This window comes from Streptomyces sp. 2A115 (assembly GCF_052245575.1).
In the GTDB taxonomy this organism is placed as follows: Bacteria; Actinomycetota; Actinomycetes; order Streptomycetales; family Streptomycetaceae; genus Streptomyces.
The window spans coordinates 1-57,671 of the sequence record NZ_JBQQCG010000033.1 but is presented as its reverse complement, the minus strand read 5'-3'; the positions used below and the strand labels follow the sequence as shown (position 1 = coordinate 57,671).

Genomic DNA, 57,671 nt, shown 5'->3' with positions numbered 1-57,671 from the left:
TGTGTGGTCGATGCAACCGAGGGCATGACTCTCTCGCCGGGTCTTGCCTCCGCGAGCAGTGTCTTCAAGGCGGCCGGTGACAACCTCATCAGTCTCCAGCTCCAGGAGTGGTACCCGACGCTCACCGACGAGAAGATCGGCGGTCTCACCGGCCAGCTCCTCACCGGTGACCTGAAGGCCGCCGACTGGATCAAGAAGACGCAGGCGTACGCCGACGCGGTCAAGAAGGACGACTCCGTCCAGAAGTTCACGCGTGAGAAGTAGCGAGAAGTAGACCGCCAGTCCGGCAACGCGGCAGACAAAGGGGAAGGGCCGGGAAGCGCAATGCAACACGGCAAGTACCGATTCATCGTGGGCTTCCTGGCCCTACCAGTGATCATTTACGCGGTCTTCGTGATCTCGCCGTTCGTCCAGGCGTTCCAGATCTCGTTGACCGACTGGTCGGGTCTCGTCGGAACGGCGAAGTTCGTCGGCTTCGAGAATTTCGAAAAGCTGTGGGACAGCGAGGACTTCTGGAACGCGCTGCGCCACAACGTCTACATGCTGATCGCCGTCCCGGTCATCACGCTCGGGCTCGGCCTGTTCTTCGCCTTCATGCTCAATCTCGGCGGAAAACGCAAGAAGAACGAAGTGATCACCGGCGTCACCGGTACGAGTATCTACCGCTTCGTCTTCTTCTTCCCGCAGGTCATCTCGATCACGATCATCGCCGTCATCTGGTTCAACATCTACAACCCCGATCCGGACGACGGCATGCTCAACTCCCTGCTCGGCGCGGTGGGTCTGGACAGCTGGCAGAACTCCTGGCTGGGCGAGAAGAGCCTCGCCCTGCTCTGCATCATGGCCGTGATGATCTGGTCGCACGTCGGCTTCTACGTGGTGCTGTTCTCGGCGGCGATGGCGTCCATTCCCCGTGACATCTACGAGGCGGCGCTCCTCGACGGCGCCAACCGCGTCCACACCTTCTTCCGCATCACGCTGCCGCTCCTGTGGGACACGGTGCAGACCGGCTGGGTGTACATGGGGATCATCGCCCTCGACGGCTTCGCCCTGGTCCAGATCATGTCGGTGAACATGGGAGGTCCCGACGGCGCCACCGACGTCATGCCGTTGCGCCTCTACCTCACGGCATTCCGCGACAGCCAGTTCGGCTACGCGTCCGCGATGGGCATCGCGATGCTCATCGTGACCATGACGTTCGCAGTGCTCACGTTGCGCTTCGCGCGCCGTGAGCGGATCGAGTTCTAGGGGTACGGCGGATGACGACCGAAATCGACAAGGTGGCCCCGGCGGACGAACCCCGCCCGAGCGTCACCAAGAAGCTCGGCCCGACCGACGGTCGCAGCTCCGAGGGCGGAGTACTCCACGTCTTCTCACACGGCATGCTCATCGTGTGGGCGCTCATGGTGGGCGTACCGCTGCTGTGGGTGCTCTGGAGCTCGTTCAAGACCAGCAACGGCATCCTCACCGACCCCTGGGGCCTGCCCACCTCGTTCCACTTCGAGAACTGGGCCAACGCCTGGAACAAGGCGAACATGGGCCAGTACTTCGTCAACACCATCATCGTCGTGGGCGGTTCGGTGATCGGGACGATGGTGCTCGGTTCCATGGCCGCGTACGTGCTGGCCCGCTTCACCTTCCCGGGCAACCGGCTGATCTACTTCATGTTCGTGGCCGGTATGTCGTTCCCGGTGTTCATGCTGGTCATCCCGCTCTTCTTCGTGTTGCGGGACTTCCCGGGATCCTCGCTGCTCGCCACGTACCAGGGTCTGATCCTCGTCTACATCGCGTACTCGCTCCCGTTCACGGTGTTCTTCATGACGGCGTTCTTCCGGACGCTGCCGACCACCGTCGCCGAGGCGGCCCTGATCGACGGGGCGTCGCACACCCGGACCTTCTTCCAGGTGATGCTGCCGATGGCCAAGCCGGGCCTGATCAGCATCGGGATCTTCAACTTCCTGGGGCAGTGGAACCAGTACCTGCTGCCCATGGTGCTCAACCAGGAAGAGGACAAGTACGTCCTCACCCAGGGCCTCGCCACGATCGCCTTGCAGCAGGGCTACGAGAACGACTGGGGCGCCCTGATGGCCGGCATGATGATCGCGATGCTGCCGGTCCTGGTCGTGTACGTGATCTTCCAGCGCCAGGTGCAGGCGGGCCTCACCGCGGGCGCCCTCAAGTAACGGTTCGGCTGTCGGTTCGGTTTGCGAGGGTGGTCCCGGAATGAAACCGGGGCCACCCTTGCGTATACGGGTGCGAAGACAGCGCTCCTCGCTCAACCTCTTGACGGGAGGCAGGCCCAACGCTCAGCTTAGAGTTCACTAGTTGGACATAGACGGGGCCTCGCCGAGGCGGCCCCGTACGCAGGAGGTCGTCGTGGAGACTCCCGGTTCGCAGTCGTCGCTGCACCGAGCAAATCTCGAACGGGTCGTACGCGCGGTGCGCCTGGCCGGATCGCTCACGCAGGCGGAGATCGCGAGGACGACGGGGCTGTCCGCCGCCACGGTCTCCAACATCGTCCGGGAGCTCAAGGACGGCGGAACGGTCGAGGTCACGCCCACTTCGGCGGGCGGCCGCAGGGCCCGCAGCGTCAGCCTCAGCGGCGACGCCGGCATCGTGATCGGCGTCGACTTCGGACACACGCATTTGCGCGTCGCGGTCGGAAATCTCGCCCACCAGGTGCTGGCCGAGGAGTCCGAGCCGCTGGACGTGGACGCCTCCGCCGCGCAGGGCCTCGACCGGGCGGAACAGCTGGTCAGCCGCCTGATCGCGGCCACCGGAGTCGACCGCACCAAGATCGCGGGCGTCGGTCTCGGCGTTCCGGGACCGATCGACGTGGAGTCCGGCACGCTCGGCTCGACCGCGATCCTGCCGGGCTGGACGGGCACCAAGCCCGCCGAGGAGCTGCGGGGGCGCCTCGGCGTGCCGGTGCACGTGGACAACGACGCCAACCTCGGTGCCCTCGGCGAACTCGTCTGGGGGAGCGGCCGGGGCGTTCGGGACCTGGCGTACATCAAGGTCGCGAGCGGTGTCGGTGCCGGCCTCGTCATCAACGGCAAGATCTATCGCGGCCCCGGTGGCACAGCGGGAGAAATCGGGCATATTACTCTTGATGAGTCCGGCCCTGTCTGCCGCTGTGGCAACCGGGGCTGTCTGGAGACCTTCGCGGCCGCGCGCTATGTGCTACCGCTCCTCCAGTCCAGCCATGGCACGGATCTGACGATGGAAGGTGTCGTGCGACTGGCGAGGGACGGAGATCCGGGCTGTCGTCGGGTGATCGCCGACGTCGGCCGCCACATCGGCAGTGGAGTCGCCAATCTCTGCAACTTGCTCAACCCGAGCCGGGTGGTCCTCGGAGGCGATCTCGCCGAGGCCGGAGAGCTCGTTCTCGGGCCCATCAGGGAGTCGGTCGGCCGCTATGCGATCCCCAGCGCGGCACGCCAGCTTTCCGTTCTGCCAGGGGCACTTGGCGGTCGGGCGGAGGTCCTCGGGGCACTCGCTCTCGCACTCAGCGAGATGGGTGATTCAACCCTTTTGGACGGGACGCTCACTGCGGCCACACCTGCCTTCACTTAGAGAACGGATGGCACCGTTGCCATCTCGTTAAGGATTTACTTCTTGACGTCGCACAAGTGGCCGAGTTGACTTCCAGTCACCTCGGTCGCAACGTCGCGGCCTCGTCAGGGAGGTTTCTGAAGTGAACACGCGTATGCGTCGTGCCGCCTTTGCCATTGCCGCAGGTGCGATGGCTGTCTCGCTGGCTGCCTGTGGCAGCGCCGAGGAGTCGGGTGACGACAACGACTCCACCGGGTCCGCAGCCAAGGGCGACGACATCAAGGTCGGCCTGCTCCTGCCGGAGAACCAGACCGCGCGCTACGAGAAGTTCGACAAGCCCTTGATCGAGAAGAAGGTCAAGGAGCTCACGAACAACAAGGCCGAGATCGTCTACGCCAACGCCAAGCAGGACGCGACCACCCAGAACCAGCAGGTCGACACGATGATCACCAACAAGGTGGATGTGTTGATCGTGGACGCGGTGGACTCCAAGGCCATCGCGAACTCGGTGAAGAAGGCCAAGGACGCGGACATCCCGGTCGTCGCCTACGACCGCCTGGCAGAGGGCCCGATCGACGCCTACACCTCGTTCGACAACGAAGAGGTCGGCCGCGTCCAGGGCAAGGCGCTCCTGGACGCCCTGGGCAGCAAGGCCACGCCCGCCGCCAAGATCGTCATGATGAACGGCGCGAGCACCGACCCGAACGCCGCCCTCTTCAAGAAGGGCGCGCTGTCCGAGCTCCAGGGCAAGGTCGACATCGAGAAGTCGTACGACACCAAGGAGTGGAAGCCGGAGAACGCCAACGCCAACATGGAAGGCGCGATCTCCGCGGTCGGCAAGAACAACATCGTCGGTGTCTACTCCGCCAACGACGGCATGGCGGGCGGCATCATCACCGCCCTGAAGGCCGCGGGCGTCTCCCCGCTCCCGCCGGTCACCGGCCAGGACGCGGAGCTCGCCGGTGTGCAGCGCATCGTCGCGGGTGAGCAGTTCATGAGCGTCTACAAGCCCTACCCGCAGGAGGCGGACGTCGCCGCGGAGATGGCCGTCGCCCTCGCCCAGGGCAAGTCGCTCGACTCCATCGCCAAGACCGAGGTCGACAGCCCCACCACCAAGGGCGTCCCCTCGGTGCTCGTCCCGGTCATCTCGCTGACCAAGGACAACATCAACGACACCGTCATCAAGGACGGCATCTACACGGTCGACGAGATCTGCACCGCCAAGTTCAAGACCGCCTGCGGCAAGGTCGGCCTGAACTAGGTACCGGCAGGTCCCTTACCGCGTACGGGAGTTCCCAGTGAATTCCCGTGCGGGGCTTGATGCCCGTACGGGACTTGCGTACTCGAAGCCCCTCCGGCGCCCCGCAACCACCAGCCCCGCAAGCTAGGGCGGGGCGCCGGAAGGAACACTTCACTTCCCTCCACATTCTTCTGCACAACCTCCCGCCGGGTCAGGCGGCGAAGGAGATGGTTAACGTGTCCGCTACGCCTGTTCTGGCGTTGCGCGGGGTCTCCAAGCGGTTCGGTGCCGTCCAGGCGCTCACCGACGTAGAGCTCGAGGTCCACGCCGGCGAGGTGGTCGCCCTCGTCGGCGACAACGGCGCCGGAAAGTCCACGCTGGTCAAGACGATCGCCGGCGTGCACCCCATCGATGAGGGTGTCATCGAATGGGACGGCAAGACCGTCCAGATCAACAAGCCGCACGACGCCCAGAACCTGGGCATCGCGACCGTCTACCAGGACCTCGCGCTGTGCGACAACATCGACGTCGTCGGCAACCTCTACCTGGGCCGCGAGGTGATGAAGCGCGGCGTCCTGGACGAGGTCGAGATGGAGCGCCGCTCCCTCGAGCTGCTCAAGACGCTGTCGATCCGCATCCCCAGCGTGCGCATCCCGATCGCCTCGCTCTCCGGCGGTCAGCGCCAGACCGTGGCCATCGCCCGCTCCATGCTCGGCGAGCCCAAACTGGTCATCCTCGACGAGCCCACCGCGGCCCTCGGTGTCGAGCAGACCGCCCAGGTCCTCGACCTGGTCGAGCGGCTGCGCGAGCGCGGTCACGCGGTCCTCCTCATCAGCCACAACATGGCCGACGTGAAGGCCGTCGCCGACAAGGTGGCCGTGCTCCGGCTCGGCCGCAACAACGGCGTGTTCGAGGTCAAGACCACCTCGCAGGAAGAGATCATCTCCGCCATCACCGGTGCCACGGACAACGCCGTGACCCGTCGTGCGGCGCGCGGTAACGGGGAGGTTCAGAAGTGAGCATCGACAAGACCTCTGTGACGCCGGAGGACGCGCACGTCGTCGAGAACCCCGAGGCCGCCGCGGGCGCCGACGTCGCCGTCGACCCCCGGCTGCTGGTGCGCGAGCGCGGCTTCGCTGGCTACTTCGACGAGTTCAAGCGCAAGATGCGCGCCGGTGACCTGGGCTCCATCCCGGTCGTCGTCGGCCTCATCGTCATCTGTGTCATCTTCCAGAGCCTCAACTCGGCCTTCCTCTCCGCCGAGAACCTCAACAACATCGCCGTCGCGATGGTCGCCACCGGCATGATGTCCGTCGGCATCATCTTCGTGCTGCTGCTCGGCGAGATCGACCTGTCGGTCGGCTCGGTCAGTGGTGTGGCGGGCGCCCTCATGGCCGTCCTGAGCGTCACGCACGGCGTGAACGAGTGGCTGGCCGTACTCATCGCCCTCGCCGGCGGTGCGGCCATCGGCGCGATGCACGGGTTCTTCTTCGCCAGGATCGGGGCGCCCGCGTTCGCGGTCACCCTGGCAGGACTGTTGTTCTGGCTCGGCTTCATGCTCCAGATCCTGGGCGAGAACGGCACCATCAACATCGACGGCGACGGCGTGGTCGGCAAGCTGACCACGTACTACTTCTCGGACGTCGCGGCCGCCTACGGGCTCGCCATCGTCGCGGTCGCGCTGTTCTTCGTCAGCTCCTTCCTGGACAGCCGTCGCCGCGAGGCCGCGGGCATCCCGGCCCGGCCGCTCGTCGACCTCGTGGTGCGCACCGCGGTGCTGGCGATCGTCGCCTTCGCCGCCGCGATCATGTTCAACCAGTACAAGGGCCTGCCGCTGGCGCTGCTGCTGTTCATCCTGGTCCTGGTGATCACGGACTTCGTGCTGCGTCGTACGGGCTACGGCCGCAAGATCTTCGCGCTCGGCGGCAGCGTCGAGGCGTCCCGGCGTGCGGGTATCAACGTCACGGCGGTACGGATCTCCGTGTTCGGCATCGCGGGCTTCTTCGCCGCGGTCGGTGGTCTGTTCTGGGCCTCGAAGATCGCCGCGGCGAACCAGAGTGCCGGTGCGGGTGACCTTCTGATGAACGTCATCGCGGCGGCCGTCATCGGTGGCACCAGCCTCTTCGGTGGGCGCGGGCGTACGTGGAACGCGTTGCTCGGTGTCATGGTGATCACCTCGATCCAGTACGGGCTGGCGCTCGAGGGCATCGCTACGCCGGTCGTGTACATGGTCACCGGTGGTGTGCTGCTCGCCACGGTCGTCATCGACTCCATCACCCGCAAGACGCAGAAGACCGCGGGGCGGGCGTAGCGGTTTGGCAGAGGGCGTCGTGGGAGTTGCGCGGCGTTTGTGAGCTGTGGGTTGTTCGTGGCTGGTCGCGCAGTTCCCCGCGCCCCTTGCGGGGGCGGCGGCCTGACGTCGGTTTCCATGACCTGGTTTGGTCGTGGAAGCCGACGTTTGGCGTTTCTCAGACCGTGACCGGGCGGACTGTGATGTCCGTCATGCTTCCACCCGCTGTGCTCGTACACGTTTGGTGGACGGGTCAATGGGCGAGATGTTGTACGGCCGATCGCGTGACGTACGACGCACAGCCCGGACTCCGCCGGAAAAGGCGGAACATTAGACTCGACAGACCCGGCAAAGCTCGATCAGCTCTACTGCAAGGAGGCACGGGTGCCGCTGCTGACCCGCATCAGGGGACCGCGCGATCTGGACCGGCTCAGCCTGGAGCAGCTGGACCAGCTGGCCGACGAGATCCGGACCTTCCTCGTCGACGCGGTCTCCAAGACCGGCGGCCACCTCGGCCCCAATCTCGGTGTCGTCGAGCTGACCATCGCCCTGCACCGCGTCTTCGAATCCCCGCAGGACAGGATCCTGTGGGACACCGGACACCAGTCCTACGTCCACAAGCTGCTCACGGGCCGTCAGGACTTCTCGAAGCTCAAGATGAAGGGCGGCCTGTCCGGCTACCCCTCGCAGGCCGAGTCCGAGCACGACGTCATCGAGAACTCGCACGCCTCCACGGTCCTCGGCTGGGCCGACGGCCTCGCGAAAGCCAACGAGGTCCGCCGAAAAGACGACCACGTGGTCGCGGTCATCGGCGACGGCGCCCTCACCGGAGGCATGGCCTGGGAGGCGCTCAACAACATCGCGGACGCCAAGGACCGCCCGCTGGTCATCGTCGTCAACGACAACGAGCGTTCGTACGCACCCACCATCGGCGGCCTCGCCAACCACCTGGCGACCCTGCGCACCACCGACGGCTACGAGCGCTTCCTGGCCCGCGGGAAGGACCTGCTGGAGCGCACGCCCGTCGTCGGCAGGCCCCTCTACGAGACCCTGCACGGCGCCAAGAAGGGCCTCAAGGACTTCATCGCCCCCCAGGGCATGTTCGAGGACCTCGGCCTCAAGTACGTCGGCCCGATCGATGGCCACGACATCGAGGCCCTGGAGTCGGCGCTCGTGCGCGCAAAGCGGTTCGGCGGCCCGGTCATCGTGCACTGCCTCACCGAGAAGGGCCGCGGCTACCAGCCCGCCCTCCGGGACGAGGCCGACCGCTTCCACGGCATCGGTCCCATCCACCCCGACACAGGCCTGCCGATCAAGGCTTCGGGCGCCGACTGGACCTCCGTCTTCGGCGACGAGATGGTCGAACTCGGCAGGGAGCGCGAGGACATCGTCGCGATCACCGCGGCGATGCTGCAGCCGGTCGGCCTGAAGAAGTTCGCGGACGCCTTCCCGGACCGCATCTACGACGTCGGCATCGCCGAGCAGCACGGCGCGGTCTCCGCGGCCGGCCTCGCGGCCGGTGGGCTGCACCCCGTCTTCGCCGTCTACGCGACCTTCCTCAACCGCGCCTTCGACCAGGTGCTGATGGACGTGGCCCTGCACAAGTGCGGCGTCACCTTCGTCCTCGACCGGGCCGGCATCACCGGCACCGACGGCGCCTCGCACAACGGTATGTGGGACATGTCCATCCTCCAGGTCGTCCCAGACCTGCGGCTGGCCGCCCCGCGCGACGCCGACCAGGTCCGCGCCCAGCTGCGCGAGGCCGTCGAGGTCGACGACGCGCCGACCGTGGTCCGCTTCTCCAAGGGCGCGGTCGGGCCCGCCGTCCCCGCCGTGGGCCGGATCGGCGGCATGGACGTGCTGCGCGAGCCGGGCACCGACGCTCCGGACGTGCTCCTCGTCTCGGTCGGCGCGCTCGCGCCGATGTGCCTGGAGATCGCCGGCCTCCTCGACAAGCAGGGCATCACCACGACCGTCGTCGACCCCCGCTGGGTCAAGCCGGTCGACGAGGCCATGGCCCCGCTCGCCGAGCAGCACCGCGTGGTCGTCACCGTCGAGGACAACTCCCGCGTCGGCGGCGTCGGTTCGGCGATCGCGCAGGCCCTGCGCGACGCGGGCGTCGACGTACCGCTGCGGGACTTCGGGATCCCGCCGCGCTTCCTCGACCACGCCTCCCGCAAGGAGGTCATGGCCGAGATCGGACTGACCGCGCCGGACATCGCGCGCCAGGTCACCGGTCTCGTCGCCAAGCTCGACGGCCTCCCCCACTCCCGGCTCCGCCCGAGCGGGGGGACCCCCATCGAGCGCACCGCCGCCGAGGCCGTGGACGCGGTGGAGCCCGTACGCGACTGACGCGATGCCAGGTCGCGACCGACGCGTCCCGATGGGCCGGTTTCAGCATCCTTTACGGTGGTGAAACCGGCCCATTCGCGTGAAACCCGCCGCGCCGGGGCATACGGACCACGCCCCCTCTCGATCATGTCTCGATCATGTCGAGGTCGACTCAGCGTGGGAGGTACGACCGTGAGCAGCACCCTCTTCAGGACGAAGAAGGTCGAGCAGTCCATCCTGGACACCGAGGAACCCGAGCACGCGCTCAAGAAATCCCTGTCCGCCCTGGACCTGACGGTCTTCGGCGTCGGTGTCATCATCGGCACCGGCATCTTCGTTCTCACCGGTACGGTCGCCAGGAACAACGCCGGCCCGTCCGTAGCCCTGGCCTTCGTCGCGGCCGGGGTCGTCTGCGCGCTCGCCGCGCTCTGCTACGCCGAGTTCGCCTCCACGGTCCCGGTCGCCGGATCCGCGTACACCTTCTCGTACGCCTCGCTCGGTGAACTGCCCGCCTGGATCATCGGCTGGGACCTGGTCCTCGAGTTCGCGCTGGGCACGGCGGTGGTGGCCGTCGGCTGGTCCGGCTACGTCGCCTCGCTGATGGACAACGCGGGGTGGCAGCTCCCCGAGGCGCTCAGCGGCAGAGAGGGCGCCGACGGCTTCGGCTTCGACATCCTCGCCGCCGCGCTGGTCCTGGTGCTCACCGGCATCCTCGTGCTCGGCATGAAGCTCTCGGCACGGATCACCTCGCTCGTGGTCGCCATCAAGGTGACCGTCGTCCTCGTCGTGATCATCGCCGGTGCCTTCTTCATCGAGGGCGACAACTACGACCCGTTCATCCCGGACTCCAAGCCGGTGCCGGCCGGCGACAGTCTCCAATCCCCCCTCATCCAGCTGATGTTCAACTGGGCACCCGGCAACTTCGGTGTGATGGGCATCTTCACCGCGGCCTCCGTCGTCTTCTTCGCCTTCATCGGCTTCGACGTCGTGGCCACGGCCGCCGAGGAGACCAGGAACCCGCAGCGGGACATGCCGCGCGGCATTCTCGGCTCGCTGCTCATCTGCACGACTCTGTACGTCGCGGTGTCGATCGTCGTCACCGGCATGCAGAACTACACCCGGCTCTCGGTGGACGCTCCGCTGGCCGACGCGTTCAAGGCCACCGGGCACCCCTGGTACGCGGGCTTCATCAGCTTCGGCGCCGCCGTCGGCCTGACCACGGTCTGCATGATCCTGCTCCTCGGCCAGACCCGGGTCTTCTTCGCGATGAGCCGCGACGGACTGCTGCCGCGCTTCTTCTCCCGCGTCCATCCGCGCTTCAAGACCCCGCACCGGCCGACCATCCTGCTCGGCGTGATCATCGCGATCGTCGCGGGCTTCACCAGCCTGAGCGAACTCGCCGAGCTGGTGAACATCGGCACGCTGTTCGCCTTCGTCGTCGTCGCGTTCGGCGTGATCATCCTCCGTCGCACCCGTCCCGAGCTGCACCGCTCCTTCCGCACCCCGCTGGTGCCCTTCCTGCCGATCGTGTCCGTCCTCGCCTCGCTGTGGCTGATGCTGAACCTGCCCGCCGAGACCTGGGTGCGGTTCGGCGTCTGGATGGCGATCGGCTTCTTCGTGTACTTCCTGTACGGCCGCTCCCACAGCCGCCTCGGACGGCACGAGGAGACCACGGTCGGCCAGGTTCTGAAGCCGCCGGGCAGTGACGCCCAGTAGCCGAACACCGCGACTCACCGGCCCCGTAGTCCCCGCTTCGGCGGAGACTACGGGGCCGGATCGCAAGCGAGTCGGGGCGAGAGCTAGGGCCGGACCGTCCGCGGGCCCGTGACGTCCGCCCCCAACTCGGCCACCCTGCGCCGCAGTTCGCGGTCGGCCGTGACCACAAGGCACGGGCGCCCCGCGGCCTCGGCGGCCAGCTCCACGATCCGGTCGTCGCCGCTGCCGGACGCCGGGTCGACCCGTACGTCCGGGACGGAGGCCACCCCACGGGCGGCTCCCTCGACCACAAGGACGACGTCCAGCGGACCCGGGTGTTCCGGAAGCCCCTCGGTGGCGTACGGGACGAGCCGGTCCCGGAGGCGCTCCGCGGCACCCCGGCGATCGCGCCACCAGCCGTCGGGCACGGATCCGACCACGTTGGCGGCGTCGACGATCAGGAGGAGAGGGGCGTCCATCAGGCCAGGGTCGCACGAGGCCAGGGCCGCATGAGGCGGATCACGCGGCCCGATTAGAGTGGGGGAGTGTCAATGGTCCGCACATGTAACGGCGACTGGCTCATAAGCCACCGGGACGGCCGACTCAGCGCCTACGCCCCGCGTGAGGAAGCGGTGTGGTGCCGGGCCGAGCACCACCCGGGCGGCGCCTGGGAGGCGGCGCCCCGCGCGGTCGGTGGCGCCCAGCGCGTGCAGCCCGTGCTGGGCGTGGGCCAAGGAGCCGACCAATACGCTCATCTGGCCTCGTGGCGGCCCACCGTCCCCGGCGAGGCCGGGCTCGTCCACACCACGCACTTCCGGCCGCTGCTCGCCGCTCTCGACTGGACCCCCTTGGGGCACCCGAACAAGACGGGCGACCGGACCGGCGTCCCGGCCGTCGCCGTCGACGCCGAGGGCCGCGCCCACGTCTTCGTACGCAACGCGGGCGGCGGCGTGAGCATGCGTGGCCAGAAGGAACGCGGCGGCTGGGGCCCCTGGCGCGACCTCAAAGGCCGCGACGTGGAAGGGGAGTTGGCGGCCGTGACGCGCGCCTCGGGACGTGTCGAGCTGTACGCGACCTCGCCGGACGGCATCCTGCGCTGGACCCAGGCGGGATCGGGCCACATCCCGGCACTCGACGAGGCACCGCTCAAGGTGGCGGCCAGGCCGGGGACCCTGCGGGCGCTGGCCACCTCCGAGGAGCACGTGACCCTGTTCTTCACGGACGAGACGGACACCCTGTGCGCCTGGCGAGCCGGCGAGGAGCCCGTCGCGCTGCTCACCGCCGCCGGTCCCGGCCCCGTGGCGGCCGTCCGCTGCCTGATCGAGGACCAGGACTGCACTCTGCTGGCCCAGTGCACGGCCGGCGGCCGGGTCGCCTTCGCCGCCTACCCGACCGAACTGGAGTCCGCCGGCGCCTGGTGGACCGAGTCCGGTCCCCAACTGCCGCCGGACGCCCAGGTGTCGCTGACGGAGGACGCCGACGGCCGTGTGGTCGCGGCAACGTTGTCCCCGTCGTCCGGCCGCCTCCTCGTCACCCGCCGCAAGGACGAGCCGGGGCTGGCGCTGAGGGCGTGGCAGGAGGTCTGACCCGCACGAGCTGTACGTCGCCCATAGGCGCAGAGCCGTCCTGGACGCGGAGAAGGCCGAACTGAGGGCGCGGCCCGCCGCGGCCGAGCAGGACGACGCGAGCGCATGAGAGAGGGGCCCTCCGCCGACCGGCGGAGGGCCCCTCTTCACGTACTCGCGTTCGGTGTCACGCCGGAACCGACGCCACGCCCGGAGCCAGGAACTTCTTGCCGTTCACGCGCTCCGACACACCCTCGCGGTCCAGGTACGGCGTGATGCCGCCCAGGTGGAAGGGCCAGCCGGCGCCCGTGATCAGGCACAGGTCGATGTCCTGGGCCTCGGCCACGACACCCTCGTCGAGCATGAGCCCGATCTCCTGGGCGACGGCGTCGAGCACCCGGGCCCGCACCTGCTCCTCGGTCAGGACGACATCGCCCTGCTTCAGCAGAGCCGCGACCTCGGGGTCGAGCTCCGGCTTCCCGGAGTCGTACACGTAGAAGCCGCGCTTGCCCGCCTTGACGACGGCCGCGAGGTTCGGGGAGACCGTGAAGCGGTCCGGGAAGGCCCGGTTGAGGGTCTCCGAGACGTGCAGACCGATCGCGGGGCCGACCAGCTCGAGGAGGACGAGAGGAGACATCGGGAGGCCCAGGGGCTCCACAGCCTTCTCCGCGACCTCGACCGACGTGCCCTCGTCGATGACGTTCTGGATCTCGCCCATGAAGCGCGTGAGGATGCGGTTCACGACGAACGCAGGGGCGTCCTTCACCAGAACAGCCGTCTTCTTCAGCTTCTTGGCGACGGCGAAGGCCGTGGCCAGCGAGGCGTCGTCGGTCTGCTCGCCGCGGACGATCTCCAGGAGGGGGAGGATCGCGACCGGGTTGAAGAAGTGGAAGCCGACGACCCGCTCGGGGTTCTTCAGCTTCGACGCCATCTCCGACACCGACAGGGACGAGGTGTTGGTGGCGAGGATCGCGTGCGCCGGGGCGACCGCCTCGACCTCCGCGAACACCTGCTGCTTGACGCCGATCTCCTCGAACACGGCCTCGATGACGAAGTCCGCGTCGGAGAAGCCCTCGGCCTTGTCGAGGACACCGGTGACCAGGGCCTTCAGGCGGTTGGCCTTGTCCTGGTTGATCCGGCCCTTGCCGAGCAGCTTGTCGATCTCGGCGTGGACGTAGCCCACACCCTTGTCGACGCGCTCCTGGTCGATGTCGGTCAGCACGACCGGCACCTCCAGACGGCGCAGGAAGAGCAGAGCGAGCTGCGAGGCCATCAGGCCCGCACCCACGACACCGACCTTCGTCACCGGACGCGCCAGGTTCTTGTCCGGCGCACCCGCCGGGCGCTTGGCGCGCTTCTGGACGAGGTTGAACGCGTAGATGCCGGACCGGAGTTCGCCGCCCATGATCAGGTCGGCGAGGGCCACGTCCTCGGCGTCGTACCCCTGCTGCAGGTCACCGTTCTTGGCCGCGGCGATGATGTCCAGCGCGCGGTACGCGGCCGGAGCCGCCCCGTGCACCTTGCCGTCGGCGATGAACCGGCCCTTGGCGACGGCCTGGTCCCAGGCCTCGCCGCGGTCGATCACCGGACGCTCGACCGCGATGTCGCCCTTGAGGACGGACGCCGTCCAGAGCAGCGACTGCTCCAGGAAGTCCGCGCCCTCGAAGATGGCGTCGGCGATACCGAGGTCGTAGACCTGCTGGCCCTTGAGCTGCTTGTTCTGGTTGAGCGAGTTCTCGATGACGACCGAGACGGCCTTGTCGGCGCCGATGAGGTTCGGAAGCAGCGTGCAGCCTCCCCAGCCGGGGACGAGGCCCAGGAAGACCTCGGGGAGCGAGAAGGCCGCGATCGCCTTCGACACCGTGCGGTACTCGCAGTGCAGCCCGACCTCGACGCCGCCGCCCATCGCCGCGCCGTTGTAGTACGCGAAGGTGGGTACAGCCAGGGCCGACAGGCGCTTGAAGACCTCGTGGCCGCCCTTGCCGATGGCGAGCGCGTCGTCGTGGTTCTTCAGGAGCTCCACGCCCTTGAGGTCCGCGCCGACCGCGAAGATGAACGGCTTGCCGGTGACGCCGACACCGATGATCTCGCCGGCCGCGGCATCCTTCTCGACCTGGTCGATCGCGGTGTTGAGGTTCGCCAGCGAGGCCGGGCCGAAGGTGGTCGGCTTGGTGTGGTCGAAGCCGTTGTCCAGCGTGATGAGCGCGAAGCGCCCGGCGCCGAACGGCAGGTCGAGGTGGCGTACGTTCGCGGACGTCACGACCTCGTCGGGGAACAGCTCGGCCGCGCCCTTCAGGAGTTCAGCGGTGCTCACTTGTCGCCTCCGGCGTCCTTGTGGTGCGGGTTCTCCCAGATGACCGTGGCGCCCATGCCGAAGCCGACGCACATGGTGGTGAGGCCGTAACGGACCTCCGGCTGCTCCTCGAACTGGCGGGCCAGCTGCGTCATCAGCCGGACGCCGGAGGAGGCCAGCGGGTGGCCGTACGCGATGGCGCCGCCGTACTGGTTGACGCGCGCGTCGTCGTCGGCGATGCCGTAGTGGTCGAGGAAGGCCAGGACCTGGATCGCGAACGCCTCGTTGATCTCGAAGAGGTTGATGTCCTCGATCGACAGACCGGCCTTGGCGAGGGCCTTCTCGGTCGCCGGGATGGGGCCGTAGCCCATCACCTCGGGCTCCACGCCCGCGAAGGCGTACGAGACGAGACGCATCTTGACCGGCAGGTTGTGCTCGCGGGCGAAGTCCTCGGAGGCGATGATCGAGGCGGTGGCGCCGTCGTTCAGACCGGCCGCGTTACCGGCGGTGACCCGGCCGTGCACGCGGAACGGCGTCTTGAGACCGGCGAGGTTCTCCAGCGTCGTGCCGGGGCGCATCGGCTCGTCCGCCGTGACCAGGCCCCAGCCCGTCTCGCCGACCTCCGCGTTGGTGTTGCGCACCGAGATCGGCACCAGGTCCTGCTGGATCTTGCCGTTGGCGTAGGCCTTGGCGGCCTTCTCCTGCGAGCGCACCGCGTACTCGTCGGCGCGCAGCTTGGTGATGTGCGGGTAGCGGTCGTGCAGGTTCTCCGCGGTCATGCCCATGAAGAGGGCGGACTCGTCGACCAGCTTCTCGCTCACGAACCGCGGGTTCGGGTCCACGCCCTCGCCCATCGGGTGGCGGCCCATGTGCTCGACACCACCGGCGATGACGGCGTCGTACGCACCGAAGGCGATGGAGCCCGCGGTGGTCGTGACGGCCGTGAGCGCACCGGCACACATGCGGTCGATCGAGTACCCGGGGACGGACTGCGGCAGCCCGGCCAGGATTCCGGCCGTGCGGCCGAGCGTCAGGCCCTGGTCGCCGATCTGCGTGGTCGCGGCGATGGCGACCTCGTCGATCTTCTTGGGGTCGAGACCGGGGTTGCGGCGCAGCAGCTCCCGGATCGCCTTCACGACGAGGTCGTCGGCGCGGGTCTCGTGGTAGATGCCCTTCGGGCCCGCCTTGCCGAACGGGGTGCGGACGCCGTCGACGAAGACGACGTCCCTGACGGTACGAGGCACGATGGCTCTCCTCCAGATGCGGGATGGCACTGCTACGCGACACACACGCCTGAGCGCGCGCTCACCTCCCATGCTACTTACGGGTAACCATGCTGCCCAGTCCGGGGGACGGGAGCGGCGAAGGTCACATCATAAAAACTCGCTGTGGTGGGGGGCGCCCGAAGGGGCGCGCGGCTGTGACCTATGCGGCTCCGCCGCGTGGGCGCGACCAGCCACATACGGCCCGCACCCCGCATAAGACATCCGCTCTCATCCCCCTGGTGGCGCCGTGGACCCGCGGGGCGTAAGCACCGGCGTAGGTACCGGATGAGACCCCGCACCATCCCCAGTGATCACCCCGAACAACGTACGAGCCACCTCCGCCCCAAACCCATGCACGTCATGACTCATCGCAGACAACGTCGGATGCGTCAGCCGACACAACTGAGAGTCGTCCCAAGCGAGCAGCGAGACATCGCCCGGCACCGACAGCCCCATCTCTGAAGCCACCGACAGCCCCGCCACAGCCATGATGTCGTTGTCATACACGATCGCCGTCGGCCGATCCGCGGGCGCTGCGGTCAGCAACGACCGCGTCGCCCGAGCCCCCGCGTCCCCCGAGAAATCCGTGGCGACCTGCCAGGCCCCGGCCAGTTCCAACGCCCGCGCCGCCGCGTCGAACGCGGCCGTACGGATCGACGTGTGCCCGAGCGCCGCCGCGCCGCCCACCCGGGCGACCCGCCGGTGCCCGAGCGCCGCGAGATACCGCACGGCCTCGGTGACGGCGGTGGCGTCGTCGGTCCACACGGAGGTGAGGCCGCCGGTGAGCGAGGGGTGCCCGACGGCCACGACGGGCATGCCGAGCCGTTCGACGGCGGGCACGCGCGGGTCGTCCCCCTGGAAGTCCACCAGGATCGACCCGCTGATCTGTTTCCCCCGCCACCAGGAGTCCTGGAGCCCGACCTCCTCCTCCACCGTGCGCACGAGCCGCAGCAGCAGGGAGCACGAGTGCTCGGTCAGCACGCTCTCCACGCCCGAGATGAACTCCATGTAGAACGGTTCGAGCCCGAGCAGCTTCGCCGGCCGGCAGATGGCGAGGCCGATCACGTCGACCCGCCGGCTGGACAGCGACCGGGCGGCGAGGTTCGGCGCCCAGCCCAGCTCGCGCGCCGCCTCGAAGATCCGGTCCCGGGTCGCGTCGGACAGCCCCGGCTTCTGGTTGAACGCGAGGGACACGGCCCCCTTGGACACTCCGGCCCGCGCTGCGACGTCCTTGATCGTGACGCGGGGTGGTGTCGTCATCGTGCGGGCTCCACGCAGTACAGGGCGGATCGTGCGGTCTCGGCATCCGGAGTCTCCCAGCCGCGCACGCCGATGGTCACGCGCTCGCCGGGGAGCAGGGTCACCAGCCCTCGATCGGCCACCGCCGTGGGCGCCAGCCGGTCGGCCTGCAGGAGCAGATCCCGTACGAGCGTGTGGGCTGTGACGGTCACCTCGCCCGGAGCGACGGTCACGTCGAACCGGGGGCGCGGGTACGGGACTTCACGGTCGGGCGCCGGGAAGCGCACAGCCCGCAGTCCCTCCGCGTCCGCCACCAGGAACTCCTTGGGGCCGACCGGTTCCAGCTCCTTCGGCACACGGATGTCGGCGACCGCCCGAGCCTCCGCCGTCAGCCCCACACTCGTCTCGGCCACGAGAACGCCCTCGACGGACATCCGACGCAGCGTCAGACTGCCCTCCCACGCCTCGGCCGCCTGATTGATGGCGGCCAACACCAGCCCTTGGGAGCGGAGTTGAAGAGTCAACAGTCGGTCCGCGTACAGCCGCTTCAGCTCGTGGTAGAGCGGCTTCTCCCGGCCGTCGCCGTCGATGGCCGCCCAGGACGTCACCGGCCAGCAGTCGTTGAGCTGCCAGACGATCGTGCCCGCGCACACGGGCCAGTGCGAGCGCCAGTGCTCGATTCCGGTGGCGACGGCCCGAGCCTGGTTGACCTGGGTGAGGTAGTGCCACCGGTCGAAGTCGCCCTCGGAGAAGCCTTCTTCGGGCATCGGGAAATGCCGTGCGAGCCCGCGCTCCAGCTTCCCGTTCCCGTCGTCGGCCTTCTGGTGGTGCAGCATGCCGGGAGAGTCGGGCGTGAGCGTCTCACCCGGCAGGGCACGCCGCAGCGTGGCGTAGGCAGGCGGCGCCTGCCAGCCGAACTCGGCCACGAAACGCGGAACTTGGAGCCGGTAGTCCGCGTAGTCGTCCCGGTTCCACACCTCCCACGAGTGGTGGGTGCCGTGTGCCGGGTCGTTGGGGTGGTGGTCCCAGGAACCGGACCAGGGACTGCCCGCCGCGTACGGCCTTGTCGGGTCCAACTCGGCGACCAGACGCGGCAGCAGGCCCAGGTAGTACCCCTCGCCCCACGATTCCCCGGCCAGCCGCCGCTCCCAGCCCCAGTCCCGGAAGCCCCACAGGTTCTCGTTGTTGCCGTTCCACAGCACGAGTGAGGGATGCGGCATCAGGCGCCCGACGTTCTCACGCGCCTCGGCCTCCACCTCGGCGCGGAGCGGCTGCTCCTCCGGATAGGCCGCGCACGCGAAGGGAAAGTCCTGCCAGACCATCAATCCCAGCTCGTCGCAGGCGTCGTAGAAGTCCTCGCTCTCGTAGATGCCGCCGCCCCAGACGCGTACGAGATCGACGCCCGCGTCGGCCGCCTGGGTCAGCCGGGTGCGGTACCGCTCGCGCGTGATCCGGGACGGAAAGACGTCGTCCGGGATCCAGTTGACCCCGCGCGCGAAGAGCCGCTCGCCGTTGACGACGAAGGTGAAGCCGGAGCCGTGCTCGTCGGCGCCCCGGTCCAGCTCGACGGTCCGGAAGCCGACGCGACGGCGCCAGATGTCGAGCAGGCCTTCGTGACTGAGCCACAACTCCACGTCGTACAGCGGCTGTTCACCGTATCCGCGCGGCCACCACAGATCGACGTCCGGCACTTCGAGGCGTACGACCCCGCTGGTGCCGTCGATCTCCGCGGTCGCCTCGACGCCGCCGATCCGGGCTCCCAGTCTGAGCCCCGCCTCGATCCCGGTCCGCTCGACCTCCACGTTCAGCTCGACCCGGCCCACACCCTGATCCACCGTCACGACCGGCCGCACCCGGGCGATCCGGGCCGTCGACCAGTGCTCCAGGCGCACCGGCTTCCAGATCCCGGCCGTCACCAGCGTCGGCCCCCAGTCCCAGCCGAAGGAGCACGCCATCTTGCGGAGGTACTGGAAGGGCTCGGGGTAGGCGTTCGGCCGCTCGCCGAGGCGCCCCCGCACCGCCTCGGCCTCGTCGTACGCGGACCTGAAGCGCACCGAGAGCCGGCCGCGCAGACCCCTGACGTCGAACCGGTGCGAGCGGTGCATGTTCCGTACGGAGCCCAGGAGTCGGCCGTCCAGCCGGATCTCCGCGGCGGTGTCGAGACCGTCGAAGACGAGATCGGTCCGCTCGTGCCCGCCCGGGATCGGAGCGAGGTCCGTCTCGTACGTCCAGTCGCGCCGCCCCACCCACGCCACCTCGGTCTCGTTCCGTCCGAGGAACGGGTCCTGGATGATCCCCGCCGCCAGCAGATCCGTATGCACACAGCCCGGCACCGCGGCGGGGAGCGCGGCCCCGTCGTGCCGCAGGATCCATCCCTCGTGGATCGGCGTGACGTCCAGCATGCGCACTCCTAAACCGGTCTAGTCAACCGCTGACCAGGGCTGGGAAACACTTTGGCATCGTTGGCGAAATAGAGACTTTACCGGTTTAGTAACGCCTGCCAGAGTGCGGAACCAGCCATCCCACTCGTGCTCATCCGTCCCTGAACGGAGCTGGTGCAGATGAACCGCCGCACGACGCATCGCACGACGCATCGCACGAACAACCGCACGAACCGCCGCACGACTTTCGCCGGAACACTCCTCGCCGCCGCACTGCTGGCCGCGGGCTGCACCGGGAGCGGAGGCTCGTCGAAGGGCGCGGACGCCAAGGCCCCCGTCGACGCCGACAAGGTGTCCGGCACGATCACGGTCCTCACCCACCGGACCGACCTCGTGCAGGACGGCACGATGAAGAAGTACGCCGCCGAGTTCAACAAGACCTATCCCAAGGTCAAGGTCGAGTTCGACGCCCTCACGGACTACGAGGGCGAGGTCAAGATCCGTATGAACACCGAGAACTACGGCGATGTGCTGATGATCCCCGCCGTGATCAAGAAGAACGACTACCCCAAGTTCTTCGCCTCGCTGGGCACGCGGACCGAGCGGAGCGAGAAGTACCACTTCACCGACTTCAGCACGGTCGACGGCAAGGTCTACGGGCAGAGCCCGATGGGCGCGGTCCCCGGGTTCCTCTACAACAAGCGGATCTGGAAGGAAGCCGGGGTCACCGACTGGCCCACCACGCCCGCCGAGTTCGTCGCCGGCCTCAAGGCCGTCAAGTCCAAGACCGACGCGGTCCCGTACTACACGAACTTCAAGGACATGTGGCCGCTGACCCAGTGGACGTATGTCAACGGCTCGGTCAGCTGTGACGCCCAGGCCACGAGCAGGCTCGCCGAGGGCGACCCGTGGGCCGAGGGCGAGGATCTGCGCGTCGGCGACACGCTGCTCCACGACATCGTGCGCGAGGGGCTCATCGAGAAGGACCCGACGACCACCAACTGGGAAGGGTCCAAGCCCAAGTTGGCGAAGGGCGACATCGCCACGATGTGGCTCGGGTCATGGGCGGTCACCCAGTTCCAGGCCGCGGCGAAGCAGGCCGGCGCCAACCCCGACGACATCGGCTTCATGCCCTTCCCGGCCCAGGTGGACGGGAAGTTCTGCGCGACCATGTCGCCCGACTACAACCAGGCCGTGAACGTCAACTCCGACCACAAGGACGCGGCCCGCGCCTGGATCGACTGGTTCACCGACAAGTCCGGCTACGCGGCCGACAACCTGACCCTCTCGCCGGTCAAGGGCGCCCCGCTGCCGGAGGTGCTGAAGCCGTACGAGGACGCGGGCGTGAAGTTCATGGAGCTCGACGACGCGAAGGGCGCGGCGGTCAAGGAGATCGACAACCAGTCGGAGGTCGGCATCTACAAGCCCGACTACCGCCAGGATCTCGTCGACCTCGCCCGCGGCGCCAGGAAGGGCAGCCTGGACGACTACCTGGGTGATCTGGGCAAGCGCTGGACCGAGGCGCGGAAGACCTCGGGGTCCTGATGACGGACACGACCGAGAAAGTGGCGCGGCCCAAGTCGGCCGCGCCCGCCGCCCGCGCCACGGCACGCGCCCCGCGCGGGATTCGGCTCCGGCGGGGCCTCACTCCGTGGCTCTTCCTCGCCGCCCCGCTGGTCCTCCTGATCGCGTTCACGTACGCGCCGGTCGCCAACATGGTGGCGTACAGCTTCACCGACTGGGACGGGGTCAGCCCCGAGCTGAGCTACACGGGCGGCGAGAACTACGTGGAACTCTTCACCCGCCCGGAGCTGTTCGAGGTCTTCTTCGTCAGCGGCTACTACCTCGCCGCCTCGGTGCTCCAGATCGTCGCCGCGCTCTACTTCGCGACGATCCTGAGCTTCAACGTGCGCTTCCGGAACTTCTTCAAGGGCGTGCTCTTCTTCCCGTATCTGATCAACGGGGTCGCGATCGGCTTCGTCTTCCTCTACTTCTTCCAGGACGGCGGCACCCTCGACTCGGTACTGAGCCTCTTCGGCATCGGCACGGACCGCGCCTGGCTGGGCACACCGGCATCCGCGAACGTGTCGCTGGCGGGCGTCTCCGTCTGGCGCTACATGGGCCTGAACTTCGTCCTCTTCCTCGGCGCGATCCAGTCGATCCCCGGGGAGCTGTACGAGGCCGCCGAGCTGGACGGCGCCAACCGCTGGCAGCAGTTCCGGCACATCATCGCGCCCGGCATCAGGCCCGTACTCAGCCTGAGCGTGATCCTCTCGATCTCCGGCTCACTCTCGGTCTTCGAGATCCCGTACATCATGACGGGCGGGGCGACGGGCACCGAGACCTTCGTGATCCAGACGGTGAAGCTGGCCTTCCAGTTCAACAAGACGGGGCTCGCCTCGGCGGCCGCGGTCGTGCTGCTGCTGATCATCCTGGCGGTGACCTGGGTGCAGCGCCGCCTCGTCCCGGACGACAAGGTGGATCTCGTATGACCATGAACGGTCTGATGACCAAGAGCGGTCCGAGCGCCCCGACCCGTCGGACGATTGCCCGCACCCTCACGTATCTCTCGCTGGTCGTCGCCAGTGTGGTCGTCCTGCTCCCGCTCCTCGTGGTCCTGCTGACCTCCCTCAAGTCCGAGAAGGAGATGGCGAACGACAGCGGGGCACTCCAGCTGCCCGACGACCTGCTCAACTTCGGCAACTACCTGACGGCGTTCCAGGACGGCCGGATGCTCTCGGCGTTCGGGAACACGGCCTTCATCCTGCTCATCTCCGTCACCGGCACGGTGATCATCGGGTCGATGGCGGCGTACGCGATCGACCGCTTCACGTTCCGCTTCAGGAAGCTGGTCGTCGCGCTCTTCCTGGTCGCCACGCTCGTACCCGGAGTGACCACCCAGGTGGCGACCTTCCAGATCGTCGACAGCTTCGGCATGTTCGACACCCGCTGGGCGCCGATCGCGCTCTACATGGGCACGGACATCGTCTCGATCTACATCTTCCTGCAGTTCGTCCGGTCGATCCCGGTCTCACTCGACGAGTCCGCGCGACTCGACGGCGCCAACGCCTTCACGATCTACCGGAAGATCATCTTCCCGCTGCTGAAGCCGGCGATCGCGACGGTGGTCATCGTCAAGGGCATCACCGTCTACAACGACTTCTACATCCCGTTCCTCTACATGCCGTCCGAGGACCTTGGCGTGATCTCCACGTCGCTGTTCCGCTTCAAGGGGCCGTACGGAGCGCATTGGGAGACGATCTCGGCCGGCACGGTCCTCGTCATCCTGCCGACCCTGATCGTCTTCCTGTTTCTCCAGCGCTTCATCTACAACGGCTTCACACGGGGGGCGACGAAGTAAGCCCCGCAAGGAGCGCGAGGCTGTGACATATACGGCTCCGCCGCGTGGGCGCGATCAGCCACAACGGACCGCAGCCGCCGTACGTCCGAACAACCCACGGCGGCTACGCGTCCTTCACCCCTCAACAGCCAGCGCAGCGACAAGCACCGGGGTGACCTGCTCGACCTGCCACGGCCGCGCCCCGTAGCCGGCGAGCGCGGCCGCGACCGACTCGGCATCCGGTGTCGCGGGCGGCTCCCAGCACACGCGCCGGACGGTGTCCGGGGTGATCAGGTTCTCCTGCGGCATGGTCAGCGTCTCGGCCAGCGCCGACACCGCGGCCCGCGCCGCGGACAGCCGGGCCGCGGCCGCCGGGTCCTTCTCGGCCCAGGCGCGCGGCGGCGGAGGCCCGGTCACCGGCTGCCCCGGCTGCGGCAGCTCGGCGTCCGCCAGCTCCTTCGCCCGGTCCACGGCGGCCTGCCACTGCTCCAGCTGGCGCCGCCCCATCCGATGCCCGAACCCGTTCAGCGCGGCGAGCGCGTGCACGTTGGCCGGAAGAGAGAGCGCGGCCTCCACGATGGCCGCGTCCCCCAGCACCTTGCCCGGCGAGATGTCCCGGCGCTGCGCCACCCGGTCCCGGGTCTGCCAGAGCTCCCGTACGACCGCCATCTGCCGGCGGCGGCGTACCTTGTGCATGCCGGAGGTGCGGCGCCACGGGTCCCTGCGCGGCTCCGCCGGAGGCGCCGACGCGATCGCGTCGAACTCCTGCTGGGCCCATTCGAGCTTGCCCTGCCGGTCGAGCTCCTTCTCCAGCGCGTCCCGCAGGTCCACGAGCAGCTCCACGTCGAGCGCGGCGTAGCGCAGCCACGGCTCGGGCAGCGGACGCGTCGACCAGTCGACCGCGGAGTGCCCCTTCTCCAGTACGAAGCCCAGTACGCCCTCGACCATCGCGCCGAGGCCGACCCGTGGGAACCCGGCGAGCCGCCCGGCCAGCTCGGTGTCGAAGATGCGGCTGGGGATCATGCCTATCTCGCGGAGACACGGTAGATCCTGAGTGGCCGCGTGCAGCACCCACTCCACGCCGGAAAGCGCCTCGCCGAGACCCGACAGATCCGGACAGGCGACCGGGTCGATCAGCGCGCTGCCCGCACCCTCGCGGCGCAGCTGCACCAGATAGGCGCGCTGGCCGTAGCGGTAGCCGGACGCGCGTTCGGCATCGACGGCGACGGGGCCGCTGCCTGCCTCGAACGCGGCGATCACCTCGGCGAGCGAGGTCTCGTCGGCGATCACCGGCGGAATTCCGTCGCGGGGCTCCAGCAAAGGGATCGGCGCCGGTTCGACGTCGTCCGGAGGAGCGCCTCCGGTGGTTCGCAGTGAACTGTCTGCTGCGGTCTCTTGGGCGTCGGTCACCTGTCAAGGGTATCTGTGTATGTACGACGCCCGCCGACGGAACGTTCCGTCGGCGGGCGTGTGGGGGTCGTAAACCAGTCAGGTCAGTGAATCCTGAATCGAATCCTGAATCAGTGGATGACCGCGGCTCATGCTCAATGGGTGCTTCCGGACCTCGTTCAGTGGATGATTCCCGTCCGCAGGGCGACCGCCACCATGCCGGCGCGGTCGCCCGTGCCGAGCTTGCGGGCGATGCGGGCGAGGTGGCTCTTGACGGTCAGTGCGGACAGGCCCATCGAGACGCCGATGGCCTTGTTCGACTGGCCCTCGGCCACCAGCCGGAGCACTTCGACCTCACGGCCGGACAGCTCGCGGTAGCCACCCGGGTGGCTCGGGGAACCCGGGGGGCGGCGGTGCATACGGGCCGCGGCCGAGCCGATGGGGGCGACGCCCGGCCGGGTGGGGAGCCCGACGTTGTTGCGGGTGCCGGTGACCACGTAGCCCTTGACGCCGCCTGCCAGGGCGTTGCGTACCGCGCCGATGTCGTCGGCGGCGGAGAGGGCCAGACCGTTGGGCCAGCCCGCCGCGCGGGTTTCGGAGAGGAGAGTGAGGCCGGAGCCGTCGGGGAGGTGGACGTCTGCGACGCAGATGTCCCGGGGGTTGCCGATGCGGGGACGAGCCTCCGCGACGGACGAGGCCTCGATCACGTCGCGAACACCGAGCGCCCACAGGTGGCGTGTGACGGTGGAGCGCACGCGGGGGTCGGCCACGACCACCATCGCGGTCGGCTTGTTCGGGCGGTAGGCGACCAGGCTTGCGGGCTGCTCGAGGAGAACGGACACCAGGCCTCCTGGGTGGGGGACGGGGACCGGCTGTGGGGATGAAGCCGGGACGAACCGTGCTTTCAAGGTCACAGAGGTCTTCGGCATCAAACCCGTCGGCCTTTAGAGAATGATCACGATTTGGTGAGTAACAATGCGTGCAATTCGGACGCACGATCGATCACCCGAAGATCGAACGAGTTCGCTCTGCTTCGTTACGCGGCCGAAAGTGGTCGTATCGATAAACGGCCCGGTGCGTTGCGGGGGCGTGGAGGGGCGCCCGGGGAGGTGGTTCGACCGCGGGGCGTGGGGGTTGAGTGCGCAGTGCCCCGCGCCCCTTGTGGGGCGCGTCAGGACCGTTCGTACGCTGTCGGCCGGTGGGGGCTTGCCGCGCCCACCATGGGAGTCCCCCGCTCGAGCGGAGCCGAGAGTGGGAGGAGCCGCATATGTCACAGCCCCGCGCCTCTGACGGGGCGCCCTCTATCGGGACTGCGGATCCCGCCGCTGCGGGAGTGAGACCACTGACGCGTCGGGCGATCCCGCCGGGGGCAGGCCCGCGAGCTGGGACAGGAGGTCGCACCAGGAGGCCAGGTGGGAGGCCGTGTCCGGGACGCCGCCCGTGCCCTCGCGGGGGGTCCAGGAGGCTCGGATTTCGATCTGGGAGGCGGGCGGGCGCTCTGAGAGGCCGCCGAAGTAGTGGGAGCTCGCGCGGGTGACGGTGCCGCTGGGTTCGCCGTACGAGAGGCCGCGGGACTGGAGCGCGCCGGTCAGCCACGACCAGCAGACGTCGGGGAGCAGCGGGTCCGCGGCCATCTCGGGCTCCAGCTCCGCGCGGACCAGGGTCACCAGGCGGAAGGAGCCCTGCCAGGCGTCGTGCCCGGCCGGGTCGTGGAGCAGGATGAGGCGGCCGTCCGCCAGATCCTCGTCGCCGTCGACGACCGTGGCCTCCAGCGCGTACGCGAACGGGGCGAGCCGCCGTGGCGGCTTCGTCGGGTCGATCTCGATCTGGGGCCGCAGCCGCGCGGACTCCAGCGCTTCGACAGCGGCCCGGAAGGGGAGCGGAGCCGTCTCCATCGCATCTCGCTCCCCCTCCTTCGCGTCGTCCATTCCGCCAGAGCCTTCCGACAGTCGTCCCTGAGCCGCAGCCATGCGGGGAAGATTAAGGGGAACGGAGCCTTCGCGCAGGGAGAGACACCCCCTGCCTCCGGCGGTTCGGCGGGAACGGCTTGGTTTCTCCGTGTTCGTGACGGTGACCGTGAGTGCGTGCGCGGTTCATTGGGTGTGGTTCGGTTCTGGGGCGGCTGCGAGTCGGTTTGGGTTGCTCGCGCAGTTCCCCGCGCCCCTTAGGGGGCGCTTGTCTGGCCCCGAGCTTCGTCGTCTGTGCGGCGTGCGAGACTTTTCGGCGTGAGCGTCAATGACCGCCCCCAGGGCCAGCAGCCGACCGCGACGTACGAGTCCACCTTCCTCAAGGCGTGCCGGCGCGAACCCGTGTCGCACACGCCCGTGTGGTTCATGCGGCAGGCGGGGCGCTCGCTGCCCGAGTACCTGAAGGTGCGCGAGGGCATCCCCATGCTGGAGTCCTGCATGCGGCCCGAGCTGGTCACCGAGATCACGCTCCAGCCGGTGCGCCGGCACAACGTGGACGCGGCGATCTACTTCAGCGACATCGTCGTACCCCTGAAGGCCATCGGTATCGACCTGGACATCAAGCCGGGGGTGGGTCCGGTCGTCGCGAAGCCGATCCGCAGCCGCGCCGATCTCGCGCAGTTGCGCGACCTGACGCCCGACGACGTCTCGTACGTCACCGAGGCGATCGGTCTGCTCACGCGCGAGCTCGGCTCGACCCCCCTCATCGGTTTCGCGGGCGCGCCGTTCACCCTCGCGAGCTATCTGGTGGAGGGCGGCCCGTCCCGCAACCACGAGCACACCAAGGCCCTCATGTACGGCGACCCGCAGTTGTGGGCCGACCTGCTCGACCGGCTCGCGGAGATCACGGCGGCCTTCCTGAAGGTGCAGATCGAGGCGGGGGCCAGTGCCGTTCAGCTCTTCGACTCCTGGGTCGGCGCGCTCGCTCCGGCCGACTACCGGCGTTCCGTGATGCCCGCGTCCACGAAGGTGTTCCGGGCCGTCGAGGAGTACGGCGTCCCGCGCATCCACTTCGGCGTCGGCACCGGTGAGCTGCTCGGCCTCATGGGTGAGGCGGGCGCGGACGTCGTCGGCGTCGACTGGCGTGTTCCGCTCGACGAGGCCGCCCGCCGGGTGGGCCCGGGCAGGGCGCTCCAGGGCAACCTCGACCCCGCGGTCCTCTTCTCCTCCCGTGAGGCCGTCGAGGAGAAGACCCAGGAGGTCCTCGACGCCGCCGTCGGCCTGGAGGGACACATCTTCAACCTCGGGCACGGTGTGCTGCCGACCACGAATCCGGACGCGCTGACCCGGCTCGTGGAGTACGTGCACAAGCGGACCGCTCGCTAGGGGCCCCTAGTCCGTTCAGGTATCTCAGCCGGGTCCCCGGGTGGGTCATCTTGAGTCCGGTGCTTTCGCCCGCACGCTCGGCCCGGCATACCAGGGCGCCGGCCCGGGGGAGCGGACCGGCGTCCTGGTGGACTGCGAGTTGCCGGCGGGCTACTTCTCCGTCAGCGGGGTGACGGCGATCCGGTCGATCACCGGTGCGTACGGGGATCGCTGGTCGAACTGGTTGTAGCTGGTGCCGTCGAAGTCGGGCAGTTCCTCCGCCGTGAAGCCGATCCGGTTCGTGCCCTTCTTCAGCGTCACCGGGACCGTCAGTTCCCGGAAGTCGTTGAAGTGGAACGTGGTCGGGAACAGGACCCTGCGCGCCGCCTCGCCGTTCACCGAGAGATCGGCATGGCGTGCGATCGGGTCGGGGTTGTAGTGGGTGGCGGGTGCCTGTTCGGCGTTGGAGTAGCGGATGGTCACCGCGTGCCGCCCGGCCCGCTCGGCGACGACGTCGACCGTGAGGGCGTTCTCCTTTCCGTCGCCGATGTCGGTGACCGACTTGCCACCCGTGGCGAAGGTGTACGCCTCTGTGACCTTGGCGGCGCCGCTCAACCTGCCTTCCTCGGCCTGGTACGCCTTCGTCACCAGGTTGCCGCTCGAGGGGGTGACCCGCAGCCGGTCGACGACCAGTTCCTTCTTGGTGCCGGTGACGGTGATCTTGTTGATGCCGCCGGACAGGAACACCCGTGTGACGTCCGTGCCCTTCTTACCGGCTCCCATCCTGGGGATGTCGAGCTTCTCGCCGTTGAGGGACACCTTCGCCCTGCCGCCGCCGAGGTGGTCGAGGGACACCGTCGCCTCGCCGTCGGTGGGGGAGTGGACCCAGAAGGTCGCGGAGGCGCCCTTGGGCAGGGGCACCGCGCCCGGCCCCGAGGCGCCGGGGTGGGTGTAGCTGGGCAGGGTGCCCGTGAGGGTGGCGTACTCGGCCTCGTAGATCGCCGGCCGGGTCACGTTCTCGTCGCGCAGTGACAGGTCGATCTTGTCGATGATCGCGTCGCCCTTGGTGACGCCCAGGTCCGGGTCCTGCGCGGCGAGCGTGATCCGGTGCTTGCCCGCGGTCAGCTTCACCGTGGTGTCGGTGTGGTCCCAGACCACCCACTTGTAGGCGAGCGGCAGACGCAGCTCCTGCGGGTCCTTGCCGTCGACACGCAGGAAGACGTTGGTCGGGCCCTGTTCCTTCACCCGGTCGAACAGGTTGTAGGAGTTGGCGAAGACACTCAGGTCGTACGTGCCGTCCGTCGGCACGTCCACGTCGAAGGCGAGCACCCCGTCGGAGCCGGTGCGCAGGCCGCCGACGTTGTAGTCGCCGCTGGTCGCGAACTTGCCGACGTTGGAGGGCGTGCCCTCGGGCCCGTTCTTGGAGTAGCCGCCGCCGGTGTACGTGGCGTTCTCCGCCTCGTAGGAATTCCGCCAGCTGACGGAGGGGGCGGCCGGCTCACCGCCGTTCCCGCCGGGGGAGAGGATGACCTGGTAGGCGGACATCTCGTTCATGCCGGTCATCGGGAGTGTGACCGTGCCGTCCTCGCCGACCGTGACCTCCTGGTCCGCGAGCCGCAGCGGCTGGGCCGAGTCACCGACCTGCCCGGTCCACGGGATCTCCTGCACGGTGGCGCGCACCGCGGTGCCGAAGAGCTCCGGGTCGATGTTCCTGAAGACGATGTCGGCGTCGCCGCTCTTGCCGCCGAAGATCGCCCGGGACTGCTTCTTGTCCTCGTCCAGCGTGGCGACGCCCTGGAGCGTGTACTGCTGGTTGGGGTGCGGGGCGGTCACTCCCACCGTGTGGCCCGACATCTGGCCGTACGCGTTGAACAGCCACCACTGGCCGTTGCCCTTGTTGGCCTCCACGGCCGAGTCGTTGAGGTTGCCGTCGATGTTCCAGTACGCGAGGTCGGCGTCGATCTTCGACTCCTCGATCGCCGAGACCCACTGGACGACCTGGCCGGGCACGGAGAGGTGGTAGTTGTGCCCGTACTCGTTGACGTTGATGGGCAGCGGGCCGATCCCGATCTCCCGCTCCCACTGCCGGTACTCCGCGACGCTCGTGCGGACCGCGGCCGGGCTGGACAGCTCGTGCCAGGTCATCACGTCGGGGACGACGTCGTTGGCCTTGGCGTACTGCAGGAAGCCCTTGATCTCGTTGTAGAGGACGGAGGTGTTCGGGCCCGCGATCCGCGCGTCCGGGTCCAGGTCCTTGATGAGGTGGTAGGCCTCCTTCCAGGCCTCGAAGTAGGGCCCCGGGTTCGTACGCCAGGAGACGCCGTTGTAGCTCCACCTGCCGGTGCCGAACATGTTCCCTTCGGGCTCGTTGAAGGGCACGTAGACGACGTTGTCCTTGTAGTCGCCCATGGTCAGGACCTGCTGGACCTGCTTCTTGAGCTTCTCCTTGAAGTCGGCGAGCCGCGCGGGACCGTCCGCGCCCGGCCACTCGTACGGGAAGCCGCGGTAGATGTCGGTCATGTAGATGTAGACGTCCTTGCCGCCCGAGTCCACGAACGGCGGCAGGATCTCCAGCGCGTCCGCCCCCGGGTGCTGCGGACCGTCCTGCGCCTTGGTGGACACCGTGCGCAGGTTCATGCCCTCGATGAGGTTGCGGCTGGGTGCTCCGTCGCCGTAGATCCCGTACAGGCTGCCGCTGGCGCCGCCGTGGAAGGCGCCGGTGTCGGTGGCGAGGTCGATGACCAGTTTCTCCGGCTCCGCCGCGCCGGCCTCTCCGGCGGCGGAAATGCCGAGTGTGGAGGCGAGGACCGCCGCGGCGACGGCAACGGCTCCCGCCGTTCTTCTTCTGGGTTGCAAGGGGGGTCTCCGTGCTTCGTAGAGGGGCGGGGAAGGGCGGCGATGCCGTACGAGCGGGCGTACGGGACTTGTTCGGCGCCCCGGCGGCTCGTGTCGGCGAACAGGGCAGGGCGAACGGGGCAATCCGTGCCGGGAGGGGGCCCAGAGCCCATCGATAGGTCGAACCGGTTCGCTGGCCAACCGGATCGGGAAGCTAGCACCCAGGAAAACCGGCCAGCAATACCCGCGACACAGAAACCTGCGGCGCGTCGGCCCGGTGCCGGGTGGTCCTAGCCGGTAGAACGCGGAACCCGCAGGTGAAAGGTGGTGTCCGGCGCCGCGGGCGAGGGGCAGGAGCTCCGCGACGAGGTTTCGAGGCTGTTTCGAGAAGTGCGGCAGAGGCATTGACAGCCCAGTGGCTTCCTCCTACCTTCACATCACGCGAACCGGTTCGATACCCGGTCGCCATCGGTATCGTTCTTCCAGCACCTGCGGCCGACGATGGTCTCTCCTCCGGGGCCGTCGAACCGGTTCGAGCAAGGAGTCCCGTGAACATCGGTGAGATCGCCGAACGGGCCGGTGTCTCGCGCAGCACCGTGTCCTACGCGCTGAGCGGCAAACGGCCGGTGTCGGACGGCACCCGCGAGAAGATCCAGCGGGTCATCGACGAACTGGGCTACCAGCCCAACGCCAGTGCACGCGCCCTGGCGAACGGCCGGACCAACACCATCGGTCTGGTCTTCCCGCCGGCCGGTAACCACTACACCGGCATGCAGCTCGATTTCATCGGCAATGTGGTCGAGGCCGCCGCGGCCCACGACTACGACGTGCTGCTCTCCCCGAGCGGTATGGACAGCGACCGCTCGTTCCAGCGGCTCCTGGGTGAGCGCCGGGTCGACGGCGCGATCCTGATGGAGCTCCGGCTCCAGGACGACAGGTTCGACCACCTCACCTCGCTGGGCTTCCCCGCCGTCGCCATCGGCCGCACCGCGCATCCGGAGGACGGCTGGTGGGTCGGCCTGGACCACACCGCGCTGGCGGAGGCCTGCGTCCACCACCTCGCGGACCTCGGCCACCGCACGATCGCCTTCGTCAACAGGCCCGAGCAACTCCTGCGTGCCGGGTACGAGTCCGCCCACCGTGGACTCGAAGGTTTCACCAAGGCCGCGGCGGAGCGCGGAGTCACCAGCCGTACGTACTGCTGCGGTGACGACGCACCCTCCGGCCAGGCATGTCTGGAGCGCATCCTGCACGACGAGCCGGCCACCACGGCGCTGGTCACGCTGAACGAGGCCGCGCTGGGTGGTCTCTACCGGGGGCTGGCCAAAGCCGGCCGCCATGTGCCGCGCGACTTCTCCGTCACCGGGGTCGTCGCCAGCCGGTGGGCGGAGACGGTGACCCCGCCGCTCACGGCCGCGGACGTGCCCGCGGAACAGATGGGCCGCCTCGCCGTCGACCTGCTGGTCGAGCGGCTCGACCATCCCGACGCGCCGGCCCGGCACCACCTGCTCGCGCCGCCGATCTCACTGCGTGCCAGCACCGGACCCGCGAGCATCGGGTAACTCGGCGACGCGCAGGCCAAGTCCGGCTCCCGCATGAACCCTGACGCCCGCCCCTGTAACCAGTAACAGCCTCCGCGTCCCGCCGTTCCCGTTTCCCTCGCACAACCTGAACTGCCTTACCTGCCGATCGGTCGGCAGAAGCCCCTCAACACCCCTCCTTGGCACGCCCATGCCAAAAACCCAGAGGAACAGTCCCATGAACAGATTCACCGGACGCCGTCTCGCCGCCGCGGCCATGACCGTCGTCGCCCTCACCGCCGCCACCACCGCGTGCTCCTCCGGCGACGGCAACACGTCCGCGAAGCCGGCGGACGGCGGCACGTACACCATCTGGGACCCCTACCCGCAGTTCGACAAGACCTCGGCGTGGGCGAAGCTGCTGGACAACTGCGGCACCGAAGCCGGCGTGAAGATCAAGCGGACGGCGTACGACACCAGCGACCTGACGAACAAGGCGCTGCTGGCGGCGCAGCAGGACAACTCCGCGGACGTGCTCATCGTCGACAACCCCGTGGTGTCGACCCTCGCCGAGGGCGGGGTGCTGACCACGACCGACGACAACAAGCTGGACACCTCCAAGGTGGACCCGAACCTTCTCGCGGCCGGTCAGGCGGGCGGGAAGACGTACGGCACGCCGATCGGCGCCAACACCCTGGCCCTGTACTACAACAAGGAGGTTCTCAAGGCGGCAGGCGTGGACGTCGCCTCGGTGAAGGACTGGGACTCGCTGACGGCGGCGCTGGCGAAGGTCGAGAAGGCGGGCAAGAAGGGCATCACCTTCTCCGCGATCGGCACGGAGGAGGGCAGCTTCCAGTTCCTGCCGTGGTTCTGGGGCTCCGACGCGAAGCTGACCGAACTCGACTCGGCCGAGGGCGTCTCGGCGCTGAAGCTGTGGACCGACTGGCTGAAGAAGGGCTACGCGCCCAACTCGGTGATCAACAACACCCAGACCACCAGCTGGCAGGAGTTCGCGAGCGGCGACTACGCGTTCGCCGAGAACGGCACCTGGCAGCTCGCCAACGCCGAGAAGGCCGGCTTCGAGTACGGGGTCATCCCCGTCCCGGCCGCCAAGGGAGGCAACGCCGCCGCCCCGACAGGCGGGGAGTTCGTCACCATCCCGGCGCAGGGGGAGACCGACCGCTACGCCACCTCGCAGGAGCTCGTGTCCTGCCTCACCAACTCGCAGAACCTGCTCGACACCGACACCACGCTGTCCTACGTCGCGCCCACCGGCGAGGTGCAGGACAAGCAGGTCGCGGCCGATCCGAAGCTGAAGCCCTGGGTGGACGCCGTCAAGGCCGCCAAGGGACGTACCAGTGACGACCTCGGCACCAAGTACCCCAAGATCTCCGAGCAGATGTGGAAGGCGGTCCAGTCCGCCCTCAGCGGGGCACAGTCGCCGAAGGACGCGCTCACCGCAGCGCAGGACGCCGTCAAGTAACCGGAACCCGGGGCCCGTTGATGAACCGCACGACACAACTGCCGGACCGTCGGACCGCGCATGACCGGAACGGGGCGGCCACCGCCGCCCCGTCCCCGGCACGCAGGGCGCCACGGCGTCGTCCCACCTCCCAGCAGTGGGCCGCCTGGGGATTCCTCGCCCCGGTGACCCTCTACCTCATCCTCTTCTACGCCTATCCGCTCTACCGCAACGTCGACCTGAGCCTCAGGAACTACACGGTTCGCTCCTTCGTCCAGGGCGACGCGCCCTTCACGGGCCTGGAGAACTACCTGACGGTCTTCGACGACCCGACGTTCGCCCCCGCACTGCTGCACACCGTGGTGTTCACGGTGGTGTCGCTGGTCTTCCAGTACGCCATCGGCCTGGCCCTCGCGGTCTTCTTCACCCAGCACTTCCGGCTCTCCGCGACACTGCGCGCCCTGTTCCTGGTGCCGTGGCTGCTGCCACTGATCGTCTCCGCGTCCACCTGGTCGTGGATGCTCAACAGCGACTCCGGTGTCGTCAACGCCGCTCTGCACGCGGTCGGTATCGGACCGGTGAACTGGCTGACCTCACCGTCGTGGTCGCTGACCTCCGTGATCCTCGCGAACGTCTGGATCGGCGTCCCGTTCAACCTGGTGGTTCTCTACAGCGGTCTGCAGTCCATCCCCGCCAGCCTGTACGAGGCGGCCGCCCTCGACGGCGCGAACGCCTGGCAACGCTTCTGGCGCATCACCTTCCCGCTGCTGCGCCCGGTGTCCGCCATCACCCTGCTGCTGGGCCTGGTCTACACGCTCAAGGTCTTCGACATCATCTGGATCATGACCAAGGGCGGCCCCGCCGACTCGTCCACCACCTTCGCCACCTGGTCGTACCAGCTCGGCTTCGGCAACCTGCTCCCAGCCTTCGGCCCCGGTGCGGCCGTCGGCAACCTGCTCGTCGTCGCCGCCCTGGTCTTCGGCCTGGTGTACCTGAGGGTCCAGCGAAAGCAGTACGCCTCATGACCACCGCGACCACGACACGACCGCGCCCCCGTCCGCGCCGGGGCCGGACCACCTGGTGGCATACGGCCACGGGACTCGCGCTCACGGCGGTGATGCTCTTCCCGGTCTACTGGATGCTGAACGTGTCCTTCACCCGCGACCAGGACATGCGCAAGTCGCCGCCCGACTGGTTTCCCGTGCACGGCACGCTGGACGGTTATCGTGCCGTCCTCGACCAGCAGCTTCCCTATCTCGGCACGAGCCTGGTCATCGGACTGGGCACGGTCGTGCTGACCGTGGCGCTGGCCGCGCCCGCCGGCTACGCCCTGGCCAAACTGAGGCCACGCGGCGGCGGCGTGCTCAGCTTCCTCTTCCTGGTCGCCCAGATGATCCCCGGCATCATCATGGCAATGGGCTTCTACGCCATCTACCTGAGCCTCGGCCTGCTCCAGTCGGTCCCCGGACTCATCGTCGCGGACTCCACCCTGGCCGTCCCCTTCGCCGTACTCATCTTCACCGCGTTCATGTCCGGCATCCCCGGCGAACTGCTCCAGGCCGCGAAGACGGACGGAGCCGGACCCCTGCGCACCTTCTGGTCGATCGTCCTGCCCATGAGCCGCAACTCGATCGTCACGGTGTCCCTGTTCGCGTTCCTGTGGTCCTGGTCCGACTTCATCTTCGCCAGCACCCTCGTCAACGGCGGCGCCCACGAACCGATAACCCTCGGCATCTACCAGTACATCGGCAACAACAACCAGGAGTGGAACGCCATCATGGCCACCGCCGTGGTGGCCTCGCTGCCCGCCGCCGTGATCCTCGTCCTCGCCCAGCGCTACGTCGCCGCCGGCGTGACCGCCGGAGCCGTCAAGGACTGACCTCCTCCCCGGCCACCGCACACCTCTCCACCCTCACCGCTGAAGAACCCGCTGAAGAAACGAGTAACCCCTCATGACCGCGGCCCGATCCGGACCGGCCTTCTCCATCCGTGACATCCCGTTCAGCACGTACGGATCCTGGTTCGACATCTCGCCCGTGGTGGCGGAGAAGACGTACGCCGAGGACCTCCACCTGGTCTCCCACCAGAACGGCATGCACGCGGTCCTGTGTTTCGTCCCCCTGGACACGGCGACAGGTGACCGGGCGGAGAACCTCGTGGAGGCGACACCGAGCCGGCTCGGCTGGACCGGTGCGGGCGGACGGATCGACCTCGCCTACGAGACACCGGACACCGTCCGCCTGCGCGGCGACGGACTGAACCTGCGCGTCGCCGCGGCGGCGAAGACCCTGACCCCGTTCAGCGGCAGCTACTTCTTCCGCGACCCGGTGGACGGCGCGTACATGTTCACCTCGTACGAGACCGGTCGCCGCTACCGGATCACCGTGCTGTCCGGCACCGTGGCCGACTCGTCCGGCACAGAGGCCCTCGGCAGCGGCGACCGCCGTGTCACCGTCACCGCGGACGCCGACGGGGCCTGGGAGATCGCCGTCGAGGAGCTGGACTCGGCGCGGCGGCCCTTCACCTCCAGGGCGACTTTCGAGCAGGTCGTGGCGGCAGCGCAGCGCTCATTCGCCGAGTTCGCGGACGTGGTGGCCCCCTGGCGCTCCACCGGCACCCCGGCCGCCGAACTCGCCGCCTACGTGGTGTGGTCCGCGACCGTACGCCCGGCGGGCCTGGTCACCCGGCCCGCGGTGCTGATGTCCAAACACTGGATGGACAAGGTCTGGAGCTGGGACCACTGCTTCAACGCCCTCGCCCTGGCCTCCGGTTCACCCGACCTGGCCTGGGACCAGTTCTCGCTGCCCTTCGACCACCAGGACGACAGTGGGGCGCTGCCCGACTCGATCACCCACTCCGAGGTCCTCTACAACTTCGTCAAACCGCCCATCCACGGCTGGGCCCTGGGCCATCTGCGCCGACGCCTCCCCGAACCCCTCGACCGGACGGAACTGGCCGAGACGTACGACAGGCTGAGACGCTGGACCGACTTCTGGCTCACCACCCGGCGAGCACCCGGCGCCGACCTGCCGCACTACCAGCACGGCAATGACAGCGGCTGGGACAACGCCACGACCTTCGACCCCCAGCGGCTGATCGTCACCGCCGACCTGGCCGCCTTCCTCATCCTCCAGCTGCGTGAACTCTCCGCCCTGGCCGCCGAATTGGGGCGCTCCGACGAGGCCCGGCAGTGGACGCGCACGGCTGACGCGACCCAGGCCGCGACGCTCGACCAGCTCTGGACCGGCGACCGGTTCGTCGCCCGCGCAGTCCACAGCGGGGACACCTGGAGCACCTCCAGCCTGCTCGACCTGATGCCCATCGCACTGGGCGAGCACCTGCCGGAAGAGGTCAGCGGCGTGCTGGCCGACCGTATCGAGGCACACCTCACCGAGCACGGCCTGGCCACCGAACTGCCCACTTCACCGCACTACCTGCCCGACGGCTACTGGCGTGGCCCGATCTGGGCCCCCGCCACCGTTCTCGTCGAGGACGGCCTGCGCCGCGCCGGCCACCAGCGACTGGCGGACGAGATCAGCGCCCGCTTCCGCACCCTGTGCGAGACCAACGGCTTCGCCGAGAACTTCGACGCCTTGACCGGGGCAGGTCTCCGCGACCGTGCCTACACCTGGACCGCCAGCAGCTACCTCCTCCTCGCAGAAGCCCACGAGCTCCGCCGCGCCGCGACCGCCGCGCCGACCGGCGGATGAGACCACCCGGGCGCCGCACTCGGCAACAGCCAGGACTACCAGCTGGCCGCCGTCCACAGCGGCAAGTGCGTAGACGTCAGCCAGATATCGACCGCGCCCGGCGCGACCGTCCACCAGTGGACCTGCGACGCCGCGAGCGCACTGAACACCAAGAGAAACCAGATCTGGCGCCTGCTCGGCAAGAGCTGAGGTCCGGCACATCCGGCGGGGTCTCCCGGCTGTCGTCGGCGGACCCCGCTCGTGTCAGTCCGCGCCCGGTACCCGTCCCCACCCCTGTTACCGGCCTGGCCGGGCCCGCCTGCCGAACAGCATGCCGCGCGGTTCGGGTGGCGGTGGAGTGCCCTGGCGCAGGGGCCAGGCCAGGACCATGCCCGCCAGGAAGCCGACCACATGGGCGACGTAGGCGACGGTGCCGGCCTCCGAGACGCCGGCGCCGGACGAGTACACCGCCTGGAGGACGAACCAGGAGCCCAGCACGGTCCAGGCGGGCAGACGCAGCGGCAGGAAGATCAGGAACGGGACCAGGACCCACACCCGGGCCTTCGGGTACAGGACCAGATACCCGCCCAGGACTCCGGCGATCGCGCCGGACGCACCGATCAGCGGGTCGCCGGAGTCGGCGTTGACGAGGGCGAAGCCGTACGCCGCCGCGTAGCCGCAGGCCACGTAGAACAGCACGTAGCGGAGGTGGCCGAGCCGGTCCTCGATGTTGTTCCCGAAGATCAGCAGGAAGAGCATGTTGCCGAGCAGGTGCAGCCAGCTGCCGTGCAGGAACATCGCCGTGAGGACCGACAGCGGGGGCGACTTGTCGTATTCGGGCGGGCCGACGAGGCAGCCGGGGCCCTGAGGGCCGACGCCCACGTCCCCGGTGGGCACGATCGTCGGCGTCTGACCGTGGATCAGCTCACGGGGTACGGCCGCCCACTGGTCCAGGAACGCCTGGAGATGGCACAGCTGGGCGAGGCCGCTCTCGCCGGCAACCGACCCGGCCACCCCTGGAGTGCCCAGGAAGACAAGGAAGTTGGCAGCGATCAGCGCGTACGTCACATACGGCGTGCGACGTACCGGGTTCACGTCATGGACGGGTATGACCACGGGGAAATTCTGCCCGGGTTCGGGGGACTCTGAACGGGAGCGTGGGTGTGTGCGTATGTCTCGGCAACGCCCGTGATCCAAGCAACACGTGAGGAACAGGTCATGAACGACCGAGTCACTCAGCCGTTGATCGCCACACCGGACGGAGAGGCGGAGCTCGCCCTCGTGGTCAGGCTGCCGTGGGAGGACGTGGCCGCGCTCGGCCAGGAGGCGGGGCGGCTGGCCGCGAGTATGCAGCGGCCTGTGACGCTGGACGAGGCCGCGAGTCATCGGCTTCGGAACCGCTCCGCGGGTACTCATGCGCGGCCGGCGGCGCCGCAGCAGCCGCCGGCCGTGTCGGCGCCGCAACCGGCTGTGTCGACGGTCTCGTCGCTGACGCGGTCGCCCGGTGAGCAGGCTCGGCAGGCCATCGAGAAGATCAACGGCTCGACTCCTGGGACCGCTCAGGGGGCTTGAGCTCGGGTTGTCGGCTGCGGGGCAGTGGGGGCTGGCCGCGCCCACGCGGCGGAGCCGCACAATGTCACAGCCCCGCGCCCCTTACGGGGCGGCTACGAAGCCCCGGCCCGTACCGCTGCCACCGCCTTGCGGGCCGCCACCAGGATCGGGTCCCACACCGGTGAGAACGGTGGGGCGTAGCCGAGGTCCAAGGCGGTCATCTGTTCCACCGTCATGCAGGCCGTGAGGGCGACGGCGGCGATGTCGACGCGCTTGCCCGCGCCCTCGCGGCCGACGATCTGTACGCCCAGGAGGCGGCCGGTGCGGCGTTCGGCGAGCATCTTCACCGTCATGGGGGCGGCGTTCGGGTAGTAGCCGGCACGGCTTGTCGATTCGATGGTGACCGTTTCGAACTGGAGGCCCGCCCGGCGCGCGTCCTTCTCGCGCAGGCCCGTACGGGCGATCTCCAGCTCGCAGACCTTGCTCACCGCCGTGCCCACGACCCCGGGGAACGTGGCATAGCCGTCGCCGACGTTCGTGCCGATCACCTGGCCGTGCTTGTTGGCGTGCGTGCCGAGGGCGATGTGGCGTTCGCGGCCCGAGACCAGGTCGAGGACCTCCACGCAGTCGCCGCCCGCCCAGACGTTCTCGTGGCCGCGCACCCGCATGGCCAGGTCGGTCAGCAGGCCCTCGCGCTCGCCGAGCGGCAGCCCCGCCGCCTTGGCGAGAGCGGTCTCGGGGCGTACGCCGATACCGAGGACCACCACGTCCGCCGGGTACTCCGCGTCCTCCGTGGCGACCGCGCGGACCCGGCCGTCCTCGCCGGTGAGGATCTTGGTGACTTCGGCGTCGTTCACCATCGTGATACCGAGGCCCTCCATGGCCTCGTGCACCAGTCGGCCCATGTCGGGGTCGAGCGTGGACATCGGCTCCCGGCCGCGGTTGACGACCGTCACCTCGTACTCGCGGTTGATCAGTGCCTCGGCCATCTCCACGCCGATGTAGCCCGCGCCGATCACGACCGCGCGCCGGCCGGGCGTGCGGGACAGCGTGTCGAGCAGGGCCTGCCCGTCGTCGAGTGTCTGCACGCCGTGCACCCCGGGGGCGTCGATGCCGGGCAGCGGAGGACGGACGGGGTACGCGCCCGTCGCGATCACGAGCTTGTCGTACGTCGTCCACGACTCGGTCCCGGACTCCAGGTCACGGGCGCGTACGCGGCCGCCGTCGATGTCGAGTTCCGTGACCTCCGTACGCATCCGCAGGTCGATCGCGCGCGCCCGGTGCTCCTCCGGGGACCGCGCGATCAGCTGGTCCCTGTCGGAGACGTCGCCGCCCACCCAGTAGGGGATGCCGCACGCCGAGTACGAGGTGAAGTGGCCGCGTTCGAACGCCACGATCTCCAGCTCGTCGGGGCCCTTCATACGGCGTGCCTGGGACGCGGCGGACATACCCGCCGCGTCCCCTCCGACGACCACCAGGCGTTCTTTCGTACGGCTCGTGCGGCTCGTACCGTTCGTGCGGCTCATGCTCATACGAACACGCTACGGGGGTCGGGCATTTCAGTTCCGCTCAGTCCTGGTCTTCGCCCTCTCCCCGTAGGGGCGGGGCGACCGGCAGCGACCCCGTGCCCGTACCCGCGCCCGGGGTCGCCGCGGCCGGGCGGCTCGGCGTCCGGCCGCGCAGGAAACGCACCCACAGGAACAGGATCAGCGCCGCGCCGACCAGGAAGGGCAGCACCGCGCCGATCGCCAGCGCGATCCAGCGGAACATGGTGACGAACGCGTCCCAGCCGCCCGCGAGCGCGTCCACGAACTCGGGATCCTTGTCCTCGACCGCCTTCTTCACCGGTGTCTCGGACAGCGACAGGGTGATCGTGGCCAGGCTCGTACGGTCCTTCAGGGACGCCTGCTGCGCCAGCAGGGCCTCCAGGTCGGCCTGACGGCTGCTCAACTCGCCCTCCAGGGTGACCACATCGCTCAGCTTGGTCGCCTGGTCCATCAGCTCGCGGATCCGCACCACGCTGGCCCGCTGCGTTGTGATGCGGCTGTCCACGTCGACGACCTGGTCGGTGACGTCCTGCGCCTTCGCCGTGCGGTCGATGAGCTTGCCGGAACCCTCCAGATCCGCGAGCACCTCCGCGTACTTGTCCGCGGGCACCCGCAGCACGACACGGGAGCGCTCGCGGCCCTTGGAGTCGCGGTCCGTGGTCTCGCTGCCGACGATGCCGCCGGCGTTCTCGACCACGGTGCGGGCCTCACCGAGAGACTTCGGCACGTCCTTGACCTGCACGGTCAGGGACGCGGTGTGGATGACGTGCACGGTGATCGGCTTCGGCGGCGCGGCGGCCTGGTCGCCCCTGCTCTGGCTTGATTCGTTGTCGGCCGCGCCTGCGCCCAGCTCCTGGCTGGCGGCCTTGTCGGCCGAATTCGAACCTCCGCTGTCGCTGTCGGCCGCGCCGGTGCAGCCCGTGAGCGCGAGGGCCGCGGCCAGCAGCAGCGCCGAGAGGGTCTGGACAGGTCGTGCGGATCGTACGGAGCGTACGGATCGGTACCTGGTCGTGCCACGCGTCTGCATGTCGGCGTACCCCCGAGGTTGTCGTGAAGACTGACGCTTCTACGACGCCCGAGCGGGGCGGGACGTTGGCCGAATCCGGTCCCGAAGGGGTCACGGTCCGGACTCGTCTCGGACACCGGGTGCCGGCGGGACTGTCAGCGGGGTCTGGGACAGTGGGGACATGCACGCGGACACACGTACGGACACGGATCATGTCGTCGTCATCGGGGGCGGTATCGCCGGTCTGGCCGCCGCCCACCGGCTGCTGGACGGCGGTGCGCGCGTGACCGTCCTGGAGGCCTCGGACCGGCTCGGCGGCAAGCTGCTGCCCGGCGAGATCGCGGGCGCGCGGGTGGACCTCGGCGCCGAGTCGATGCTCGCCCGGCGGCCCGAGGCGGTCGCGCTCGCCCGCGAGGTGGGCCTCACCGACCGGCTCCGGACGCCCGCCACGGCGAGTGCCTCGATCTGGACGCGCGGGGCGCTGCGGCCCATGCCCAAGGGCCATGTCATGGGCGTTCCCGGAGACGCGGCCGCCCTCTCCGGAGTCCTCTCCGAAGAAGGTCTGCACCGCATCGAGCAGGACCGCGACCTGCCGCGCACGGAGGTCGGCGACGATGTGGCGGTGGGCGAGTACGTCGCGGAGCGCCTCGGCCGAGAGGTCGTCGACCGCCTCATCGAGCCCTTGCTGGGCGGTGTCTACGCGGGCGACGCGTACCGCATCTCCATGCGGTCGGCCGTCCCCCAGCTCTTCGAGGCGGCCCGTGCGCACACGTCACTGACGGAGGCGGTCCGGGAGATCCAGGCCCGCGCGGCCGCCGCGCAGCAGACCGGCCCGGTCTTCATGGGGATCGAGGGAGGCGTCGGCCGACTGCCGCTCGCGGTGGCGGATTCGGTGCGCGCACGGGGTGGCGAGATCGTCCTTTCGGCTCCGGTGACGGAGCTGCGCAGGGTCGAGGGCGAGACGGAGGGCGAGGTCGCGGAGCAGGAGTCCGGGCCGCAGGGGGCCTCGGCGTCCGCCGGGCCGGACAGGCGCTGGCGCGTCGTGGCCGGAGGCCGGGTGATCCACACGGATGCCGTCGTCGTCGCCGTCCCGGCCGGCGCGGCCGCCGACCTGCTCGGCGGGGAGTCGCCCGCCGCCGCGGCCGAGCTCCGCGCCGTCGAGTACGCGTCCATGGCGCTGATCACCCTCGCCTACCGCCGCAGCGAGATCGCCCTCCCCGAAGGGAGCGGTTTTCTGGTGCCGCCTGTTGACGGGCGGACCATCAAGGCGTCGACGTTCGCGTCCCAGAAGTGGGGGTGGATCGCCGAGGAGGACCCGGACGTGGTGGTCCTGCGGACGTCCGTGGGGCGGTACGGGGAGACGGAGGTCCTCGGGCGGGAGGACGAAGCCCTCGTCGACGTGTCGCGGCACGATCTGCGCGAGGCCACCGGCCTGGACGCGGCACCCGTGGCGACCCGGGTGACGCGCTGGAACGACGGGCTGCCCCAGTACCCGGTGGGGCACTACGCGCGCGTGGTCCGCATCCGCGAGCACGTCGGCAAGCTGCCGGGCCTCGCCGTGTGCGGAGCGGCGTACGACGGCGTCGGCATCCCGGCATGCGTCGCGAGCGCGAACGCCGCCGTGGACAAGCTGGCCGTGGACAAGCTGAAGGGCGACAACCGGCCGGCGGCGGATGCGCTGATCGCGAACCCGGTGCGGAGCCCGCACGGCGGAGCGGGAGAATAGCCGCATGAGTGACGACGCCCCCACCACCGGCCCTGCCAGGACGCCCAACGCCGGCAAGAAGGCCAAGGACCTCAACGAGGTCATCCGCTACACCCTCTGGTCCGTGTTCAAACTGCGCGACCTGCTCCCCGAGGACCGTGCCGGTTACGCGGACGAGGTCCAGGAGCTCTTCGACCAGCTCGCCGCCAAGGACGTCACGATCCGCGGCACGTACGACGTCTCGGGCCTGCGCGCCGATGCCGACCTCATGATCTGGTGGCACGCGGAGACCGCCGACCAGCTCCAGGAGGCGTACAACCTCTTCCGCCGTACGAAGCTGGGCCGCGCCCTGGAGCCGGTCTGGTCGAACATGGCGCTGCACCGGCCGGCGGAGTTCAACCGCTCGCACGTCCCGGCGTTCCTCGCTGACGAGACGCCGCGCGACTACATCAGCGTGTACCCCTTCGTCCGTTCCTACGACTGGTACCTGCTGCCGGACGACGAGCGCCGCAAGATGCTCGCCGACCACGGCAAGATGGCCCGAGGCTTCCCGGACGTGCGCGCCAACACGGTCGCCTCGTTCTCGCTCGGTGACTACGAGTGGATTCTCGCCTTCGAGGCGGACGAGCTGTACCGGATCGTGGACCTCATGCGTCATCTGCGTGCCTCCGAGGCGCGGCGGCACGTGCGGGAGGAAGTCCCCTTCTACACCGGGCGCCGCAAGTCGGTCGCCGAGTTGGTCTCCGGCCTCGCGTAGCGCCTGGCGCTACGCGGGAAGGGCGGTACGGGAGCTGCGGGGCGGCTGTGGCTGGTCGCTCCACCACTCTCGGCTTCGCTCGAGCGGGGGGACCCCCATCGCGGCGGAGCCGCATTTGTCACAGCCCCGCGCCCCTAAAGGGGCGCAGCCTTTGTGTCGGACTTCGGCCTTGCCCGCTTGCTCAGCGCTGCGGGCTTCGGCTCCGCGTGCGGCGCGCACGCCGCGCGTCGCACCGGCAGGCGGCCCTCCAGCAGGTACGCGTCCAAGTAGCCGTTGACGCACTTGTTGGAGCCGGCCCCGATGCCGTGCGTGCCCGCCGCCTGTTCGGTCACCAGTACCGAATCGGACAGGCGTCGGTGCATCTCCAGGGCCCCCGAGTACGGCGTGGCCGCGTCGCGTTCGGCGGCCAGGATCAGCGTGGGCGGCAGTTCCCCGGGGGACGTGTGCACGTCGAGGGGCTGCCGGCGCGGCAGCGGCCAGTACGCGCACGGCAGGTTCATCCAGACGTTGTCCCAGGTCTCGAAGGGGGCCACGCGCGCGAGACGCGTGTTGTCGCGGTCCCAGGTTCGCCAGGACCTCGGCCAGGGCGCGTCGTTGCACTCGACGGCGGTGTAGACGGCCTTGCTGTTCTCCTGCTCGGTCACCCCCTCCGGATGCGGCCCCGCCTGGCGGATCAGCGGCTTCGGGTCGCCCTTCAGATACGCGGAGAGCGCCAGCGCGCGATGCGGCCAGTAGTCGTCGTAGTACCCGGCTTGCAGGAACGCGCTCTGCAGCTGCTCCGGCCCGACCTTGCCGCCTGCCGGCTCGGCGGCGAGCTGCGCCCGCGCCTTCTCGTAACCGCGCAGCACCTCTTCCGGCGTGTCGCCAAGGCCGTACACCTTGTCGTGCTTGGCGATCCAGGCGCGGAAGTCGGCCCAGCGGCCCTCGAAGGCGAGCGACTGGTCGAGGTTGTTCTGGTACCAGATCTGCTCCGGGTCCGGGTTCACGGCCGAGTCGAAGACCATCCGGCGTACGTGCGAGGGGAACAGCGTCGCGTACAGCGCCCCGAAGTACGTGCCGTACGACGCCCCCATGAAGGTCAGCTTCCGCTCGCCCAGCGCGGCGCGCAGGACGTCCAGGTCGCGGGCGTTGTTGAGTGAGGAGATGTGCTGGATTCCGCGTCCCGAACGCTGGAGGCAGCCGCGGGCGTAGGCCTTGGCCCGTGCGATGCGTTCCTCCTTGTACGACTCCGAGGGGTGGGTCGGCGACTGTGATGGGGCCTTCAGGAGCCGCTTCGGGTCCTGGCAGGAGATCGGCGCGGAGCGGCCCACACCGCGCGGGGCGTACCCGACGAGGTCGTACGCCGCCGCGATGCGCTTCCACTCCGGAACCATGCCGATCAGCGGAAAGTACATGCCGGAGGCGCCGGGCCCGCCCGGGTTGAAGACCAGCGAGCCCTGCCGTGGGACGGCCCGCTTTCCGTCCTTGCCGGTCGCCTTCACTCGGCTGACGGTCAGCTTGATCTTCTTGCCGTCGGGATGCGCGTAGTCGAGCGGCACCGTCACGGTGCCGCACTGGAGGCGGCCCGGCGTTTCCTGTTCCTCGGTGCACTTCCCGAAGCGGATGCCTTCGGCGGCGGCACGCTCGGCGGCGACGGCCGTTCCGTGCCGCTCGGCCCAGCCGAGCGAGGGCTGGGCGCCGCCCGCGGGGGCGGCGGTGAGAGCGGTCAGGACCAAGGACCCGGCTGTTCCATAGAGGGCGGCGGCTCTCATGGCTATCCCTTCGGTGCACGGCAGCAACAAAAGGGATATTTCGTTTGGTACTTGGCGAAGTAAAGCACCGCCCTGCCGGTGTCGGGGCAATGGCCCTGTCAATGACCCCGATGCGCGAAAGCCGCCCGCAGATCGGGTTCGCCGATCGCGCGGATGCCGCGTACGGCCACGGACGTGAGGTACGTACGGTCGTCGCTGCCCGGGTCCGCGCGGCAGGTCAGTGAGCTGAGCAGACGCTGGCCGGCCGGGGACGCCCAGTGCGTGTAGGGATGGACCTCGATGCGGGCGATGGTGAGGCAGCTCAGGGTGAGGATGAGGGGGAGCGTGAACCAGACGGCCACCAGCGCCCCGTTCTCCTGGGCCTGGGAGGGCATCAGCAGGGCGACGGCGGCCAGTGCCACCACGACCACGGCGGCGGCCCGTACCTGGCGGACGGCGCTCGCGACGGTGGTGTGGGCGCCGTCCGGTACGGCGAGGCCCGCCGCGACGAGACGGTCGGCGAGGGCGCGTACGGCCTCCGCGGCGGCGGCGGTCGCGCGGACCGGCGCTATCCGAGACTGTCCGTCCGGGCCTATCGCGCCCAGCACCGAGCGCTCCATCTCGTCTCTGCCGCGCGGGTCCACGACGGTCGCCCAGCCCGTGTGGGCGAGCAGCAGGCGGCGCTGCCGGGCCATCGACACCAGGGTCAGATCGGCGACCCGCGCGGGGCCGCCCGACAGGAACGCCGCCTCGTAGAGCGTCAAGCCGCGCCCGTGGGCGTCGCCGGTGTTGTCGTCGATGACGGCGGCAGCGCGGACGGAGGCCAGGCACAGGCGCGTACAGGACAGGCCGGCCGCGGCCCAGGCCAGAAGCAGGAGGAGGACCCAGAACATGCGGGATTTCTATGCGAAGGGGGACCGGCACGCCATGGCTTGTTCAAAATATGGACGCTGCGCCGTCATTGCGTGACGTTTCGCTTCGGAGGTCTTCGGTTGCTAGGACTTCTTGTCCTTGTCGTCCTGCTCGGCGGCCTGGTTCTGGGCCTCGTTCCGGGACTTGCCCTCGTCCTCGGAGTCCTCGGAACCCTTCGGCTCATTGGGTTCCTCGGATGCTTCGGCTTCCTTCGACTTCCCCGGCGGGGGGCTGGTCGCGGGGGCCGGCAGGGAGTAGCTCGGCGACGAGGACGGGGAGACCGGGACGGGCGGGCTGGGGGAGTCCGTCGGGCCGGGCGGGGCGGGGGAGCGGGTGATCGGGGGCGGGCTCGCGGCGGCCGCGTCGCGGGCCAGGGCGTCGAAGTCGACGAGGCCGGTGGCCTCCAGGACCTTGATGTGGTCCAGGACCGTGGTGTTCGCGTCGTCGGCGAGGTCGCGTACGAGCGAGTTGCGGGTGTTGGCGCGGATCTGGGCTACCAGGCCGAAGACCTTGCCGTGCGCCTTGCGGAGGATGTTCGCGAACTGGACGTCGTACTCCTCGCCCCGCGCCGAGCTCAGTGTGTCGAGCCACCCCTGTTGCTGCTCATTGGGCTGATTGGGCAGTTCGAGGCCGAGCCGTGAGGCAACGTTGCGCACCCGCGCGTCCAGGAACGTGTGGCCCTCGACGAGGTGTTCGCCCGCCGTGTGCACGGCCTGGGTGGTGCCGCGTTCCTCGGCCTGCTGGCCGGCGGGCAGCTCCCACAGGCCCGCGAGCCGGACCTTGGTGATGAACTCGCGGTCCAGGGCGGACAGGGGCCCGAATCTCGTCGACACGGTCTCGGCGTTCAGCGTGTCCACGCCGGTACCCGACCGGTCCGAGTACGACCAGATCGGGAAGATCAGCGCCACGAGGGTCGCCGTCAGGGCCGTGATGATGAGCCCGGTGCCGCTGAACACTCCGCGGCTGTTGATGGATCGCATGGTGCCTCCTGTTGCGGCACCGCACGTTAGTGCGCTTCGGATGGGGCTTGGCATATTACTGCGCGGAGTACGCCAACTGCGGTACGGGTTTGAACCGTCGGGGAACAGGGCGGCGCATCGGGCCGTGGGTGAGGTGTTTCCGCAGGTGGCTAGGTGTCGCGATGAGCCGCCGACGACGGGGTGAGACGCACGCCGGACAGGGGTGCGCAGGCGCGGGGCTGGATGCGCGGTCGCGCGGACGGGGCCGGGTCGGACAGCGGCGGCAGCGGGGTTGAGCAGGCAAGGGGCCGGTGTCGCCTGACGAACCGGCCCCAGTGCCGCTCAGGTGAGCGATCTCACGTGCGGACGGAGCCTCTACGTCAGCCGTCGAGAACCCCTCAACGCCTCAGCAGGACCCGGCGCGTGGCTCGGGCCAGCCGGGCCGCCGGGCGCCGCGACAGCGGTACCGGGCCCGAGCGCTCCAGCCACCAGTCGCTCACCTTCCGCCGCACCTCCGGGACTTCGAGGTGTCCGTCGAGCAGCAGGTACTCGGCGAAGTCCAACGCGTCCCGACGATAGCCGTCGGTCATGGGGTGCCCGTGCGCGTACGCCAGGAACGCCGTCCGGTACGTCCCCGCGAGTATCTCCGGCAGTTCCGGCGCGACCTTGCCCACGACATCGGCGCGCTTCGAGGCCAACGCCCGCGCCTGCACGGCCAGCCGCGCCCGGTCGAAGCCCTCGGGCACGGGCGTCCCCGCGACGAGCGCGGACAGCAGGGCGGCTTGCGCGAGCCCGAGCCGCTGGCGGGCAGGGTCGGTGGAGCCGGCGGAGGCCGCGGAGCCGGCGCGTGCGGCCGGGGCCGGGGCCGGCCCGGCATCCTCTGCCGCTGCCCTCGCCTCCACCGTCTCCCGTATCGCCGTCAACTCCCGCTCCAGCTCGGCCGGCTCGGGAAAGTTCTCGTCCCGCTCCAGGAGCACGCCCGGCGGGCGCACCCGGGACGCGAGGTCGGCGAGGATGTCGAGGACCGCGCGAGGCACGGCGTGGGCGTGGCTGTCGTGCCAGACGCCGTCGCGTTCGAAGCCGCCGGCCACATGGACGTAGGCGATGGCCTCGACGGGGAGTTCGTCGAGGGCCTTGGCGGGGTCCTCGTCGCGGTTTACGTGGTTGGTGTGGAGGTTGGCCACGTCGATGAGGAGTCGTACGCCCGTGCGGTCCACCAGGTCGTACAGGAACTGGCCCTCGGTCATCTCCTCGCCGGGCCAGCAGACCAGCGCCGCGATGTTCTCCACGGCGAGCGGCACGGGGAGCGAGTCCTGCGCGACGCGGATGTTCTCGCACAGGACGTCGAGGGCGTCCCGGGTGCGGGGGACCGGCAGCAGATGTCCGGCCTCGAGGCGGGGCGACGCGGTGAGGGCGCCGCCCGCTCGTACGAACGCGATGTGCTCGGTGACCAGCGGAGAACCAAGGGCCTCGGCGCGGGCCGCCAGCTCGGCGAGCTTGTCCTCGTCCGGCCGGTCCGCGCCGCCGAGCCCGAGCGAGACCCCGTGCGGAACCACCGTGACGCCGCGCCCGCGCAGCCGCACCAGCGACTCGGGGAGATGCCCCGGGCACACGTTCTCCGCGACGGCCTCGACCCAGTCGATGCCCGGCATGCGTTCCACGGCGTCGGCGATCTCCGGCCGCCAGCCGATTCCCGTACCCAAGTGCTTCATCGTCCCCCTCCTTCACCACGGTTTACCAGGACCTGTGCGTCGTCTCCTTCGACGGACCTGTGTTCCGGCGTGAGAGAGTCATGGCCCCGGCAGGCGGGGCCGAACCCATCGATGGGGACGTTCAGAGCTACATTTGAGCTTTGCGGCACTTGAGGTCCGGCCAGGACCGGACCGTCGCGGACGAGCCGCTACCGCCGACCGCTACCGCGTCGGCGGGGCCTCCGGGTCCTCGGGCTCCGGCCGGTTCGTGTTGACGGTGCCCGGCGCTCCCGGGGAGGGCCTCGAGGTGGTGTCGATGTCCCCCGTCGGTTCCGCGGGCGGCGCGCTGGGCGGTGTCACTCCGGCGGCCGGCGGCGGCGGACCGGTCGGGCCGGCTGTCGTCCCGGCCACCGAGTCGTTGGCGATCGCGTCGAAGTCGACCGCGCCGGTCTTCTCCAGCACCGTGATGTGGTCGAGCACGGTCTGGTTGGCGTCCGAGGCGAGCTGCCGCACCAGCGAGTTGCGCGTGCTGTTCCGTACCGCTCCGATCACCGGGAAGATCTTGCCGTGCGCGGACCGCAGAAGGTTGGCCCACGTCTTCACGTAGTCCTCGCCGGTACCCGCCGCCGTCATCTGGTTCAGCCAGCCCTGCTGCTGGTCGGTCGGCTGGTTCGGCAGCTCGACGCCGAGGTCCCGCGCCACGACCCGCACCCGCTTGTCGAGGTCGGTGTGACCGACGATCAGGTGATCGGCCGCTTCCCTCATCGGCCCGCTGGGGGCACGCTCGAGCGCCTGCTGCGCCGCGGGCAGTTCCCACAGTCCGGCGAGCCGCACCCGGACGATCAGGTCGCGGTCGGCGGCGGACAGCGGCCCCCAGCGCGTCGGTACGGACCCGGCTGCGAGGTTCGCCTCTCCGGTGCCCGCGCGGTCGGTGTACGACCACACCGGGAACGCGAGTGCGCCGAGCGTGCCGACAAGTGCCACGATGACGAGAGCCGTACCGTTGATACGACGCAAAGGAGCCTCCCGGGGAAAACAACTGGTCGTCGAGAATGTTTACTTGGCCAGCGCGGGGAGATACGGCCGGGACGGCCGGGATGTTCAATCGTCGACGGAGGCCGTTCCGATCGGCCACTCCACGGGCGAAAGCCCAAGCAGCCGAAGCGTTTCGCCCAGCGGATCCGCCCGGTCCGCCCGGCCGGGACTTCGGCCGCGGGCTTGATCATCTGCTCCAGTTGGACGCGTGAGGCCTCGCTCACGGTGGCCAGTTGCAGCTCCTGCTTCGAGCCGAAGAGGCGAAGACCCCGCTCTTGCTGAGCCGCAGCTCGGGCGCGAGGCGGCCGACCGAGAGCGCCTCCAAGCCCTCGACGGAGGCGATGTCGACGGTACGGCGAAGCACCAACTGCCTTGTGCGGTCACCCCGTTCGATCCTGCCGTCCAGCCGTGTCATCGCGCGATCTCGTTCAGGTGTAGGACCTTGCATTCCGCTCTCACCTGCATGATTCCCTGTCCGTTCCCTCGTGGGCTTCTTGGGCCCCGTTGAAGCCCAAGCCGGCGTCGAGACCCAAGTCGGCCTGTAGTGCGTATGCACCAGGACACGTGAGTGGCTGGTCCGGGTGCACCAGGCGAAGACGGCGGCGGAGGACGATGCCCGGCGGGGCGCCGGAGGGAAGTGTTGGAGGCGCGTAAATCTCACGCATTCCCCTTGCCTTACGGCGTCTGGAGTGATCAACAAATGGCGACATTTCTTTACCGGGTCGGACGGTGGTCCTTCCGACGGCGCCGACTCGTGCTTCGTCTGTGGCTGGGTGCCCTGCTGCTGGCCGTCGCCGCCGCCGCCATGGCGCCTGCCGGGGAGGAGGAGGACCTCTCCATGCCCGGTACCGAGTCGCAGGAGGCGTTCGACCTGCTGGACGACCGCTTCCCCGAGAGCAACTCCCAGGGTGCCGAGGCCCGCTTGGTGTTCCAGGCCCCGGACGGGCAGCGGGTGACGGCCAGGGAGCACAAGGCGGCAGTCGAGGACACGCTCGGCTCGCTGGACGGGGGCGATCAGGTCGCGTCGACCACCGACCCCTATGAGACCGGCGCTGTCAGCGAGGACGGCACCATCGCCTACTCCACGATCACCTACACCGCGGACGCCGTCGATCTGACCGCGCCGACGAAGAGCGCCCTCGAGGACGCCGCGAGCCAGGCCCGGGACGCGGGACTGACCGTGGAGATCGGCGGCTCGGCCCTGGACTCGGAAGAGGCACCGGGCGGTACCACTGAGCTCATCGGCGTGGCGGTGGCGGCGGTGGTGCTGGTCCTCGCCCTCGGGTCGCTGGTCGCGGCCGGACTGTCGCTGCTGACCGCCTTCGTGGGTGTGGCCATCGCCTTCGGCCTGGTCTCCGCGCTGGCCGTTCCGCTGGGCCTGACGTCCACCGTCGCCATCCTGGCGCTGATGCTGGGCCTTGCGGTCGGCATCGACTACGCACTCTTCATCACCTCCCGCTTCCGCGACGAGCGCGCCCAGGGCAGCGAGCCGGAGGAGGCGGCCGGCCGGGCGGTGGGCACGGCCGGATCCGCGGTCGTCTTCGCCGGCGCGACGGTCTTCATCGCCCTGGTCGGGCTCGGGGTCGTCGGAATCCCCGAACTCACCAAGATGGGCATGGGCGGCGCGGGCGCCGTGGCCCTTGCCGTACTCGTCGCACTGACCCTGGTCCCCGCGCTGTTCGGCTACTTCGGCCGGCGGGTACTGTCCCGCCGTGTCCGCAAGGCCACCCGGCCTGGCAGCGAGCGCCCGCACCCGGTGCCCACCGCGGCCGGCCGGTCCGGGCTCGGCACCCGCTGGGCGCGGTTCGTGCTGCGTCGGCCGGTGGCCGTGCTGCTGATCGCCGGACTCGGTCTGGGGGCCGTCGCCCTACCGGCGCTGAGCCTCGAACTCGGGCTGCCCGGAGACGAGTCCAAGTCGGTGGAGACCACCCAGCGCCGTGCCTACGACCTGCTGTCAGAAGGCTTCGGCCCCGGCTTCAACGGCCCGCTGACCGTGGTCGTGGACACGGCGGCGTCTTCGGGGTCCGAGGACCCCCGGGCCACCACGGACCTGGTCGTCAAAACCGTCCGGGGAGTCGACGGGGTCGCGTCGGTCGGTGACCCGGTTCTCAGCGAGACCAAGGACACGGCTGTCCTCACCGCCGTCCCGCGGACCGCGCCGAACAGCGGCGAGACCAAGGACCTGGTGCACGCGATCCGGGGCGCGGTCTCCGGCGTCGAGGCCGACACCGGCGCAGGCATCCTGGTGACCGGCACCACCGCGATGAACATCGACATCTCCGAAGCCATGTCCGACGCCCTCATCCCCTATCTGACCGTGGTCATCGGCCTGGCGGTGCTCCTGCTGATGGTGGTCTTCCGCTCGGTCCTGGTGCCGGTCAAGGCCGCGCTCGGCTTCCTGCTGTCGGTGGGTGCCGCCTTCGGCGTCCTCGTCGCGGTCTTCCAGTGGGGCTGGGCGGCAGACCTGCTCGGCATCGAGCAGACCGGACCGGTCATGTCGCTGATGCCGATTCTCATCATCGGCATAGTGTTCGGCCTCGCCATGGACTACGAGGTCTTCCTCCTCACCCGGATGCGGGAGGCCTACGTCCATGGCGTGTCCCCCGGCGAGGCGATCGTCAACGGTTTCCGGCACAGCGGACGTGTGGTGGCCGCGGCGGCGATCATCATGATCAGTGTGTTCGCCGGATTCATCGGGATGAGCAGCCCGACCATCCAGACGATGGGCGTCGGCCTGGCCTCCGCCGTCCTCTTCGACGCCTTCGTGGTCCGGATGGCGATCGTGCCCGCGGTCCTGGCACTGCTCGGACACCGGGCCTGGTGGCTGCCTCGTATCCTGAACCGCGTGCTGCCGAACGTGGATATCGAGGGTGAGGCACTGAGCAGGCATGTCCCGGCCTCCGCGACCGAGCCGGACACAGCGGTGCAGCGGTTCCCCGTCCGCGGCCGGAACTGAGCCGGCCATGACGAACAGGGGTGGCGGCGGCCCGCGACCACGCGGCATGTGGTGGCGGGAGGGAGCGATCACGGCGACGGCGTTCGCGCTCTGTCTGCTCGGCGGCGCGCTGCGGGACGACGGCCGCGGGCTGTCAGCGCCGCCTGCCGCCGCCTACTTCATCGCCGTGGTGTCCTGTGCCGCGCTGCCGGTGCGGCACCGGGCGCCCCTGATCGCCATGGCGGTCACGACCGCGAGTGGCGTGCTGGTGCCGGCCTTGGGCCTCCTGCTGAGCCCGCTCGTCGTGGCACCCGCCGTGATCACCGCCTACTCGCTCACCGTGCGTACCGAACGGCACGCGGTGAGCGCGGTGGCGCTCACCTCCGGGGCACTGCTGGTCGCCTTCGCCCCCGTGTTCGGGGCCCTCTCGTGGAAGGACGCGAGCAGGATGGGAGCGGTGGTGGCGTTCCCGATGGCGGCCGGCGTGCTCGCTCACTCGGTGCAGAACCGGCGGGCCTATCTGGCGGCCGTGGAGGAGCGGGCCCGGCGGGCCGAGGAGAGCCGGGACAGCGAGGCGCGCCGGAGAGTGGCCGAGGAACGGGTGCGCATCGCCCGGGAACTGCACGACCTCGTGGCCCATCAGATCACCCTGGCCAACGCGCAGGCCACGGTCGCCGCCCACCTCTTCGACGCCCGCCCGGAGCAGACCCGCAAGAGCCTGAAAGAACTCGTCGAGACCACCAGCGACGCGCTCGACGACCTTCGGGCCACGGTCGGTCTGCTGCGTCAGTCAGGGGACGCGGCCGCGCCCGCCGAACCGGCGCCCGGGCTGTCCCGGCTTCCCACGCTCCTCGACTCCTTCCGCCGCGCGGGTCTGGAGGTGTCGGTACATCAGGAGGGCACGGCCAGGCCGCTGCCGCCGGGACTGGACCTCACCGCCTTCCGCATCGTCCAGGAGGCACTGACCAACGTGACCAAGCACGCCGGTACCGGTAGCGCCCGGGTGCGCCTCGCCTGGAACCGCGATCGCGTGACGATCACCGTCGCCGACGACGGAGGGGGCGGCCGTACGGCGCAGACCGCGTCGACGGGACCGAGTGCGCCCACGGTGGGGAACCGTCCGCCCGGTTACGGTCTGATCGGGATGCGTGAACGTGCCACCGCGGTCGGGGGACACCTCTCCGCGGGCAGGCGCCCGGAGGGCGGCTTCCTCGTCTCCACCCAGCTGCCCCTCCCGCCCGCCAAGGACACGACGCGGAGGACTGACGGAGCGACAACCACCGATGAGGGACGGATGGCCGACGAAGCGACAGGCGACGGACGGACGGGCGACCGAGAGGCCGGGGATGCGCCGTGACGCTCAGGGTGCTGCTCGCGGACGACCAGGCCCTGCTCCGCGGTGCCTTCCGGATGCTCCTCGACAGCACCGACGACATCACCGTGGTCGGCGAGGCCGGTGACGGCAGGGAGGCGGTGAGACTCACCCGGGAACTGCGCCCGGACGTGGTGATCATGGACATCCGTATGCCCGAGGTGGACGGTCTCACCGCCACATCGGAGATCTGCGCGGACCCGGAACTGCGTGCCAGCCGCATCCTGATCCTCACCACGTACGAGACCGACGAGTACGTCGCTCAGGCGCTGCGCGCGGGGGCCGGCGGCTTCATCGGCAAGGGCATCGGGGCCGAGGACCTGGCGGACGCCGTCCGTACGATCGCCGAGGGCGACACCCTTCTGTCCCCCGCCGCGACCCGCTCCCTGGTCGCCCGTTTCCTGGCCACACCGGACAACGCCCCGCCGCGCCATGCCGAACAACTCGCCGTGCTCACCCCGCGCGAACGCGAGATGGTGGCTCTGGTCGCGACCGGCCTGTCCAACCAGGAGATCGCCGAGCGGATGTTCCTCAGCCCCTTCACCGTCCGCGCCCACGTGCACCGCGCCATGACGAAGCTGGAGGCCCGCGACCGGGCGCAACTCGTCGTCATCGCCTACCGGACGGGCCTGGCCCGCGCCACCCCCGACGGTGGCACCGACCGCCGGTCGTAGTCCGATACCAGGGCCCTGCGGCGGCTCCACGCGGCCGGCAGCGCACACACCGCGCTGCTCGCCGCGGCGCGCGTGACACCGGCGGGTTCGGTGCGAGGCCGGCCAACAGACCACCGGCCGAGCAGCTGGCGCTCAGCCTGGTGCCAGTCCCGCACACGCGGCGTCGGGTGAACGGCCCAATCCGGCCGACACGACCGCATGGGTCGGACAACCCATGCGTGACCAGTCAGGCACCGCATGCTCAAGCACAACAGCCGGTCACTGGCGTCGTGGGCCCGGCAGAGAACCGACGCGGTGATGCCCTTCGACTACGAGAGTTTTCCCGGGGGCGATCTCCGTGAAGCCCGCGTCGCGGACCAACGGCAGCCCGCTCGTGGTGAGTTGGGCCCAGCGGTCGGGGTCGGCGGTACGGACGGCGAGCGGGAAACCCGCCTCGCGCCACGCCGTACGCTCCTCGTCCGACAGCTCCCACCATGCCAGTTGGGCGCCGTGGCCCGACTGGGCCATCTCCTTGCCTGCCGTCATGTCCAGGTACGGGCTCAGCCACAGCACGGGGACCGAGGGGTCCGCGTCCACCGGCGGCTCCGGGTCGTCGAGGTCGGTGCCGGAGACCTGGAGGCGGGCCAGGTCCTTGGGCCAGCCGTCCAGAGGGACCGGCGGGAAGACGCGGACCTCGGCCGATTTTCCGGTGACGGTGATGCCGGACAGCGCCTCGGCCCGCCGCCACTCGGCACCGCGTGCCCGCCGTACGACCTTGCGGATCCGGGCGTCCTGCCAGTCCCGCACGGCCTGCGCCCACTCCCCGTCTCCGAGCGACCGTTCGTCGCTGAGGATCACCAGGACGGCGCGGGCCGCGGTCTCCAGCGCGTCCGTACGGGCCGGGGGCTCGTTCCGCTCGATGCGGACGACGAGCGGCAGCACGAACTGCGGTGCCTCGTCGCGGGCGGTCGTCTCGTGGCGGAAGGGGCTGTCCTGCGGGGTGTCACCGGCACCGGCACCGGCACTGACACCGGCACTGGTGTGGGTGTCGGCACTGGCGTCGGTTTCGCTCTCGGCGCCGGAGGCGGTCGTCTGGTCACTGCTCACGTCCTCCAGTCTGCCAGGCGGAAGATCGGCGCTCTGCGGGGTTCGTCTGCGCGGTTCGTCTGCGCGGTTCGTTGCTCGGTCTGTTGCCTGGCTCGTCTGCTCGGTTCCTCTGCGCGCGGCCGAATGTCCGCTCCTCTGCGCGCGGCCGAATGTCCGCTCCTCTGCGCGCGGCCGAATGTCCGCGCGAGGATGGGCCGCATGAATCGCGAGTTACGGCTTGAGGGGGTCGGCCGCCGCTACGGACTCGGCGGCGGTCCATGGGTCCTGCGAGGCGTCGACCTGACGCTGACCCCCGGCACCCTGACGACGTGGCCGCTGCTGCGGTCCACGGGCCGGGCGGTACCGGCGATGCTGCTCGCGGCGGTGCTGGCGCTGGTGGTGACGGGGTCACCGGCCCGCGCGGCGATCACCGACCTGGGGTCGGGGTCGCGGGCCGGGGCCGTACCGGCACCGGTGCTGCCGCTGCTCGCGGCGGGGGCGCTGGCGGCGGGCGCGGTCGGCGTGGCCTGCGCGCTCACGTCGCGACGGGGCTGACCTGCCTCCGCCCGGAGCCTTCACCCGGAGCAGGCCGTGCGCTGCGCCTCCTGCCACTCGCAGACGGGACAGAGCGTGATCCCCCTGTACGACTCCGGGTACTCGGTGGGCTTTTGGCACAGCACGCACTCCGCGAAGGGCGGACCCTCAGTCTTGGCTTGGCCCGCTTGGCCCGCTTGGCCCGCTTGGCCCGCCTGGGTCGGCTGAGCCGCCTGGGTCGACGAAGGCGCTGGGTCGTCGGTGCCGCAGTAGTCGCTCATGGTTCCAGGGTAGGCCGCCCCTGACCGGACGCTGCCCCGATCATCTCTGACACCTTCACGAAGCGAAACCCGCGTTTCCGCAGCTCGGGAACGATCGTCCGGACGGCCTCCTCGGTCGTCGGCGCCGCGCTCCGTGTGCAGTGCATGACGACCACCGACCCCGGCCGCACTCCGTCGAGTACCTCGCGCGTCACGGCGTCCGCGTCCGTCGCGAAGGCGTCTCCGCTCACGACGTCCCACTGCACGGCCGTCACACCGGCCGAGCTCAGCGCCCGCAGTGCGCGCCGGTCGTAACACCCGCCGGGGAAGCGGAAGTACGGCATGGGACGGTCCACGCCCGCCTTCCGGAACGTGGCGAACGCCCGCTCCACGTCCGCCCGCATCCGCGCCTCGGGGACGGTCGGCAGGCCGTAGCAGTCGTTGGTGAAGGCGTAATGGCTGTACGAGTGGTTCGCGACCTCGAAGAGGGGGTCGCGCCCGATGGCCCGCGCTTCCCCGGGGTACTCCTCGGCCCACCGTCCCGTCATGAACACGGTGGCCGGCACCTCCAACCGCC

At 69.6% G+C, this 57,671-nt stretch carries 44 protein-coding genes and 4 pseudogenes (1 of these 48 running past the window's edge); 27 read left to right on the top strand and 21 right to left on the bottom strand.

All coding sequences use genetic code 11. The features are described from left to right. The 9 genes from ngcE to ACTWQR_RS26885 form a co-directional block, all read left to right on the top strand. On the top strand, window positions 1-264 hold the end of the coding sequence (ngcE, locus tag ACTWQR_RS26925; protein WP_443229747.1) for an N-acetylglucosamine/diacetylchitobiose ABC transporter substrate-binding protein. 1,188 nt of this gene lie to the left of the window's left edge; only the last 264 of its 1,452 coding nucleotides appear in the window; its start codon lies beyond the left edge, outside the window; its stop codon occupies window positions 262-264. A gap of 60 nt (window positions 265-324) precedes the next feature. Continuing rightward, complete coding sequence (locus ACTWQR_RS26920) at window positions 325-1,248, top strand: carbohydrate ABC transporter permease (RefSeq protein ID WP_443229746.1); 924 nt, start codon at window positions 325-327, stop codon at window positions 1,246-1,248. A gap of 11 nt (window positions 1,249-1,259) precedes the next feature. After that, window positions 1,260-2,183, top strand: a complete 924-nt coding sequence (locus tag ACTWQR_RS26915; protein ID WP_443229745.1) for a carbohydrate ABC transporter permease — start codon at window positions 1,260-1,262, stop codon at window positions 2,181-2,183. Between the two features lie 193 nt (window positions 2,184-2,376). Continuing rightward, entirely contained in the window at window positions 2,377-3,576 is a 1,200-nt protein-coding gene (locus ACTWQR_RS26910; RefSeq protein WP_443229744.1) for an ROK family transcriptional regulator, read from the top strand. A gap of 133 nt (window positions 3,577-3,709) precedes the next feature. After that, entirely contained in the window at window positions 3,710-4,816 is a 1,107-nt protein-coding gene (locus tag ACTWQR_RS26905) for a sugar ABC transporter substrate-binding protein (protein WP_443229785.1), read from the top strand. A 206-nt stretch (window positions 4,817-5,022) separates the two neighbouring features. Then, window positions 5,023-5,814: an ATP-binding cassette domain-containing protein gene (locus tag ACTWQR_RS26900; RefSeq protein WP_443229743.1), complete on the top strand. Its 792-nt coding sequence runs from the start codon at window positions 5,023-5,025 to the stop codon at window positions 5,812-5,814. Continuing rightward, complete coding sequence (locus ACTWQR_RS26895; protein ID WP_443229742.1) at window positions 5,811-7,106, top strand: sugar ABC transporter permease; 1,296 nt, start codon at window positions 5,811-5,813, stop codon at window positions 7,104-7,106. The genes ACTWQR_RS26900 and ACTWQR_RS26895 overlap by 4 nt, the downstream gene beginning before the upstream one ends. 363 nt (window positions 7,107-7,469) lie before the next feature. Then, window positions 7,470-9,437, top strand: coding sequence for a 1-deoxy-D-xylulose-5-phosphate synthase (gene dxs / locus ACTWQR_RS26890; protein ID WP_443229741.1), 1,968 nt, complete (start codon window positions 7,470-7,472; stop codon window positions 9,435-9,437). 171 nt (window positions 9,438-9,608) lie between these two features. Next, window positions 9,609-11,132, top strand: a complete 1,524-nt coding sequence (locus ACTWQR_RS26885) for an amino acid permease (protein ID WP_443229740.1) — start codon at window positions 9,609-9,611, stop codon at window positions 11,130-11,132. Window positions 11,133-11,215: 83 nt separating this feature from the next. Here the strand turns inward: ACTWQR_RS26885 and ACTWQR_RS26880 are convergent, their stop codons facing one another. Continuing rightward, complete coding sequence (locus ACTWQR_RS26880) at window positions 11,216-11,590, bottom strand: NTP pyrophosphohydrolase (protein ID WP_443229739.1); 375 nt, start codon at window positions 11,588-11,590, stop codon at window positions 11,216-11,218. A 72-nt stretch (window positions 11,591-11,662) separates the two neighbouring features. Here ACTWQR_RS26880 and ACTWQR_RS26875 point away from each other — a divergent pair, with 72 nt between their 5' ends. Next, entirely contained in the window at window positions 11,663-12,697 is a 1,035-nt protein-coding gene (locus tag ACTWQR_RS26875; protein ID WP_443229738.1) for a hypothetical protein, read from the top strand. Window positions 12,698-12,863: 166 nt separating this feature from the next. Here ACTWQR_RS26875 and ACTWQR_RS26870 read toward each other — a convergent pair whose 3' ends face one another. From ACTWQR_RS26870 to ACTWQR_RS26855, 4 genes are all read right to left on the bottom strand, one after another. After that, window positions 12,864-14,990 carry a 3-hydroxyacyl-CoA dehydrogenase NAD-binding domain-containing protein gene (locus ACTWQR_RS26870; protein WP_443229737.1) on the bottom strand — a complete coding sequence of 709 codons (2,127 nt, stop codon included), beginning with the start codon at window positions 14,988-14,990 and terminating at the stop codon, window positions 12,864-12,866. Continuing rightward, window positions 14,987-16,213 (bottom strand): thiolase family protein, encoded by a 1,227-nt coding sequence (locus tag ACTWQR_RS26865; protein ID WP_443229736.1) that lies wholly within the window; start codon window positions 16,211-16,213, stop codon window positions 14,987-14,989. The genes ACTWQR_RS26870 and ACTWQR_RS26865 overlap by 4 nt, the downstream gene beginning before the upstream one ends. Before the next feature lie 249 nt (window positions 16,214-16,462). Then, window positions 16,463-17,494, bottom strand: a complete 1,032-nt coding sequence (locus ACTWQR_RS26860; RefSeq protein WP_443229735.1) for a LacI family DNA-binding transcriptional regulator — start codon at window positions 17,492-17,494, stop codon at window positions 16,463-16,465. After that, complete coding sequence (locus tag ACTWQR_RS26855) at window positions 17,491-19,875, bottom strand: glycoside hydrolase family 2 protein (protein WP_443229734.1); 2,385 nt, start codon at window positions 19,873-19,875, stop codon at window positions 17,491-17,493. Before ACTWQR_RS26855 ends, ACTWQR_RS26860 begins: the two co-directional genes overlap by 4 nt. 159 nt (window positions 19,876-20,034) lie before the next feature. On the opposite strand from ACTWQR_RS26855, the gene ACTWQR_RS26850 reads away from it, so the two are divergent. Genes ACTWQR_RS26850 through ACTWQR_RS26840 form a run of 3 tightly spaced genes read left to right on the top strand, consistent with a single transcriptional unit; the run spans window position 20,035 to window position 23,215 of the window. Next, window positions 20,035-21,399 (top strand): ABC transporter substrate-binding protein, encoded by a 1,365-nt coding sequence (locus ACTWQR_RS26850; RefSeq protein ID WP_443229733.1) that lies wholly within the window; start codon window positions 20,035-20,037, stop codon window positions 21,397-21,399. Beyond that, a complete protein-coding gene (locus tag ACTWQR_RS26845; RefSeq protein WP_443229732.1) occupies window positions 21,399-22,346 on the top strand; it encodes a carbohydrate ABC transporter permease in 948 nt (315 codons plus the stop codon). The genes ACTWQR_RS26850 and ACTWQR_RS26845 overlap by 1 nt, the downstream gene beginning before the upstream one ends. A 2-nt stretch (window positions 22,347-22,348) precedes the next feature. Beyond that, the gene (locus ACTWQR_RS26840) at window positions 22,349-23,215 is read left to right on the top strand and encodes a carbohydrate ABC transporter permease (RefSeq protein ID WP_443229784.1); all 867 of its coding nucleotides are present in this window, start codon (window positions 22,349-22,351) and stop codon (window positions 23,213-23,215) included. A 114-nt stretch (window positions 23,216-23,329) separates the two neighbouring features. Here the strand turns inward: ACTWQR_RS26840 and ACTWQR_RS26835 are convergent, their stop codons facing one another. From ACTWQR_RS26835 to ACTWQR_RS26825, 3 genes are all read right to left on the bottom strand, one after another. Then, window positions 23,330-24,604, bottom strand: coding sequence for an HRDC domain-containing protein (locus tag ACTWQR_RS26835; RefSeq protein ID WP_443229731.1), 1,275 nt, complete (start codon window positions 24,602-24,604; stop codon window positions 23,330-23,332). A 158-nt stretch (window positions 24,605-24,762) separates the two neighbouring features. Further along, window positions 24,763-25,425 carry a response regulator transcription factor gene (locus ACTWQR_RS26830; protein WP_266474130.1) on the bottom strand — a complete coding sequence of 221 codons (663 nt, stop codon included), beginning with the start codon at window positions 25,423-25,425 and terminating at the stop codon, window positions 24,763-24,765. 459 nt (window positions 25,426-25,884) lie between these two features. After that, a complete protein-coding gene (locus tag ACTWQR_RS26825) occupies window positions 25,885-26,511 on the bottom strand; it encodes a DUF3000 domain-containing protein (RefSeq protein WP_443229730.1) in 627 nt (208 codons plus the stop codon). A 297-nt stretch (window positions 26,512-26,808) separates the two neighbouring features. On the opposite strand from ACTWQR_RS26825, the gene hemE reads away from it, so the two are divergent. After that, the gene (hemE, locus tag ACTWQR_RS26820; protein ID WP_443229729.1) at window positions 26,809-27,876 is read left to right on the top strand and encodes a uroporphyrinogen decarboxylase; all 1,068 of its coding nucleotides are present in this window, start codon (window positions 26,809-26,811) and stop codon (window positions 27,874-27,876) included. A gap of 150 nt (window positions 27,877-28,026) precedes the next feature. On the opposite strand, the gene ACTWQR_RS26815 is transcribed toward hemE, so the two are convergent. Continuing rightward, complete coding sequence (locus ACTWQR_RS26815) at window positions 28,027-30,711, bottom strand: cellulosome protein (protein WP_443229728.1); 2,685 nt, start codon at window positions 30,709-30,711, stop codon at window positions 28,027-28,029. A gap of 527 nt (window positions 30,712-31,238) precedes the next feature. On the opposite strand from ACTWQR_RS26815, the gene ACTWQR_RS26810 reads away from it, so the two are divergent. The 6 genes and pseudogenes from ACTWQR_RS26810 to ACTWQR_RS26785 all read left to right on the top strand — a co-directional run. Then, on the top strand, window positions 31,239-32,252 hold the full coding sequence (locus ACTWQR_RS26810) for a LacI family DNA-binding transcriptional regulator (protein WP_443229727.1): 1,014 nt from the start codon (window positions 31,239-31,241) through the stop codon (window positions 32,250-32,252). Between the two features lie 196 nt (window positions 32,253-32,448). Then, on the top strand, window positions 32,449-33,693 hold the full coding sequence (locus ACTWQR_RS26805; protein WP_443229726.1) for a sugar ABC transporter substrate-binding protein: 1,245 nt from the start codon (window positions 32,449-32,451) through the stop codon (window positions 33,691-33,693). Between the two features lie 20 nt (window positions 33,694-33,713). Further along, entirely contained in the window at window positions 33,714-34,697 is a 984-nt protein-coding gene (locus ACTWQR_RS26800) for a carbohydrate ABC transporter permease (RefSeq protein WP_443229725.1), read from the top strand. After that, window positions 34,694-35,551, top strand: coding sequence for a carbohydrate ABC transporter permease (locus tag ACTWQR_RS26795; RefSeq protein ID WP_443229724.1), 858 nt, complete (start codon window positions 34,694-34,696; stop codon window positions 35,549-35,551). Before ACTWQR_RS26800 ends, ACTWQR_RS26795 begins: the two co-directional genes overlap by 4 nt. Before the next feature lie 73 nt (window positions 35,552-35,624). After that, window positions 35,625-37,382: an amylo-alpha-1,6-glucosidase gene (locus tag ACTWQR_RS26790; RefSeq protein WP_443229723.1), complete on the top strand. Its 1,758-nt coding sequence runs from the start codon at window positions 35,625-35,627 to the stop codon at window positions 37,380-37,382. Between the two features lie 39 nt (window positions 37,383-37,421). Continuing rightward, window positions 37,422-37,571 (top strand): annotated as a pseudogene (locus ACTWQR_RS26785) (RICIN domain-containing protein); the annotation flags it as partial. A gap of 87 nt (window positions 37,572-37,658) precedes the next feature. Here ACTWQR_RS26785 and ACTWQR_RS26780 read toward each other — a convergent pair. Then, a complete protein-coding gene (locus ACTWQR_RS26780; RefSeq protein WP_443229722.1) occupies window positions 37,659-38,477 on the bottom strand; it encodes a rhomboid family intramembrane serine protease in 819 nt (272 codons plus the stop codon). 102 nt (window positions 38,478-38,579) lie between these two features. Here ACTWQR_RS26780 and ACTWQR_RS26775 point away from each other — a divergent pair, with 102 nt between their 5' ends. Beyond that, window positions 38,580-38,933, top strand: a complete 354-nt coding sequence (locus ACTWQR_RS26775; RefSeq protein WP_443229721.1) for a hypothetical protein — start codon at window positions 38,580-38,582, stop codon at window positions 38,931-38,933. Between the two features lie 92 nt (window positions 38,934-39,025). Here ACTWQR_RS26775 and ACTWQR_RS26770 read toward each other — a convergent pair whose 3' ends face one another. Together ACTWQR_RS26770 and ACTWQR_RS26765 are read right to left on the bottom strand one after the other, a co-directional pair. After that, window positions 39,026-40,444 carry an FAD-dependent oxidoreductase gene (locus tag ACTWQR_RS26770; protein WP_443229720.1) on the bottom strand — a complete coding sequence of 473 codons (1,419 nt, stop codon included), beginning with the start codon at window positions 40,442-40,444 and terminating at the stop codon, window positions 39,026-39,028. Window positions 40,445-40,481: 37 nt separating this feature from the next. Further along, on the bottom strand, window positions 40,482-41,486 hold the full coding sequence (locus tag ACTWQR_RS26765) for a DUF4349 domain-containing protein (RefSeq protein ID WP_443229719.1): 1,005 nt from the start codon (window positions 41,484-41,486) through the stop codon (window positions 40,482-40,484). Window positions 41,487-41,646: 160 nt separating this feature from the next. On the opposite strand from ACTWQR_RS26765, the gene hemG reads away from it, so the two are divergent. Both hemG and hemQ read left to right on the top strand, forming a co-directional pair. Beyond that, window positions 41,647-43,191, top strand: coding sequence for a protoporphyrinogen oxidase (gene hemG / locus ACTWQR_RS26760; protein WP_443229718.1), 1,545 nt, complete (start codon window positions 41,647-41,649; stop codon window positions 43,189-43,191). A 4-nt stretch (window positions 43,192-43,195) separates the two neighbouring features. Further along, window positions 43,196-43,927 (top strand): hydrogen peroxide-dependent heme synthase, encoded by a 732-nt coding sequence (gene hemQ / locus ACTWQR_RS26755; RefSeq protein WP_443229717.1) that lies wholly within the window; start codon window positions 43,196-43,198, stop codon window positions 43,925-43,927. Between the two features lie 134 nt (window positions 43,928-44,061). Here hemQ and ACTWQR_RS26750 read toward each other — a convergent pair whose 3' ends face one another. From ACTWQR_RS26750 to ACTWQR_RS26725, 6 genes and pseudogenes are all read right to left on the bottom strand, one after another. Further along, window positions 44,062-45,678 carry an alpha/beta hydrolase gene (locus tag ACTWQR_RS26750; protein ID WP_443229716.1) on the bottom strand — a complete coding sequence of 539 codons (1,617 nt, stop codon included), beginning with the start codon at window positions 45,676-45,678 and terminating at the stop codon, window positions 44,062-44,064. A 98-nt stretch (window positions 45,679-45,776) separates the two neighbouring features. After that, window positions 45,777-46,550, bottom strand: a complete 774-nt coding sequence (locus tag ACTWQR_RS26745) for a TIGR04222 domain-containing membrane protein (protein ID WP_443229715.1) — start codon at window positions 46,548-46,550, stop codon at window positions 45,777-45,779. 240 nt (window positions 46,551-46,790) lie between these two features. Next, window positions 46,791-47,549 (bottom strand): annotated as a pseudogene (locus tag ACTWQR_RS26740) (DUF4142 domain-containing protein); the annotation flags it as partial. A gap of 377 nt (window positions 47,550-47,926) precedes the next feature. Next, window positions 47,927-49,240: a DUF692 domain-containing protein gene (locus tag ACTWQR_RS26735; RefSeq protein WP_443229714.1), complete on the bottom strand. Its 1,314-nt coding sequence runs from the start codon at window positions 49,238-49,240 to the stop codon at window positions 47,927-47,929. A gap of 201 nt (window positions 49,241-49,441) precedes the next feature. Next, window positions 49,442-50,236 carry a DUF4142 domain-containing protein gene (locus tag ACTWQR_RS26730; protein WP_443229713.1) on the bottom strand — a complete coding sequence of 265 codons (795 nt, stop codon included), beginning with the start codon at window positions 50,234-50,236 and terminating at the stop codon, window positions 49,442-49,444. Window positions 50,237-50,397: 161 nt separating this feature from the next. After that, window positions 50,398-50,702, bottom strand: a pseudogene (locus tag ACTWQR_RS26725) (TetR/AcrR family transcriptional regulator); the annotation flags it as partial. 252 nt (window positions 50,703-50,954) lie between these two features. Here ACTWQR_RS26725 and ACTWQR_RS26720 point away from each other — a divergent pair. From ACTWQR_RS26720 to ACTWQR_RS26710, 3 genes are read left to right on the top strand one after another with little or no spacing between them, the layout of a single operon-like run. Further along, window positions 50,955-53,210, top strand: a complete 2,256-nt coding sequence (locus ACTWQR_RS26720) for an MMPL family transporter (RefSeq protein ID WP_443229712.1) — start codon at window positions 50,955-50,957, stop codon at window positions 53,208-53,210. Between the two features lie 7 nt (window positions 53,211-53,217). Further along, window positions 53,218-54,546, top strand: a complete 1,329-nt coding sequence (locus tag ACTWQR_RS26715; RefSeq protein ID WP_443229711.1) for a sensor histidine kinase — start codon at window positions 53,218-53,220, stop codon at window positions 54,544-54,546. After that, window positions 54,543-55,235: a response regulator transcription factor gene (locus tag ACTWQR_RS26710; protein WP_443229710.1), complete on the top strand. Its 693-nt coding sequence runs from the start codon at window positions 54,543-54,545 to the stop codon at window positions 55,233-55,235. The genes ACTWQR_RS26715 and ACTWQR_RS26710 overlap by 4 nt, the downstream gene beginning before the upstream one ends. Before the next feature lie 258 nt (window positions 55,236-55,493). On the opposite strand, the gene ACTWQR_RS26705 is transcribed toward ACTWQR_RS26710, so the two are convergent. Beyond that, window positions 55,494-56,321 carry a peptidyl-tRNA hydrolase gene (locus ACTWQR_RS26705; RefSeq protein ID WP_443229709.1) on the bottom strand — a complete coding sequence of 276 codons (828 nt, stop codon included), beginning with the start codon at window positions 56,319-56,321 and terminating at the stop codon, window positions 55,494-55,496. A gap of 294 nt (window positions 56,322-56,615) precedes the next feature. Between ACTWQR_RS26705 and ACTWQR_RS26700 the strand changes: the two are divergent. Continuing rightward, window positions 56,616-56,855, top strand: a pseudogene (locus ACTWQR_RS26700) (ABC transporter); the annotation flags it as partial. 20 nt (window positions 56,856-56,875) lie between these two features. Here the strand turns inward: ACTWQR_RS26700 and ACTWQR_RS26695 are convergent. Continuing rightward, the gene (locus ACTWQR_RS26695) at window positions 56,876-57,115 is read right to left on the bottom strand and encodes a hypothetical protein (protein WP_443229708.1); all 240 of its coding nucleotides are present in this window, start codon (window positions 57,113-57,115) and stop codon (window positions 56,876-56,878) included. Then, the coding region (locus ACTWQR_RS26690; protein ID WP_443229707.1) for a polysaccharide deacetylase family protein at window positions 57,112-57,671 on the bottom strand (560 nt) is incomplete at its 5' end. The genes ACTWQR_RS26695 and ACTWQR_RS26690, both read right to left, overlap by 4 nt.

Coding starts and splice junctions, on each gene's coding strand:
- ACTWQR_RS26850 (WP_443229733.1), top strand. CDS start 20,035: ATGAACCGCCGCACGACGCATCGCACGACGCATCGCACGAACAACCGC.
- ACTWQR_RS26750 (WP_443229716.1), bottom strand. CDS start 45,678: ATGAGAGCCGCCGCCCTCTATGGAACAGCCGGGTCCTTGGTCCTGACC.
- ACTWQR_RS26695 (WP_443229708.1), bottom strand. CDS start 57,115: ATGAGCGACTACTGCGGCACCGACGACCCAGCGCCTTCGTCGACCCAG.
- ACTWQR_RS26715 (WP_443229711.1), top strand. CDS start 53,218: ATGACGAACAGGGGTGGCGGCGGCCCGCGACCACGCGGCATGTGGTGG.
- ACTWQR_RS26825 (WP_443229730.1), bottom strand. CDS start 26,511: ATGGACGACGCGAAGGAGGGGGAGCGAGATGCGATGGAGACGGCTCCG.
- ACTWQR_RS26860 (WP_443229735.1), bottom strand. CDS start 17,494: ATGACGACACCACCCCGCGTCACGATCAAGGACGTCGCAGCGCGGGCC.
- ACTWQR_RS26905 (WP_443229785.1), top strand. CDS start 3,710: ATGCGTCGTGCCGCCTTTGCCATTGCCGCAGGTGCGATGGCTGTCTCG.
- ACTWQR_RS26745 (WP_443229715.1), bottom strand. CDS start 46,550: ATGTTCTGGGTCCTCCTCCTGCTTCTGGCCTGGGCCGCGGCCGGCCTG.
- ACTWQR_RS26805 (WP_443229726.1), top strand. CDS start 32,449: ATGAACAGATTCACCGGACGCCGTCTCGCCGCCGCGGCCATGACCGTC.
- hemG (WP_443229718.1), top strand. CDS start 41,647: ATGCACGCGGACACACGTACGGACACGGATCATGTCGTCGTCATCGGG.
- ACTWQR_RS26900 (WP_443229743.1), top strand. CDS start 5,023: ATGGTTAACGTGTCCGCTACGCCTGTTCTGGCGTTGCGCGGGGTCTCC.
- ACTWQR_RS26800 (WP_443229725.1), top strand. CDS start 33,714: ATGAACCGCACGACACAACTGCCGGACCGTCGGACCGCGCATGACCGG.
- ACTWQR_RS26915 (WP_443229745.1), top strand. CDS start 1,260: ATGACGACCGAAATCGACAAGGTGGCCCCGGCGGACGAACCCCGCCCG.
- ACTWQR_RS26840 (WP_443229784.1), top strand. CDS start 22,349: ATGAACGGTCTGATGACCAAGAGCGGTCCGAGCGCCCCGACCCGTCGG.
- ACTWQR_RS26765 (WP_443229719.1), bottom strand. CDS start 41,486: ATGCAGACGCGTGGCACGACCAGGTACCGATCCGTACGCTCCGTACGA.
- ACTWQR_RS26770 (WP_443229720.1), bottom strand. CDS start 40,444: ATGAGCATGAGCCGCACGAACGGTACGAGCCGCACGAGCCGTACGAAA.
- ACTWQR_RS26720 (WP_443229712.1), top strand. CDS start 50,955: ATGGCGACATTTCTTTACCGGGTCGGACGGTGGTCCTTCCGACGGCGC.
- ACTWQR_RS26875 (WP_443229738.1), top strand. CDS start 11,663: ATGGTCCGCACATGTAACGGCGACTGGCTCATAAGCCACCGGGACGGC.
- ACTWQR_RS26855 (WP_443229734.1), bottom strand. CDS start 19,875: ATGCTGGACGTCACGCCGATCCACGAGGGATGGATCCTGCGGCACGAC.
- ACTWQR_RS26795 (WP_443229724.1), top strand. CDS start 34,694: ATGACCACCGCGACCACGACACGACCGCGCCCCCGTCCGCGCCGGGGC.
- ACTWQR_RS26880 (WP_443229739.1), bottom strand. CDS start 11,590: ATGGACGCCCCTCTCCTCCTGATCGTCGACGCCGCCAACGTGGTCGGA.
- ACTWQR_RS26735 (WP_443229714.1), bottom strand. CDS start 49,240: ATGAAGCACTTGGGTACGGGAATCGGCTGGCGGCCGGAGATCGCCGAC.
- ACTWQR_RS26845 (WP_443229732.1), top strand. CDS start 21,399: ATGACGGACACGACCGAGAAAGTGGCGCGGCCCAAGTCGGCCGCGCCC.
- ACTWQR_RS26775 (WP_443229721.1), top strand. CDS start 38,580: ATGAACGACCGAGTCACTCAGCCGTTGATCGCCACACCGGACGGAGAG.
- hemQ (WP_443229717.1), top strand. CDS start 43,196: ATGAGTGACGACGCCCCCACCACCGGCCCTGCCAGGACGCCCAACGCC.
- ACTWQR_RS26920 (WP_443229746.1), top strand. CDS start 325: ATGCAACACGGCAAGTACCGATTCATCGTGGGCTTCCTGGCCCTACCA.
- ACTWQR_RS26790 (WP_443229723.1), top strand. CDS start 35,625: ATGACCGCGGCCCGATCCGGACCGGCCTTCTCCATCCGTGACATCCCG.